The organism is Antarcticimicrobium luteum, assembly GCF_004358185.1.
Classification (GTDB): domain Bacteria; phylum Pseudomonadota; class Alphaproteobacteria; order Rhodobacterales; family Rhodobacteraceae; genus Antarcticimicrobium; species Antarcticimicrobium luteum.
This window is the reverse complement of record NZ_SMUV01000071.1, coordinates 55,206-109,973: the sequence shown is the minus strand read 5'-3', so window position 1 is coordinate 109,973 and position 54,768 is coordinate 55,206. Positions and strand designations below refer to the sequence as shown.

Annotated in this window: 58 protein-coding genes, 1 tRNA gene and 1 pseudogene (2 of these 60 running past the window's edge); 31 read left to right on the top strand and 29 right to left on the bottom strand. The window is 65.6% G+C overall.

Features of this window, described 5'->3' with window-relative positions; translation table 11 throughout:
• Nucleotides 1-262 carry the final stretch of a calcium-binding protein gene (locus tag E1832_RS23140; protein WP_206021069.1) on the top strand. It extends 2,420 nt beyond the left edge of the window, so only the last 262 of its 2,682 coding nucleotides appear in the window; the start codon falls outside the window, past its left edge; the stop codon is at nt 260-262.
• Nucleotides 263-426: 164 nt separating this feature from the next.
• Here the strand turns inward: E1832_RS23140 and E1832_RS16305 are convergent.
• Nucleotides 427-633 (bottom strand): annotated as a pseudogene (locus E1832_RS16305) (type IIL restriction-modification enzyme MmeI); the annotation flags it as partial.
• A gap of 48 nt (nt 634-681) precedes the next feature.
• Here E1832_RS16305 and E1832_RS16300 point away from each other — a divergent pair.
• A complete protein-coding gene (locus tag E1832_RS16300) occupies nt 682-984 on the top strand; it encodes a hypothetical protein (RefSeq protein ID WP_133360836.1) in 303 nt (100 codons plus the stop codon).
• Between the two features lie 134 nt (nt 985-1,118).
• Here the strand turns inward: E1832_RS16300 and E1832_RS16295 are convergent, their stop codons facing one another.
• Nucleotides 1,119-1,355 carry a hypothetical protein gene (locus tag E1832_RS16295; protein WP_133360835.1) on the bottom strand — a complete coding sequence of 79 codons (237 nt, stop codon included), beginning with the start codon at nt 1,353-1,355 and terminating at the stop codon, nt 1,119-1,121.
• Between E1832_RS16295 and E1832_RS16290 the strand changes: the two genes are divergently transcribed.
• Both E1832_RS16290 and E1832_RS16285 read left to right on the top strand, forming a co-directional pair.
• Nucleotides 1,354-1,752 (top strand): hypothetical protein, encoded by a 399-nt coding sequence (locus tag E1832_RS16290; protein ID WP_133360834.1) that lies wholly within the window; start codon nt 1,354-1,356, stop codon nt 1,750-1,752. The genes E1832_RS16295 and E1832_RS16290 overlap by 2 nt on opposite strands.
• Nucleotides 1,753-1,827: 75 nt before the next feature.
• Nucleotides 1,828-2,409, top strand: a complete 582-nt coding sequence (locus E1832_RS16285) for a hypothetical protein (protein ID WP_133360833.1) — start codon at nt 1,828-1,830, stop codon at nt 2,407-2,409.
• 112 nt (nt 2,410-2,521) lie between these two features.
• On the opposite strand, the gene E1832_RS16280 is transcribed toward E1832_RS16285, so the two are convergent.
• The 7 genes from E1832_RS16280 to paaZ form a co-directional block, all read right to left on the bottom strand.
• Nucleotides 2,522-2,938 (bottom strand): hypothetical protein, encoded by a 417-nt coding sequence (locus E1832_RS16280; RefSeq protein ID WP_133360832.1) that lies wholly within the window; start codon nt 2,936-2,938, stop codon nt 2,522-2,524.
• Between the two features lie 56 nt (nt 2,939-2,994).
• Complete coding sequence (locus E1832_RS23000; protein WP_245514015.1) at nt 2,995-3,345, bottom strand: helix-turn-helix transcriptional regulator; 351 nt, start codon at nt 3,343-3,345, stop codon at nt 2,995-2,997.
• Nucleotides 3,346-3,472: 127 nt separating this feature from the next.
• Nucleotides 3,473-3,549: transfer RNA gene (locus E1832_RS16270), tRNA-Met, on the bottom strand.
• A 116-nt stretch (nt 3,550-3,665) separates the two neighbouring features.
• The gene (locus E1832_RS16265) at nt 3,666-4,616 is read right to left on the bottom strand and encodes an alpha/beta fold hydrolase (RefSeq protein ID WP_133360831.1); all 951 of its coding nucleotides are present in this window, start codon (nt 4,614-4,616) and stop codon (nt 3,666-3,668) included.
• A gap of 3 nt (nt 4,617-4,619) precedes the next feature.
• On the bottom strand, nt 4,620-6,095 hold the full coding sequence (locus tag E1832_RS16260; protein ID WP_133360830.1) for a flavin-containing monooxygenase: 1,476 nt from the start codon (nt 6,093-6,095) through the stop codon (nt 4,620-4,622).
• Between the two features lie 100 nt (nt 6,096-6,195).
• Nucleotides 6,196-6,999 carry a PaaX family transcriptional regulator C-terminal domain-containing protein gene (locus E1832_RS16255; protein WP_133360829.1) on the bottom strand — a complete coding sequence of 268 codons (804 nt, stop codon included), beginning with the start codon at nt 6,997-6,999 and terminating at the stop codon, nt 6,196-6,198.
• A gap of 75 nt (nt 7,000-7,074) precedes the next feature.
• Complete coding sequence (gene paaZ, locus E1832_RS16250; RefSeq protein WP_133360828.1) at nt 7,075-9,105, bottom strand: phenylacetic acid degradation bifunctional protein PaaZ; 2,031 nt, start codon at nt 9,103-9,105, stop codon at nt 7,075-7,077.
• A 180-nt stretch (nt 9,106-9,285) separates the two neighbouring features.
• Here paaZ and paaG point away from each other — a divergent pair, with 180 nt between their 5' ends.
• The 4 genes from paaG to E1832_RS16230 are packed head-to-tail and all read left to right on the top strand — an operon-like array spanning nt 9,286 to nt 12,428.
• On the top strand, nt 9,286-10,071 hold the full coding sequence (gene paaG, locus E1832_RS16245) for a 2-(1,2-epoxy-1,2-dihydrophenyl)acetyl-CoA isomerase PaaG (protein WP_133360827.1): 786 nt from the start codon (nt 9,286-9,288) through the stop codon (nt 10,069-10,071).
• Nucleotides 10,072-10,073: 2 nt separating this feature from the next.
• Nucleotides 10,074-10,499 carry a hydroxyphenylacetyl-CoA thioesterase PaaI gene (gene paaI, locus E1832_RS16240; protein WP_133360826.1) on the top strand — a complete coding sequence of 142 codons (426 nt, stop codon included), beginning with the start codon at nt 10,074-10,076 and terminating at the stop codon, nt 10,497-10,499.
• An 18-nt stretch (nt 10,500-10,517) separates the two neighbouring features.
• Nucleotides 10,518-11,828 carry a phenylacetate--CoA ligase PaaK gene (paaK, locus tag E1832_RS16235; RefSeq protein ID WP_133360825.1) on the top strand — a complete coding sequence of 437 codons (1,311 nt, stop codon included), beginning with the start codon at nt 10,518-10,520 and terminating at the stop codon, nt 11,826-11,828.
• Nucleotides 11,829-11,831: 3 nt separating this feature from the next.
• Complete coding sequence (locus E1832_RS16230; protein ID WP_133360824.1) at nt 11,832-12,428, top strand: TetR/AcrR family transcriptional regulator; 597 nt, start codon at nt 11,832-11,834, stop codon at nt 12,426-12,428.
• A gap of 183 nt (nt 12,429-12,611) precedes the next feature.
• Here E1832_RS16230 and E1832_RS16225 read toward each other — a convergent pair whose 3' ends face one another.
• The 8 genes from E1832_RS16225 to pcaF all read right to left on the bottom strand — a co-directional run bounded on the left by E1832_RS16225 (nt 12,612) and on the right by pcaF (nt 18,759).
• Nucleotides 12,612-12,935 carry a hypothetical protein gene (locus E1832_RS16225; RefSeq protein WP_133360823.1) on the bottom strand — a complete coding sequence of 108 codons (324 nt, stop codon included), beginning with the start codon at nt 12,933-12,935 and terminating at the stop codon, nt 12,612-12,614.
• A gap of 144 nt (nt 12,936-13,079) precedes the next feature.
• Nucleotides 13,080-13,838, bottom strand: coding sequence for a Phenylacetic acid catabolic protein (locus E1832_RS16220; RefSeq protein WP_133360822.1), 759 nt, complete (start codon nt 13,836-13,838; stop codon nt 13,080-13,082).
• Between the two features lie 12 nt (nt 13,839-13,850).
• On the bottom strand, nt 13,851-14,924 hold the full coding sequence (locus tag E1832_RS16215; RefSeq protein WP_133360821.1) for a 2Fe-2S iron-sulfur cluster-binding protein: 1,074 nt from the start codon (nt 14,922-14,924) through the stop codon (nt 13,851-13,853).
• A gap of 10 nt (nt 14,925-14,934) precedes the next feature.
• Nucleotides 14,935-15,396, bottom strand: a complete 462-nt coding sequence (paaD, locus tag E1832_RS16210) for a 1,2-phenylacetyl-CoA epoxidase subunit PaaD (protein WP_133360820.1) — start codon at nt 15,394-15,396, stop codon at nt 14,935-14,937.
• Nucleotides 15,397-15,401: 5 nt separating this feature from the next.
• Nucleotides 15,402-16,163, bottom strand: a complete 762-nt coding sequence (gene paaC, locus E1832_RS16205) for a 1,2-phenylacetyl-CoA epoxidase subunit PaaC (RefSeq protein ID WP_133360819.1) — start codon at nt 16,161-16,163, stop codon at nt 15,402-15,404.
• Complete coding sequence (paaB, locus tag E1832_RS16200; RefSeq protein WP_093027842.1) at nt 16,163-16,447, bottom strand: 1,2-phenylacetyl-CoA epoxidase subunit PaaB; 285 nt, start codon at nt 16,445-16,447, stop codon at nt 16,163-16,165. Before paaB ends, paaC begins: the two co-directional genes overlap by 1 nt.
• A 97-nt stretch (nt 16,448-16,544) precedes the next feature.
• A complete protein-coding gene (paaA, locus tag E1832_RS16195; protein WP_133360818.1) occupies nt 16,545-17,537 on the bottom strand; it encodes a 1,2-phenylacetyl-CoA epoxidase subunit PaaA in 993 nt (330 codons plus the stop codon).
• Nucleotides 17,538-17,556: 19 nt separating this feature from the next.
• Nucleotides 17,557-18,759 (bottom strand): 3-oxoadipyl-CoA thiolase, encoded by a 1,203-nt coding sequence (gene pcaF / locus E1832_RS16190; RefSeq protein ID WP_133360817.1) that lies wholly within the window; start codon nt 18,757-18,759, stop codon nt 17,557-17,559.
• Between the two features lie 318 nt (nt 18,760-19,077).
• Between pcaF and E1832_RS16185 the strand changes: the two genes are divergently transcribed.
• Nucleotides 19,078-20,673 (top strand): alpha/beta hydrolase, encoded by a 1,596-nt coding sequence (locus E1832_RS16185; protein ID WP_133360816.1) that lies wholly within the window; start codon nt 19,078-19,080, stop codon nt 20,671-20,673.
• 66 nt (nt 20,674-20,739) lie between these two features.
• Here E1832_RS16185 and E1832_RS16180 read toward each other — a convergent pair whose 3' ends face one another.
• From E1832_RS16180 to E1832_RS16165, 4 genes are all read right to left on the bottom strand, one after another.
• Entirely contained in the window at nt 20,740-20,964 is a 225-nt protein-coding gene (locus E1832_RS16180; RefSeq protein WP_133360815.1) for a hypothetical protein, read from the bottom strand.
• A gap of 205 nt (nt 20,965-21,169) precedes the next feature.
• Nucleotides 21,170-21,376, bottom strand: a complete 207-nt coding sequence (locus E1832_RS16175) for a DUF1127 domain-containing protein (protein ID WP_133360814.1) — start codon at nt 21,374-21,376, stop codon at nt 21,170-21,172.
• 173 nt (nt 21,377-21,549) lie between these two features.
• Nucleotides 21,550-21,945 carry a carboxymuconolactone decarboxylase family protein gene (locus E1832_RS16170; protein WP_133360813.1) on the bottom strand — a complete coding sequence of 132 codons (396 nt, stop codon included), beginning with the start codon at nt 21,943-21,945 and terminating at the stop codon, nt 21,550-21,552.
• A gap of 1 nt (nt 21,946) precedes the next feature.
• Complete coding sequence (locus E1832_RS16165) at nt 21,947-22,777, bottom strand: cyclase family protein (RefSeq protein ID WP_133360812.1); 831 nt, start codon at nt 22,775-22,777, stop codon at nt 21,947-21,949.
• Between the two features lie 195 nt (nt 22,778-22,972).
• Here E1832_RS16165 and E1832_RS16160 point away from each other — a divergent pair, with 195 nt between their 5' ends.
• Nucleotides 22,973-23,623, top strand: coding sequence for a GntR family transcriptional regulator (locus E1832_RS16160; RefSeq protein ID WP_133360811.1), 651 nt, complete (start codon nt 22,973-22,975; stop codon nt 23,621-23,623).
• 89 nt (nt 23,624-23,712) lie between these two features.
• On the opposite strand, the gene E1832_RS16155 is transcribed toward E1832_RS16160, so the two are convergent.
• On the bottom strand, nt 23,713-24,408 hold the full coding sequence (locus E1832_RS16155; RefSeq protein WP_245514014.1) for a type 1 glutamine amidotransferase: 696 nt from the start codon (nt 24,406-24,408) through the stop codon (nt 23,713-23,715).
• Between the two features lie 98 nt (nt 24,409-24,506).
• On the opposite strand from E1832_RS16155, the gene E1832_RS16150 reads away from it, so the two are divergent.
• From E1832_RS16150 to E1832_RS16135, 4 genes are all read left to right on the top strand, one after another.
• Nucleotides 24,507-25,766 carry a cytochrome P450 gene (locus E1832_RS16150; protein WP_133360809.1) on the top strand — a complete coding sequence of 420 codons (1,260 nt, stop codon included), beginning with the start codon at nt 24,507-24,509 and terminating at the stop codon, nt 25,764-25,766.
• A gap of 10 nt (nt 25,767-25,776) precedes the next feature.
• Nucleotides 25,777-27,066: a type I glutamate--ammonia ligase gene (locus tag E1832_RS16145; RefSeq protein WP_133360808.1), complete on the top strand. Its 1,290-nt coding sequence runs from the start codon at nt 25,777-25,779 to the stop codon at nt 27,064-27,066.
• A gap of 10 nt (nt 27,067-27,076) precedes the next feature.
• The gene (locus E1832_RS16140) at nt 27,077-27,391 is read left to right on the top strand and encodes a 2Fe-2S iron-sulfur cluster-binding protein (protein ID WP_133360807.1); all 315 of its coding nucleotides are present in this window, start codon (nt 27,077-27,079) and stop codon (nt 27,389-27,391) included.
• A gap of 141 nt (nt 27,392-27,532) precedes the next feature.
• Nucleotides 27,533-28,255 (top strand): FkbM family methyltransferase, encoded by a 723-nt coding sequence (locus E1832_RS16135; RefSeq protein WP_133360806.1) that lies wholly within the window; start codon nt 27,533-27,535, stop codon nt 28,253-28,255.
• Between the two features lie 86 nt (nt 28,256-28,341).
• Here E1832_RS16135 and E1832_RS16130 read toward each other — a convergent pair whose 3' ends face one another.
• Entirely contained in the window at nt 28,342-29,349 is a 1,008-nt protein-coding gene (locus E1832_RS16130; RefSeq protein ID WP_133360805.1) for an AraC family transcriptional regulator, read from the bottom strand.
• Between the two features lie 169 nt (nt 29,350-29,518).
• Here E1832_RS16130 and E1832_RS16125 point away from each other — a divergent pair, with 169 nt between their 5' ends.
• From E1832_RS16125 to E1832_RS16115, 3 genes are read left to right on the top strand one after another with little or no spacing between them, the layout of a single operon-like run.
• Nucleotides 29,519-30,295, top strand: coding sequence for an SDR family oxidoreductase (locus E1832_RS16125; RefSeq protein WP_133360804.1), 777 nt, complete (start codon nt 29,519-29,521; stop codon nt 30,293-30,295).
• Between the two features lie 48 nt (nt 30,296-30,343).
• Nucleotides 30,344-31,576: a styrene monooxygenase/indole monooxygenase family protein gene (locus E1832_RS16120; RefSeq protein ID WP_133360803.1), complete on the top strand. Its 1,233-nt coding sequence runs from the start codon at nt 30,344-30,346 to the stop codon at nt 31,574-31,576.
• A gap of 7 nt (nt 31,577-31,583) precedes the next feature.
• On the top strand, nt 31,584-32,078 hold the full coding sequence (locus E1832_RS16115; protein WP_165978913.1) for a flavin reductase family protein: 495 nt from the start codon (nt 31,584-31,586) through the stop codon (nt 32,076-32,078).
• Nucleotides 32,079-32,416: 338 nt separating this feature from the next.
• Here E1832_RS16115 and E1832_RS16110 read toward each other — a convergent pair whose 3' ends face one another.
• The 5 genes from E1832_RS16110 to E1832_RS16090 are packed head-to-tail and all read right to left on the bottom strand — an operon-like array spanning nt 32,417 to nt 38,954.
• Nucleotides 32,417-33,967 carry an indolepyruvate oxidoreductase subunit beta family protein gene (locus E1832_RS16110; RefSeq protein ID WP_133360801.1) on the bottom strand — a complete coding sequence of 517 codons (1,551 nt, stop codon included), beginning with the start codon at nt 33,965-33,967 and terminating at the stop codon, nt 32,417-32,419.
• Entirely contained in the window at nt 33,967-36,114 is a 2,148-nt protein-coding gene (locus E1832_RS16105) for a thiamine pyrophosphate-dependent enzyme (RefSeq protein ID WP_133360800.1), read from the bottom strand. Before E1832_RS16105 ends, E1832_RS16110 begins: the two co-directional genes overlap by 1 nt.
• A gap of 9 nt (nt 36,115-36,123) precedes the next feature.
• Nucleotides 36,124-36,582, bottom strand: coding sequence for a MarR family winged helix-turn-helix transcriptional regulator (locus tag E1832_RS16100; RefSeq protein WP_245514013.1), 459 nt, complete (start codon nt 36,580-36,582; stop codon nt 36,124-36,126).
• Nucleotides 36,583-36,590: 8 nt separating this feature from the next.
• Complete coding sequence (locus tag E1832_RS16095) at nt 36,591-38,159, bottom strand: phytoene desaturase family protein (RefSeq protein WP_133360798.1); 1,569 nt, start codon at nt 38,157-38,159, stop codon at nt 36,591-36,593.
• A 3-nt stretch (nt 38,160-38,162) separates the two neighbouring features.
• Nucleotides 38,163-38,954, bottom strand: a complete 792-nt coding sequence (locus tag E1832_RS16090) for a cyclase family protein (protein WP_133360797.1) — start codon at nt 38,952-38,954, stop codon at nt 38,163-38,165.
• A gap of 110 nt (nt 38,955-39,064) precedes the next feature.
• Here E1832_RS16090 and E1832_RS16085 point away from each other — a divergent pair, with 110 nt between their 5' ends.
• The 6 genes from E1832_RS16085 (at nt 39,065) to E1832_RS16060 (ending at nt 45,812) form a co-directional block, all read left to right on the top strand.
• Nucleotides 39,065-40,636, top strand: coding sequence for a phytoene desaturase family protein (locus E1832_RS16085; protein ID WP_245514012.1), 1,572 nt, complete (start codon nt 39,065-39,067; stop codon nt 40,634-40,636).
• A gap of 59 nt (nt 40,637-40,695) precedes the next feature.
• Entirely contained in the window at nt 40,696-42,225 is a 1,530-nt protein-coding gene (locus E1832_RS16080; protein WP_133360795.1) for an ABC transporter substrate-binding protein, read from the top strand.
• A gap of 70 nt (nt 42,226-42,295) precedes the next feature.
• On the top strand, nt 42,296-43,306 hold the full coding sequence (locus E1832_RS16075; RefSeq protein WP_133360794.1) for an ABC transporter permease: 1,011 nt from the start codon (nt 42,296-42,298) through the stop codon (nt 43,304-43,306).
• Nucleotides 43,299-44,150, top strand: a complete 852-nt coding sequence (locus E1832_RS16070) for an ABC transporter permease (protein WP_133360793.1) — start codon at nt 43,299-43,301, stop codon at nt 44,148-44,150. Before E1832_RS16075 ends, E1832_RS16070 begins: the two co-directional genes overlap by 8 nt.
• Nucleotides 44,147-45,013, top strand: coding sequence for an ABC transporter ATP-binding protein (locus E1832_RS16065; RefSeq protein WP_133360792.1), 867 nt, complete (start codon nt 44,147-44,149; stop codon nt 45,011-45,013). The genes E1832_RS16070 and E1832_RS16065 overlap by 4 nt, the downstream gene beginning before the upstream one ends.
• Nucleotides 45,006-45,812 (top strand): ATP-binding cassette domain-containing protein, encoded by an 807-nt coding sequence (locus E1832_RS16060; protein ID WP_133360791.1) that lies wholly within the window; start codon nt 45,006-45,008, stop codon nt 45,810-45,812. The genes E1832_RS16065 and E1832_RS16060 overlap by 8 nt, the downstream gene beginning before the upstream one ends.
• Nucleotides 45,813-45,856: 44 nt before the next feature.
• Here the strand turns inward: E1832_RS16060 and E1832_RS16055 are convergent, their stop codons facing one another.
• Nucleotides 45,857-46,837, bottom strand: coding sequence for a DMT family transporter (locus tag E1832_RS16055; RefSeq protein WP_133360790.1), 981 nt, complete (start codon nt 46,835-46,837; stop codon nt 45,857-45,859).
• A 154-nt stretch (nt 46,838-46,991) separates the two neighbouring features.
• Here E1832_RS16055 and E1832_RS16050 point away from each other — a divergent pair, with 154 nt between their 5' ends.
• The 8 genes from E1832_RS16050 to pgsA form a co-directional block, all read left to right on the top strand.
• Nucleotides 46,992-47,525 (top strand): SRPBCC family protein, encoded by a 534-nt coding sequence (locus E1832_RS16050; protein WP_133360789.1) that lies wholly within the window; start codon nt 46,992-46,994, stop codon nt 47,523-47,525.
• An 88-nt stretch (nt 47,526-47,613) separates the two neighbouring features.
• Nucleotides 47,614-48,543 carry an ABC transporter ATP-binding protein gene (locus tag E1832_RS16045; RefSeq protein WP_133360788.1) on the top strand — a complete coding sequence of 310 codons (930 nt, stop codon included), beginning with the start codon at nt 47,614-47,616 and terminating at the stop codon, nt 48,541-48,543.
• Nucleotides 48,540-49,301 carry an ABC transporter permease gene (locus tag E1832_RS16040; protein WP_133360787.1) on the top strand — a complete coding sequence of 254 codons (762 nt, stop codon included), beginning with the start codon at nt 48,540-48,542 and terminating at the stop codon, nt 49,299-49,301. Before E1832_RS16045 ends, E1832_RS16040 begins: the two co-directional genes overlap by 4 nt.
• Before the next feature lie 106 nt (nt 49,302-49,407).
• A complete protein-coding gene (locus E1832_RS16035; RefSeq protein WP_133360786.1) occupies nt 49,408-50,205 on the top strand; it encodes a S49 family peptidase in 798 nt (265 codons plus the stop codon).
• A 171-nt stretch (nt 50,206-50,376) separates the two neighbouring features.
• The gene (locus tag E1832_RS16030) at nt 50,377-51,339 is read left to right on the top strand and encodes a calcium/sodium antiporter (RefSeq protein ID WP_133360785.1); all 963 of its coding nucleotides are present in this window, start codon (nt 50,377-50,379) and stop codon (nt 51,337-51,339) included.
• A 31-nt stretch (nt 51,340-51,370) separates the two neighbouring features.
• Nucleotides 51,371-52,150 carry an SDR family oxidoreductase gene (locus tag E1832_RS16025; RefSeq protein WP_133360784.1) on the top strand — a complete coding sequence of 260 codons (780 nt, stop codon included), beginning with the start codon at nt 51,371-51,373 and terminating at the stop codon, nt 52,148-52,150.
• A 290-nt stretch (nt 52,151-52,440) separates the two neighbouring features.
• Nucleotides 52,441-54,318, top strand: coding sequence for an excinuclease ABC subunit UvrC (gene uvrC, locus E1832_RS16020; RefSeq protein WP_133360783.1), 1,878 nt, complete (start codon nt 52,441-52,443; stop codon nt 54,316-54,318).
• Between the two features lie 115 nt (nt 54,319-54,433).
• Nucleotides 54,434-54,768, top strand: partial view of a CDP-diacylglycerol--glycerol-3-phosphate 3-phosphatidyltransferase gene (gene pgsA, locus E1832_RS16015; protein WP_133360782.1) — the start only. 337 nt of this gene lie beyond the right edge of the window; only the first 335 of its 672 coding nucleotides appear in the window; it begins with the start codon at nt 54,434-54,436; the stop codon falls past the right edge of the window.

Genomic DNA, 54,768 nt, shown 5'->3' with positions numbered 1-54,768 from the left:
CGACGGCGGCAAGGGCGATGATGTTCTGATCGGCGGTGGCGGCGCCGACGTCTTTGTTTTCGGGCGCAAACACGGCATCGACACGATCCGCGACTTTGACCCCGGCCGGGACAAGATCGACCTCAGCGGGTTGAAGCTTGACTATGACGATCTGCGGATCAGCCGTGTTGGCGGGGATACTCTCATCGACACCGGCGCGGGGGAGATTCACCTTGACGGGGTGCTGCCCAAGCATCTCGACCCGGGGGATTTCCTGTTCTGACGCGCGCCGCCGCGGTCATCGAACTTTGCACCGCCAGTGAGATCCTGAAGACGGCCGGCGCGTATTTCGTGGCGGCGGAGTTCGATGAGAACGGTGGTGCATGTTTGGATGCCCCCTTCGCGGCTGGCGCAGACTCTACATCATGGTGAGGGATTTCGCGGGGGGCAGGTCAGTTCGGCTACGGCGATGTGGATGTTGTTGCGCTGGAGGACGCCACCGACGTCGGACTTGTTGGTGTTGCCGGCCCGGAGACGCTTGATCGTCGCCTCCTTGTTGCCGAAGGCGGCCAGGAAGGCGAACGGGAACTCGGCGGCGTCGAAAAGCTGCCCGGCGAGGTCGGAGACGGCTTCCTCGATCTTGACTGCGTTCATGATCCTGATTCTCCCGGTCTTTTTAATGCGCAGAATTGCACGTTCCGGATGAGACGTTCCAGAGGCAAGCCCGACGCGATCACGTCGAAGCATCTTGGGCGGTTGACGGGTAACCTCACCGAACGGGAGTTCGGGGTTCGTATCCCGATCCATCGGCTACGCGACAATGTCGCCACCGAAGCATCAGAGAACCTGATCGGCGGTGCATATGCCGCGAAGACGCTTCTCAGGCACGTGGACGAAAGCATCACTGGGCGTCATTACGACCGTTCGGAAGGGCTGAAGGCCGCCGCGGAATTCGAGGATTTCGTCGAGCGGCGACGCACGGTCACGACGGAACTGATCCTCTGACTCTGTTCCGCCCATTTCTGCTCCATACTGTTATTTCCCGTGTTTCCGAGGCGTGTTGAGAACGGAACAACATCACCCGCACGGGATGGAATTATCCCTTTCACAACATTTTCCGCGGATCGCTTCAACTTCCGTCAATCGCCGCCGTTTCGGGGAAAATTGCTCAATTCGATCGGGGAAGGCGCGAGATTCATGAGTTGGAGATAGCGGTGCCGATGCGGGTTCAAAAGGATCACGAAACACGGGAACAATGGCTTTGCAATCATCTCTTGCTGCTCAAAGAGCCGCTGGCCCGGGCCACCAATTGAAAGGAGGAAACACGGTGGATTGACGCTGCCAGGAAGGGCAGCGATTTCAAGGAAATCCAACATGTTTGATATCCAGAATCCGCGATCGGGCCAAATGCCGACTTCGAATACGTCGCTTGATTTGGTTCGAAGATATTTTCGCGACCACGGCGCGGCACTGACGGCCGCCGCGTCTCTGCTTGGGGGGGCAAAATGGGAATCCCGGTGCATCCAGCTGATGTTCCGGGTCGACCTGACCGCCGATTTACAGGACCGGCATCTGCATGAGCTGGCTGCATTTGGTCGACTTCTCAACCTCGACAGGGCCAGCGACCTGGACTCTGAGGAGGCGGCCCAGTTTACCAAGTTGAGCCCATGTGATCCCGTGGTTCACGAACTGTGTCTTCTCACCGACAGATTTCGCGACCTGCTTGAGCAGATCAACCAGCGTCGGGGAGCGGACTTCCAATACGACGACTGATCCTGGTTCCGGCCCCTGACGAGGCCGGGTTTGAAGAGGCGGCATTCTGCGGTCTCGTCCAAGAAAGGACAGTCCATGTTATCGATTCAACACCAGACCACTCTCGAAGATCTGATCGCGGAAACCTGCACAAGAGCCCGTTCATTTTCCACCGCGATCAATGGAGCTCAGATCGCTTGCAGCGCAAGAGAGGCATCATTCATCAGAAGGTGCCTGGCGGCGATACGCGACGGTCGCCTTTTCGGCCAAGATGCTGATGGGGCATTGCAAGCCGTGCGGGATGTTCTGTGCCGAGAGGTTGCGAATGAAACCTTGGGGTTTCGTCCTGTCTTCGACGGCTACCATGATCCTGACTTCGGCGATATGGGCAGGGCCCTATCTTCAGATCCTCTTGCGAACCTCTTGCTCAGCGCGCAGTCGGTCCAAAGCGACCTCCCTTGCTTCTACAAGCGCATCGAGAGCGGCGAGTACGTCTCCAAGAACCTCGCCGTGGTCCGTCCGGACTGGGATCGCGCGCGCCCGCCCGATATCGTGGCAGGGCCATGCCTTCCAGGCCCGTACCCCTTGCTTTTACTAAGTAAAGCGGGCGCGGAACGTCCGTGGTCGAACCTTGTTCCGGATTTCTGCCGACAAAGAGAAACCGAAAACACCTCCTGAGCAGCCGGGAAATCCCGGAACTCGAAAACAATTCACGGCTGGTCGCGAAGAGGTTCTGAACATGAACCACGTCATACGTCCAAGTGCAGCGGCACTTCTCGCGAGCGCCGCGCTACGCCGTCTTCGGTCTTACCTCGACCGGCATGGCGACAGCCTCGATCGGATTTTTCGCCAGGTGCAAGCAGATCCGGAGGCGTCCATTACTCCGCGCCTTCGGGCTTTGTCTGATGAGAGCGCCAGGGAAGATGAAACCTGTGAACTCACGAAGGTTCTGCACAAGCTTCCTGATGATCTCATCGCGAATATCGGCGAACCGGGCGTCGAGATTGAGGGGGCCTACGTGGGCACCGACCTCGATGCAGGGCTTCAATGGCATGCCGCGCAGCTCGCGGATATCGCGCAGACCCTGGTTTTTTTTGTACGGATCCTGAGCTCGTTCAGGTTTCGGTCGCGACGGGATCACTATCCCGCCTTTTCCGCCCATCTGAACGACGGCTCGGACCGGCAAAGATTGATCGAGGTACACCATCCCGGGCCGTCTGCGCGACCCGGGACATTCAGTTGTTCGGATCGCCAACAGAGCGGTCAGTCGTGGTCGCGATCTTCAGCGCAACACTCAATGTAGGCTTCGACTTCAGCCAAGCGCCAGCGAGACGAATTGCCAAGCTTCAGGGGCTTGGGAAAGACGCCGCGATTGATGTCTCGATATATGCTGGCGCGAGAGCGCTGGAGCATTTCGACGAGCGTGGAAACCCGGACGAGGCTGTCCTTGTGGGGGTGTGCAGGGTGCATTTTGATCTCCTTGTGCGATGCAGAAAAGAGGTCGGTCTGCTCCCGGGCGGGCGGAAACGTCTTGAGACGATTTGGGAGAGAAAATCGAAAAATTCGCAGGCTCTCTATTGTCTTGCCGAACAAGCCGTCGCTGAAGATGATCACACTGGGATGATGGAGCGATTAATGCAGTAGCGTCATTCTGCCACCCCGGCGCCACCCCGGAACGCGTTTCGCAGCCCGGCAGAAAACCCCACATAGGAGGAAGTTGCTGATTTCACTGAGGAAATAGTGGTAGCGGAGGAGGGACTTGAACCCCCGACACGCGGATTATGATTCCGCTGCTCTAACCAACTGAGCTACTCCGCCACGGGTGAGAGCGCATTTAGGGGGTTCGGCGGGGCGGGTCAAGCGGGAAATCCATGGTTTTTCGTATTCCGGGCCTGATGTTTACGCGGCGCCCGCGCTCCTCGCGCGGAAGGGGATCAGGATGCTTTGGCGGCCATGCGGCGGATGAAATCGGCGCAGGCCGCCGGCGCCGTGATGGGCAGCATATGGCCCCGGCCCGCCATCTCCTCATACCCCAGCCCATGCGCCGCCATCGGCGCGCCATGACGGTCCGGCGGCAGCAGGTTGTCGGCCTCCCCGAACAGGACCCCGCCCGGCGTGTTCAGATCGGTGGCATAGCGCAGCTGTTGCGCCGTGATGCCGGCATTGGCGGCCATGTAATCGGCCGAGGCGGCGATGAACGCTTTGGGCCGCAGCCCCAGCGCGCCGCCGCCGCGAGACAGGAAATCCTCGGGGCAGGGGTCGGGGCGAAACACCATCTCCAGCACCGCGGCGGCGGTGCGCCGGGCCATCGGCACCGCGATGGTATGGGCGATGGCGCGGCGCAGCAGCGGCGAGGCCACCTCCAGCCCCTTGAAGGCGGGAATGTCGTTCCCCTGCGCATGGGTCAGCGGACAGATCAGCGCCAGCGCGGCCACCTGCCCGGGCCGCTCCAGCGCCATTGCCAGTGCCACCGCGCCACCCAGCGAATGCCCCGCCAGCACCGCCCGCCCGACTCCCAGCGCATCAAGCAGCGCCCAGATCATCCGCGCCTGTTCCGGCAACGCCGCCAGCTCGTCGCTGTCGCGGGTGGAATAGCCGCAACCGGGCCGGTCCAGCGCGATCACGCGATAGTCCTGTTCCAGCAACCCGGTCACCCCATAGGTGAAATGCTGCAACTGCCCGGACAGCCCGTGGATCAGCACCACCACCGGCGCCTCGCGCGGGCCCAGATCGACATAATGGATCGCGCCGCCCGGCACCGGCTGCATCCGTCCCTCCCGGGGAACCAGCCTTTCCACGTCGCGGCCCAGATACCGTGTCCACGCCGCCAGCGCGGCCAGCGCCGCCGCGATCAGCAGGATCAGAGCGATCAGAATGCTTGCCAAGGGTCAGTCTCCTTCCTTCACCGGCACCGGGCGGTACTGGTCCAGCCCGGCGCGCGCCATGCGTTTGCGATATTCGCCCGCGGTCCCGGGCCAGAGCGTCGGGTTGCGCCCGCTGTGGTCCTGATACCACGAGGTGCAGCCGCCGGTCTGCCAGACCGAGGAGGCGAGGCGCGCGTCCATCTCCGCCTCGAACGCCTCCTGCGCCTCCGCGCGCGGGGCGACGGCGGCGATGCCCTTGGCCCGCATCCCCTCCAGCAGCCGCCCGATATGCTCCGCCTGCGCCTCGGCCATCAGCACGACCGAGTTGTGGCCCAGCCCGGTATGCGGCCCGAGCATGAAGAACAGGTTGGGAAACCCGGCCAGCGCGGTTCCCAGATGCGCCTGCATCCCCCGCACCCAGAGCCGGGCGAGGCTTTTGCCACCCTCGCCGCTGATGCGCATTCGCCGCATCGCATCGGTGACGTGAAATCCGGTGCCCCAGATCAGCACGTCGGCCCGGGTCTCGGTTCCGTCCTCGGCGATCAGCCGGTCGCCCTCGATCTTTGCCACGCCTGAGGGGATCACGGTCACATTGTCCCGCGTCAGCGCCGGATACCAGTCGTTGGAGCTGAGGATGCGCTTGCAGCCGATGCGATAGGGCGGGGTCAGCGCCTTGCGCAGCGCCGGGTCGGTGATGGATTTCTCCATCGTCTTGCGCCACATCTCCATCGCCATATGCACCGCCCGCGGCCTGCCGCGAAACACCGCGTGGCGGGCCTCGAACATGCGATAGATCAGCCAGCGGCGCAGCGCTCGGCTGAGCGGGAAACGCTGGTGCAGCGTCCGCATCCAGGGCGCGATCGGTCCGTCGGCGCGCGGCATCACGTAAGGCGCGGTGCGCTGGAACACGGTGACATGGGCGGCCTGCCTGGCGATCTGGGGCACGAACTGGATCGCCGAGGCGCCGGTGCCCACCACCGCCACCCGCTTGCCCGCAAGGTCCACACCGTGATCCCACCCCGCCGAATGAAAGGCGGGACCGGGAAAGCTGTCGGCGCCGGCCACCTTGGGGATGCGCGGCACATGCAGCGGCCCCAGCGCCGAGACCAGCACCCGGGTGCTGTATTCCGCGCCTTTCTCCGTCTCCACCTGCCAGCGCGTCCCGTCCCAGCGCGCCGATTTCAGCGTTTGCTCGAAATGGCAAAGCTCATAGAGGCCCTCGTCCCGCGCCACCCGGCGCAGATAGGCCCAGATCTCCGCGCCCCCGGCATAGGCGGACGACCAGTCCGGGTTCGGATGCCGCGCCATGGAATAGAGGTGCGAGGGGATGTCGCAGGCGACGCCGGGATAGGTGTTCTCGCGCCAGGTGCCGCCGATGTCGTCGGCCTTTTCCAGGATCACGATCTTGCCAAAGCCGCGCCGGCGCGCCTCCAGCGCCATGATCAGGCCGGAGAAGCCGGCGCCGACGATCAGGATATCGCACTCAGTCTGGTCCGGCATGGTTGGTCCCGCTGCGATCTTTGCCGCAGCCTAGCGGCGCGCGCGCGGAAATGTACAAAAACCTGTCCGGATCGTACAGGCGACGCCGCGTCAGCCCGGCTCACTCCGCGTCGAGCGCGTCCAGCGCCGGGCGCGGCAGCCGGTCCAGCAACCGGAACACGGCGGCGCGGCAGGCCGGGCCGGGCCAGTCGGGCGGGAAGAATTCCGCCGGCAGATCCGGCTGGCGCAGCACCACCCGGCGCCAGCGGTGTACGATCAGCATCCGCAGCGTGGCAGTCTGCACCGGCGTGATCTGCCCCTCCGGCGGCAGCAGGGTGGCGGCGCGTTCCAGGGCGTCGATCAGGCTGCGGCAGTTTTCGGCCAGATCCTCGGGGCAGGCCCTCGCGCGGACCCAGTCGGGCACCGCATAGGCGCGCACGTCGAACGTCATCAGTTCCGCGGCCGTCTCCGGCGCGGCGCCAGCCCCCAGCGCGACGTTGCGCGCCAGGCTGAAATACTCGGCGGTCAGCAGCATCTCGTCCAGCGCAGACTGGCCGGGCCCGTCCTCGGCGATCAGCAGGTGCCAGTCGGCGGGGGTGTCGGGCGCGCGGGTATAGATTCGCGGCGTCACCTCGGCGCTGCGGGCGCGGCCGAACCCGGTCAGGAAATGTTCGCTGGCCCGGCCCGAGCGGGCGCTGTCGATCCAGCCATCCTTGCGCAGCCGGTGCAACGCGACGCGGATCGCCTCGGGCTTGATCCCCATCGGCATGATGATCCGCGACAGCGCGCTGCCGCTCAGCCGGTCGCCGGGCCGCTGCGCCAGGTCGCCGAACAGCGATATGATGATCGACCAGACCCGCTGGTTCTGCGGGTCTGTCAAAATCCGGGCACAGGTGTCGAACCAACTTTCTTGGGCGTCTTTCATGGCGGCAGGATACCGCCGCCATCTCCGCCGCACCATCCTGAAACCTCAGGATTTCGCAGCGTCAGAGCCGGCGGTTCAGAACGCGTTCATGGTCAGCAACTCGTATTCCGCGACCTTTTCGCTGTCCTGGTTGGTCAGGGTCACATGCCAGCGCACCTCGCCATACTCATCATTGCGCGGCGTCTTGTGCTTGACCGTCAGGCGCACCCGGATGCTGTCGCCCGCGCTCACCGGCTTCATGAATCGCAAGGAGTCGAGCCCGGTATTGGCCAGCACCGGCCCCTCGTTCGGTTCCACGAACAGCCCGGCGGCAAAGCTCAGCAACAGGTATCCATGCGCCACCCGGCCGGGAAAGAACGGGTTCCGCTTGGCGGCCCCATCGTCCATGTGGGCATAGAAGGTGTCGCCGGTGAACTCGGCGAAATGCTCGATATCCGCCATCGTCACCTCGCGCGCGGCGGTGTGCAGGGTCTCGCCGATCCTGAGCTCGCCGAACTTGCGGGTAAAGGGGTGCGCCGGGGCCTCGATCTCCGTCGCGCCCGGCACCCATCTGTTGCCGATCGCGCTGAGCATGTCGGGCGAGCCCTGGATCGCGGTGCGCTGCATGTAATGCTTGACCCCGCGCACGCCGCCCATTTCCTCGCCGCCGCCGGCGCGGCCCGGCCCGCCATGCACCAGATGCGGCAAGGGAGAGCCATGGCCGGTGCTCTCCTTCATCGACACCCGGTCGTTGATATAGATCCGCCCGTGATAGGCGCCGGCGCCGATCGCCACCTGACGCGCGACCGCCGGGTCATGGGTGATGACCGAGGCCACCAGTGAGCCCTGGCCGCGTTTGGCGATCTCCACCGCGTGATCCAGATCGCGGTAGCCCATGACGGTCGAGACCGGGCCGAAGGCCTCGGTATCGTGCACGCGCTGGGCGGTGTCGGGGTTGGCGCAGTGGAACAGCATCGGCGGCAGAAAGGCGCCCTTGCCGGCATCCGCGCCCACCACCTCGAAATTCTCCGGATCGCCGAACACCCGCTCGGCCTCCGATCCGATCAGCGCGGCCTTGGCCAGAACGTCCTGTTTCTGCCCGTTCGAGACCAGCGCGCCCATGCGGGTGCCTTCCAGCCGCGGATCGCCGATTACGGTCTTGGCCAGCCGCTCGCTCAGCGCCTCGATCACCGCATCCACCTGCGCCTGCGGCGCGATGATGCGGCGGATCGCGGTGCATTTCTGCCCCGCCTTGGCGGTCATCTCGCGGCTGACCTCCTTGATGAACAGATCGAACTCCGGCGTGCCCGGCTCCGCATCGGGGCCGAGGATCGAGGCGTTGAGGCTGTCCTGCTCGGCGACGAATCGCACCGAGTTTTCAAGGATGGTCTTGTTCGACCGCAGCAGCAGCGCGGTATCGGCCGAACCGGTGAAGCTGACCACATCCTGCATCCCCAGCCGGTCCAGCATGTCGCCCAGACCGCCGGAAACGAATTGCAGCGCGCCCTCGGGCAGGATGCTGCTCTCCAACATCAATTTCACCGCCAGTTCAGTGACGTAACAGCTGTTGGTCGCGGGCTTCACGATGGCCGGAACGCCGGCCAGCAGGGTCGGGGCCAGTTTTTCCAGCATGCCCCAGACCGGGAAGTTGAAGGCGTTGATATGCACCGCCACCCCATGCAGCGGCGTGCAGATATGCTGGCCCATGAAGGTGCCGGTGCGGCCCAGCTGCTCCAGCTCGCCGTCGAGGAAGACATGATCGTCCGGCATCTCGCGCCGGCCCTTGGAGGCGAAGACGAACATCGTGCCGATGCCGCCGTCGATGTCGATCATGTGGTCCGACTGGGTCGCGCCGGTGTCGAAGGAAATGTCGTACAGCGCCTGTTTGTTGGCGTTCAGATGCTGCCCCAGCGCCTTGAGCATCCGGGCGCGGTCGTGGAAGGTCATCGCGCGCAGCGCCGGACCGCCCACATCGCGGGCGTGATCCAGCATCGACTGGACGTCGAGCGCGGAGTTGCCGGCGCTGGCGATCACCTCGCCGGTGATGGCGCTGGCAATGGCGCGCGCGCCTGCGCCCGGCGCGATCCATTCACCGGCGGCGAAGCTGGAAATCTGTCGAATGCTCATGAAATGATCCTCTCTCCCGGGGTGGCCGCGGCCCTGTGACGGCGGCCAGGATGTTTGATTCAAATATTGACCGTCCGGTCGGTTTATGCAAGAAGTTTGTCAAGAGACGGGGGGAGGCGCGGCCTCGGGCGGCAGCCCCCACCGTCAGCGCATGACACGCCAAGGAGGGGCAAGGGCGACATGTCGGACACCATTCTGACCACCGATCACGGCACCTGGGTCGAGATCACTCTGAACCGGCCGGAGCGGCTGAACAGTTTTACCGAAGAGATGCACCATGCCCTGCGCGCCGCCATCGAATCGGCGCGTGACAACGGCGCGCGGGCGCTGCTGATCACCGGCGCCGGGCGCGGCTTTTGCGCCGGGCAGGATCTGGGCGACCGCGATCCGCGCAAGATGGACGGGCCGCCCGATCTGGGCCATACGGTGCGCACCTTTTACGCGCCGCTGGTCAACCTGATCCGCTCGCTGAACTTCCCCGTCATCTGCGCGGTCAACGGCGTGGCGGCGGGGGCGGGGGCCAATCTCGCGCTGGCCTGCGACATGGTTCTGGCCGGTGAGAGCGCCAAGTTCATCCAATCCTTCTCCAAGGTCGGCCTGATCCCCGACACCGGCGGAAGCTGGCACCTGCCGCGCCTGCTGGGCGAGGCGCGTGCCAAGGGCCTGGCCTTTACCGCCGAGCCGCTCACCGCGAAAAGGGCGGAGGACTGGGGCCTGATCTGGAAGGCGCTGCCGGACGATCAGCTGATGGACGAGGCCCGCGCGCTGGCCGAAAAGCTTGCAGGCGGCCCGACGCTGGGCCTGGGCCTGACCAAACAGTCGATCCAGGCGGCGGCGGTTGATACGCTGGCCGACCATCTGGAGCTGGAGGCCGACGCGATGAAGACCTGCGGCGAGAGCGCGGATTATGCCGAGGGGGTCGCCAGCTTTCTCGAAAAACGCGCGCCCGTGTTCAGGGGGAAATGAGCATGACCCCGACAGAGCGTGCGAAGAAATCCGCCGACGCCATGTGGGCCAATGACAACGCCTCGAAATGGGCGGGCATGGAAATCACCCATATTGACGAGGGCACCGCGACGCTGGACCTGACGGTCGAGGCGCACCACTGCAACGGCCACGCGATCTGCCATGGCGGCGTGATCTTCATGCTGGCCGACAGCGCCTTTGCCTTTGCCTGCAACAGCCGCAACCAATCCACCGTGGCGCAGCACAATCTGATAAACTTTCTTGCGCCGGGCAAGCAGGGCGACCGGCTGACGGCCCATGCGCGCGAGGTCAGCCTGACCGGGCGCAGCGGCATCTACGATGTGACCGTGACCAATCAGGATGGCCAGAGAATCGCGGAATTCCGGGGCATGTCCCGCGCGATCAAGGGCCATCTTTTCGACGAATGACCTGGTGAGGAGGACGCCATGAAGGACCTGACCCCGAACAAAGCCGACCTGGACCCGATCGAGATCGCCTCGCGCGACGAGATCGAGGCGCTGCAACTCGACCGTCTGAAATGGTCGCTGCGCCACGCCTATGACAACGTGCCGATGTACAAGCAGCGGTTCGACGCCGCCGGTGTGCATCCCGACGACCTCAAGTCACTGTCGGATCTGGCGAAATTCCCGTTCACCTACAAGAACGACCTGCGCGACAATTATCCGTTCGGCCTGTTCGCGGTGCCGCGCGAGCAGATCATGCGGCTGCATGCCTCCTCCGGCACCACCGGCAAGCCGACCGTTGTGGGCTACACCAGGACGGACATCGACAACTGGGCCGATCTGGTCGCGCGCTCCTTGCGCGCCTCGGGTCTGCGGGCGGGCGACATCGTGCACAACGCCTATGGCTATGGCCTGTTCACCGGCGGTCTCGGCGCCCACTACGGGATCGAGCGGCTGGGCGCCACCGTGGTGCCGATGAGCGGCGGGCAGACCGAAAAGCAAGTGACCCTGATCGACGATTTCAAACCCGACGGAATCATGGTCACGCCGTCCTACATGCTCAACATCCTCGAGCAGTTCCACAAGGCCGGGCTTGATCCGCGCGCCTGTTCGCTCTCGGTCGGCGTGTTCGGGGCCGAGCCGTGGACCGACGCCATGCGCAAGGAGGTCGAGCAGGCCTTTGACATGCACGCGGTCGACATCTACGGCCTCAGCGAAATCATGGGGCCGGGCGTGGCCAACGAATGCGTCGAGACCAAGGACGGCCCGGTGATCTGGGAGGACCACTTCTATCCCGAGATCATCAACCCCGAGACCGGCGAGCCGGTGGCCGATGGCGAGATGGGCGAGCTTGTCTTCACCACCCTCACGAAAGAGGGGCTGCCGATGATCCGTTATCGCACCCGCGACCTGACGCGTCTGCTGCCGGGCACCGCCCGGTCGATGCGGCGGATGGAAAAGATCACCGGGCGCAGCGACGACATGATCATCCTGCGCGGCGTCAACGTGTTCCCGACCCAGATCGAGGAACAGGTGGTCGCCACCGGCGGGTTGACGAACCATTTCCAGATCGAGCTTTATCGCTCGGGCCGCATGGATGCGATGCGCGTGTTCGTGGAATGCGCCGCCGATTCCACCGACGAGGCGTCCAAGACCGCTGCCGCACGGATGCTCTACAAACGGATCAAGGACGTGGTCGGCGTCTCCACCGAGATCGACGTCAAGGATCCCGGCGAGGTCGTCCGCAGCCAGGGCAAGGCCGTCCGCGTCATCGACAACCGCCCGAAGGAGTGACCCTTGGCCCGCACCATCGCCAAAGACCACGATCACAAACGCGCCCAGATCCTCAAATCGGCGGCCAAGGTGTTCGCCGAGGAGGGGTTCGACCGCGCGTCGATGACCAAGCTCGCGGGCGAGTGCGGGATCTCCAAGGCGAATATCTATCACTACTACGACAGCAAGGATGCGATCCTCTACGACATCCTGGACAGCTATCTGTCCGATCTCAGGGATCGCATCTTTGCCGTGAATACCGAGGGGCTGAGCCCCGAGGACCGGCTGCGCCGGGTGATCCGCGAGATCCTGCGTGCCTACAAGGGCGCCGATCACGAACACCAGGTTCAGATCAGTGCGCTTTCGGCCCTGCCGGAGGAGCAGCAGGACCAGATGCGTGCCTATCAGCGCGATATGGTCAAACTCATGGGCAGCTGCCTGCATGACGCGGCGCCCGAGGTGTTCGAGGCCGAGCCCGACAAGCTGCGTGGCGTCACCATGTCGGTCTACGGCATGCTGAACTGGTACTTCATGTGGAACTCCGACGCCGAGGCGCAGGAGCGCGACGATTACGCGGATCTGGTCTGTGACCTGACGCTGAAAGGGGTGCGCGGGATCTGAGGCGGGAGCGCCATCGTGCCCGGAATCGAGGCGCGCAGCGCCGCCGGGCAGCGCCCGACCGCCCCTATGGGCGGGCGCTACCTCACTGCCTGCGCTCAGAATTCACGCTCGATGTCTTGGCGACCATAAAGTGACGCTTCCACAGCGACGAAGCGCCCACCCGCGGTCGGGCGCTGCCCTCTTTCAGAGGTGGTGCAGGATCACGTCCCGATTGGTCACCGCCCAACGGCCTGATTGCCTCAGCTCATCAATATCCGCGAGGGCCGGCTCGCCTCCGATCACCCAGATCTCCTGCCAGTCCGGGAAGTGATCCTGAATGCCCCAGATCATGTGGCGCAGGGCGTCTTGCCGGGAGGTGTATCGCTCTGAAGAGAACAGGGCGCTGTTTTCCGCGAGCTTCGGCCTGTTCTGCTCGAACCAGATCCGGTTCGCCGGCGTGTCGACGATCCACAGCGCACCACTGGCTTCGCCTTCGTACGCGGTTTCAAGAATGGCTTTAATGATCATAGGGTAAGGGAAGGACATTCCGCCTCGGCGTCAAGCGTCATCAGGACCGCGCCTGTTCTGAAGCTACCCCACTTATTCACACACAAAACGAAACAACCCGGCACAAGGGCCGGGCTGCTCCATACTCAAGATGTGACCGGCCTCTTACGCCGGAATCGCCAACCCCAGCCGGGTCAGAACGGCGCCGGCCTCAGCCTCCCAACGCGCCTTCAGCTCGGCATTGCTCGCCCGCCGCAGCCCCATCGCCTTCAGGCTCTCCGCCTTGGTCGAGGTGGTGGAGCCGAAGCTCGCCGCCACCCGCGGCCACCAATAGGCGACGCTGTCCTGCAGGGCGGTTTCGCCACGCTGCATCAGCTTGATCACGCCCTCCTCGGCCAGTTCGGCATGGCGCGCCTCGATCGGCGCGATGGCGCGGAAGGCCTCGGCCAGCGGCTGGTAGGAGACCAACGAGAACTCGGCCATCTGCACCGCCACCGCGCGGCCCATCAGCAGGTTCATCACCACCGCGTCGGCCCAACCCTCCAGCGGGTAGTTGAACACGGCGAGCCGCATGTCCCGCTCGGTGCGCGAGGTGCCGATATCGGCGCCGCGCTCCAGCCTTGCCGCCCAGGGGTGGTGATTGGCATAGCGGTCGGTATCGGCGCCGAAATCGCCCATGATGCGCAGCACCCGGTCGGCGTTGTCGGTCTTTTCCAGCACGATCTTGGCGGCCGCGATCCGCTCCTTGATGCCGGGGCCCTCGTTGATGATGTCGGCGAAGCCCGCCGCGCCGGCCAGTTCGCTGTCGACAAAGGTCGCCATCAGCTTCATCAGCTCGGCGCGATAGCGTGGCGGCACGTTGGCCGGGTTGGTCAGAACCCCGCCCTGTGCGAGGTAACTCGCAATGCTCATGTCTTCGGCCATGGTCAGCCTCCCTTACTGGTCGTAATCGACCGTGACGGTATCGGTCAGCGGATAGGACTGGCACGACAGCACATAGCCCTTCTCGACCTCGTAGTCCTCCAGCGCGTGGTTGGCGACCATCTCGACCTCGCCCTCGATCACCCGGCAGCGGCAGGTCGAGCAGACCCCCGCCTTGCAGGCATAGGGCGCGTCCATCGCATTCTCCAGCGCGGCGTCGAGGATCGAGGTGTCCTTGCCCATGGTGATGGTCTGGGTCGCTCCGTCCAGCGTGATCGATGCCTTGGTCTGATTGGCGCCGCTGGCGGCGTCCTTGCTGACCGCCTTGCGCTTCAGCCGCCCCGGCTGGGCGCTGGCGAAAAGCTCGAACTTGATCTGGGCGTCGGTCAACCCATGCGCGCGCAGCGCCGCGGCGATGCCCAGCATCATCGGCTCGGGCCCGCAGATAAACGCCGTGTCGACGTTTTCGATGTCGATCCAGTGCTGGAACAGCTCGCCGCATTTCTCCTGCGTCACCAGGCCGGTGAACAGGTCGATGTCCTGCGCGTCGGTCTCGAGGATGTGGATGATGTTCAGCCGGCCCATGTAGAGGTTCTTGAGATCCTCCAGTTCTTCGCGGAACATGATCGTGTTCACGCCCTTGTTGGCATAGACCAGCGTGAACGAGGATTTCGGCTCGCGCGACAGGGTGGTCTTGAGGATCGACAGCACCGGGGTGATGCCCGAGCCACCGGCAAACCCAAGATAGCTCCGCTCGGCGTTCGGGTCGATCGGAGTGTGAAAGGTGCCCATCGGCGCCATCGCCTCGACCCGGTCGCCGACCTTCAGATCTTCGTTGGCCCAGGTCGAGAAGGCGCCGCCATCCACCCGCTTGATCCCCACCTGCAAGAGACCGTCGTCCTTGCCGGCGCAGATCGAGTAGCTGCGCCGCAGCTCCTCGCCGTCGAATTCGTGGCGGAAGGTCAGGTATTGGCCTTGGATGAAATCAAAGGCGGCCTCGTCGCCCTGCTGCGGTTTCAGCGTGACCACCACCGCGTCGCGGATGGTCTTGTGGATATCGGTCACGGTCAGATCGTGGAAACGCGCCATCTGCTTCTCCTCAGATGCACTTGAAATAATCGAAGGGTTCGAGACAGTCCTTGCAGCGCCAGGTGGCCTTGCAGGGGGTCGAGCCGAACTGGCTGACCTTCTCGACGTTCTCGGACCCGCAATGCGGGCATTGGTCCGGGCCACCGGCGGGCTGGGGCGGCGCGATGCCGTACTCCTCCAGCTTTGCGCGGCCCTGTTCCGACAGCCAGTCGGTGGTCCAGGCCGGCGACAGCTGGCGCTTCAGCTCGATCTGTTCGATGCCGTGGCCGCGCAGCGCGGTCTCGATATCGAGATTGATGATCGAGGTGGCGGGGCAGCCCGAATAGGTCGGCGTGACCGTCACGACCAGCGTGTCGCCTTGCCAGGCCACATCGCGGATGATGCCCAGATCGGTAAGCGAGATCACAGGGATCTCGGGGTCCGGGACGGCGGACAGCCAGTCCCAGACCTGATCGACGCTTGGATGTGTCATCGTTCTTACCAGCTGGCGCCGGGATAGGCCCGCTGCAGCCACTGCATCTGGGTCAGGATGTGGCCCAGATGTTCGGTATGCATCGCCCCGTTGCGCCCGCCCTTGTGGGCAAAACGGCTCTCGGGCATCTCCAGCGTCGCCTCGGCCAGCACCCGGCCAACCAGCGCATCGTATTCCTCACGCAGACCGGCCGGATCGGGGGCGATCCCGGCCTCGGCCATCGCCGCGTCGACCGCATCGCCGGCGAACATCTCGCCCACATAAGGCCACAGGTAGGCCAGCGCCGCCTCCATCCGCTGATGGCTTTCCTCGGTGCCGTCGCCCAGCGCCACCACCGTGTCGGCCGAGCGTTCCAGGTGATAGGCCACTTCCTTGCTGGCCTTCTCGGCAATGTCGGCGATGCGCTTGTCGCTGCTTTTCAGCAGCCGGGCCAGATAGACCGAATGCCAGGCGTCGAACAGGAATTGGCGCATCAGTGTGCGGCCGAAATCGCCGTTCGGCACCTCGGTCAGCAGCAGGTTGCGGAAATCCCAAGCGTCGCGAAGAAAGGCCAGCTGGTCCGCGTCGCGGCCCTTGCCCTCGACCTCGCCCGCAAGCCCCAGCCAGAGCTGGGTCTGACCGATCAGGTCCAGCGCGGTATTGGCCAGCGCGATATCCTCTTCCAGCACCGGCGCGTGGCCGCACCACTCGCTGACCCGGTGGCCCAGCACCAGGGTGCTGTCCCCCATCCGCAGGCAGAATTCAAACAGAGCCTCGTCCCGGGTCATTACATCGCCCCCACTTCGTCGGGGATGTCGAAAAAGGTCGGGTGGCGATAGACCTTGGATTCGCTCGGCTCATACAGCGGGCCCTTGTCGCTGGGCGAGGAGGCGGCGATGTGGCGCGCCTCGACCACCCAGATGCTCACGCCCTCGTTGCGGCGGGTATAGACGTCGCGGGCGTTCTTGATCGCCATCTCGGCATCGGGCGCGTGCAGGCTGCCGACGTGGCGGTGCGACATGCCGTGCTGGCCGCGGATGAATACTTCCCAAAGGGGCCATTCGTTTTTCATGGGGTCTCCTCCTGGCACCGGCCGGCTCTGCGCCGCGCCGGGAACTGGGTCTGGGGCCGGCGGGCCGGACTGCCCGCCGATCCGGTCACTTACTCACTTACTCTGCCGCGACCTTTGCGGCGGCTTTCTTGCGGGCATGGGCGAGCATGGCGTCGCGCACCCATTTGCCGTCGCTCCACGCCTCTTGGCGCGCGGTCAGCCGGTCGGTGTTGCACGGGCCGTTGCCCTTGAGCACGTCAAAGAATTCCTTCCAGTCGGGCTCGGAGAAATCGTAATGCCCGCGCTCCTCGTTCCACTTCAGGTTCTCGTCGGGAATGGTCAGGCCCAGATACTCTGCCTGCGGCACGGTCTGATCGACGAATTTCTGCCGCAGCTCGTCGTTGGTGTTGATCTTGATCCGCCAGGCCATCGACTGCCCGCTGTGCACCGACTCCTTGTCCGAGGGGCCGAACATCATCAGCGACGGATACCACAGCCGGTTGATCGCATCCTGGGCCATCCGCTTCTGCGCCTCGGTGCCCCGGGCCATCTTCATCATGATGTCATAGCCCTGGCGCTGGTGGAACGACTCTTCCTTGCAGATGCGGATCATCGCGCGGGAATAGGGCCCGAACGAGGTCCGCTGCAGCGGCACCTGATTCATGATCGCGGCGCCGTCGACCAGCCAGCCCACCGCGCCGATATCGGCCCAGGTCAGCGTCGGATAGTTGAAGATCGAGCTGTATTTCATCTTGCCCGAAAGCAGATCCTCGGTCAGCTCATCGCGGCTGACGCCCAGCGTTTCGGCGGCGCAGTAGAGATACAGGCCATGGCCCGCCTCGTCCTGCACCTTGGCCAGCAGGATCGCCTTGCGCTCCAGCGTCGGCGCGCGGGTGATCCAGTTGCCCTCGGGCAGCTGGCCGACGATTTCCGAATGCGCGTGCTGGCCGATCTGCCGGATCAGCGTGGCGCGGTAATCGTCGGGCATCCAGTCCTTGGGCTCGATCTTTTCGTTCGCATCGACGCGCGCCTGGAACTTGCGTTCCTCCTCGGTCATCTCCTCGGGGGATTTGACGCCGGTTCCGGCGGTCTTGATCATCTGTGCATACATCTCAGGTCTCCTCCCGGGGTTACACGCGTTCAAGGATCAGGGCGGCGCCCTGTCCAACTCCGACGCACATGGTGCAGAGCGCATAGCGCCCGCCGGTGCGTTTCAACTGATAGGCCGCCGTCATCACCAGCCGCGCGCCCGACATGCCCAGCGGGTGGCCGATGGCGATGGCGCCGCCGTTGGGGTTCACATGCGCCGCATCATCGGCCACGCCCAGCTCGCGCAGGGTGGCAAGGCCCTGGCTGGCAAAGGCCTCGTTCAACTCTATCACATCCATCTGCCCGATGGTGAGTCCGGCGCGCGCCAGCACCTTGCGGCTGGCGGGAACCGGCCCGATGCCCATCACGCGGGGCTGGACGCCGGCGGCGGCCATCGCCACCACGCGGGCGATCGGGGTCATCCCGTTCCTGGCCGCCGTGGCCTCATTGGCCAGCAGCAGCGCCGCGGCGCCGTCATTGACGCCCGAGGCGTTGCCGGCGGTCACGCTCAGATCGGGGCCGTTGACGCCGCGCAGCTTGGCGAGCTGTTCCGGCCCGGTGCCCGGGCGCGGATGCTCGTCGGTATCGACGACAAGCGGATCGCCCTTGCGTTGCGGGATGCTGACCGGGGTGATCTCCTCAGCAAAGACACCGGCGTCATGCGCGGCGGCCCAGCGGGCCTGGCTGCGGGCGGCGAAGGCGTCCTGATCGGCGCGGTTGATATTGTAATCGGCGGCCACGTTGTCGGCGGTCTGCGGCATCGAATCGACACCGTATTGCGCCTTCATCTTCGGGTTGACGAAACGCCAGCCGATTGTGGTGTCATAGACCGCATTGGCGCGGCTGAACGCCGTGGTCGCCTTGGGCATCACGAAGGGGGCGCGGCTCATGCTCTCGACCCCGCCGGCAATCGCCATGTCATAGTCGCCGGCGCGGATGGCGCGGGCGGCCATGCCGACGGCGTCCATGCCGCTGGCGCAAAGACGGTTCACCGTGGTGCCCGGCACCTCCACCGGCAGACCGGCCAGCAGGGCGGCCATGCGCGCGACGTTGCGGTTGTCCTCGCCGGCCTGATTGGCATCGCCATAAATCACGTCATCGAGGCTGGCCCAGTCGACCTGCGGGTTCCGCTCCATCAGCGCGGCGATCGGGATCGCGGCAAGGTCGTCGGTGCGGACCTGGGACAGCGCCCCGCCATAGCGTCCGATCGGGGTGCGTTGGGCGTCGCAGATGAAGGCGTCCATAGGTTCGGTTCTCCAGTCTTTCGGTTGTCAATAGGCGACCGATTGGTCGGTGATTACGACCGGAGATGATTCGGGGCAAGGGAAATGTAACGAAAAATCCGTTTTTTGAGATTTCGCGTAACGCGACCGCTCCGACCTCCTCCGATCCGTCCTGCCCAGTTCTGCGGACTCCGGCACGCCGGGGCAAGTGCAAATCCCGCGTCTGTGCCGACCGGCGCGACCGTACAAAACCGGCCCGAGACTCCCCAATTCGGGCTGGCGGTTTCGCCGCCGCGGTGGGATGAATGGGGCAGGCCTTCGCAGGGAAGGAACACCGATATGCCCCGTCTCGCCCCCGTCCTGCTGCTCGCCCTCGCGTTTGGCACCGCCGCGTCCGCGCCCCGCGCTCAGGTCGCGGACAGCTTTGCCACGCTCCCCTATCTGGCCGAGGTCGATCCCGACGCGGCGCTGAACAGGATCGCCGAACTGACCAGCGATCCAGGCCCCGATCCGCGCCCGATCTATGATCTTTATCGCATGGCGGCCGGGCTGCTGATCGAAGGCGGGCAGGTGGACCAGGCCGCCCAGGCCATCGCCAGACTTGCCGATCTTGCCGTGTCGAGCCGCGACTATCTGGGGTTCGACCCGCTGCCGGTCTATGCCGAGGCGGCGGCTCTGCTGAACGACACCGGGCAGGACAGGGCGGCGCGCGACAGCCTTCTGGCGATGTATGCCGAACAGCGCAGCTCTGGCGCCGCGCCGCAGGACCTGACCCGGACGGCAGATGAAATTGCCAGACTGTCCGAGGTGCTGGGCGTCGCCGCCCCGGCGCTGGCCGCGCCTCTGGCTGCGGAGAATTTCCAAACCATATCGGTCTATTACGCGACAGATCGCGGGATCAGCGGAGAGATCGACGCGCCGCTTTACTATGGGGACGGGCGCGGCGCGCCTGACTGGGGCGTTGCCACCGTGTCCCGCCCGGTCCGGCAGATGCCGCAGGATTATTCCAAATTGCGTGCGGTGCAGCCGATGGCACAGGCGGACTGGACCGCCCGGCTGGACGCCGCGTCGGGGCAGGGCACGCTGGTCTATGTGCCAGGCGCCGCCACCCGGTTCGAGCAGGCGGCGCGCCGGGCGGCGCTGATGGCGCAGGCGCTGGGCGGGGTGGAGCGACCGGTTCTGTTTTCCTGGCCGGCCTCGGGCTCGACGCTCGACTACATGGGCGACAGCGCCGCCGCCGGTGCCAGCGCCCGGATACTGGCGCGGATGCTCGCGGCGCTGGCGGCGCGTCCTGGCGCCCGCCCGCCGCATCTTCTGGCCGGAGGCATGGGCGCGCAGGTGCTGACCGACGCGCTCGAACTGATCGCCGCGCGCGGCGAAGCGGCCGGGCCGGACGGCGCGCCGCCGTTCGGACAGCTGATCCTCGCCGTGCCGGACGTGGATGCCGACCGGTTCCGCGGGCTGCTGCCGGTACTGCGGCCGCTGGTGCAGCGGATCACGCTCTACGCCTCGCAAACCGATGCTCAGATGGCGGTGCCGCGCAGGCTCTATGGTCCCGCCCTGCGCGCTGGCTGGGGCGGCGAGGCGACCCTGGTCGATCCGGCGGCGGACAGCATCGATCTTTCCATGCTGGAGGGCGACATGCTGACCGCGCCCGCCGTGCTGGCGGATATGGCGATGCTGTTGTGGAGAGATGCCGCGCCGGAACGGCGCTGTGGCCTGCGCCCGGAGCCGGGCGGGGCGGGCGACCCGCCGGTCTGGCGGCCTGCGGAGGCGATCTGTTCGGATCCGGCGCTGCTCGGCGTGCTGGCCCGGTTGCGGCAAGAGGATGCGCGGACGCATGATCGGGCGCTGGAGCTGTTGCGCGCCATGGTCCCGGATCCCGGTCGGCGCGCCGGGCTTGCCCGGGTGTTCTTGCGGCCTATGGCGCCCTGAGGCGCGGGCAGACCGGGGCGGCGACCGCCCCGGTTCTGGCATTAGGTCCTTTGGCGGTGGCCGGACTCAGATGCCGATGCGGTCGGCGAAGACGTAATACACGATGTGATCGCGATCGATGCCGCGCTTGGCCAGGTCCTCGTCGCTCAGCGATTGCAGGCGGCGGATTTCGTCGATCCGCGAATTTGCGACCGCGACGCGTTCCATCCAGGCCATGAACCCGTGACCGAAGGCCACAAAGGGGCGGAGAATGGAAAAGCCGGCGCTGGGCTGTGTCGAAATATGTGCCATTTGATTCCTCAATAGAGTTTGTCGCATTGGCCTCCCTTGCTCTCATAATTGGTCATAATTGCTGACATGACTAGAGGGCGCCGCCACATATCCGCCTTGCAATTGCTGCAACGCAGCGTTCCCGTAACGCCCTAAATTGCATCAGAAAAAGAAAAGACCCCGCCGAAAGGGCGGGGTCACGTATCGCGGGGCATCAGGGTGCGGATCAGCGCCAATAATCGTCATGCGCGACAAAGCGCGCGATGTCGCCACGGCGCAGGCCGCGCGCGGTCAACTCGTCGTCGGTCAGTTCCGACAACGCGGTGATCTGTCGGGCGCGCGACAGGCTGTCGCCCAGAGCGCCGAACAGAATTTTGAAGGGAAAGGCAAGGCGCGGCAGCGGGGCCGGTGCGGCGAGGGTGGTATAGGCCATCTGAAAGATCCTGCGAATGCGTGCTGTTCTATGTTCGCAGCAAACATATGCTGCACCTGCAGCATCGGCCAGAGATCCGGGCGCATAGCCGCTGTGCGCCCGGTGCAAGGCGCGCGGCGGCGGACCCCCGGGGCGTCCCGGCCGGTCCGCCTCAGGCCCCTGTCGTGCCCATGTCAGGCCTTGAAGACGTCGTCCACCGGCACCTTCATGCCATTGGCCAGCGCGTTGGTCTGGCTGGCCATGCCGACCACCGCCAAAAGCTCGCCGTACATCTCGGGTGTCATCCCCTTGGTCCGCGCCGCGGCGGTGTGGGAATGGATGCAGTAATCGCAGTTGTTGATGATCGAGACCGCGACATAGAGCATCTCCTTGACCAGCGGATCCAGCGCGCCGGGCGCCATCACCGGTTTCAGCCGGTCCCAGGTGGCGCGCAGCAGGGCCGGGTCGTGGGCCAGAGCGCGCCAGAAATTGTTGACGTAATCGGTGCCGCGCGCCGCGCGGATCTCGTTGAAGACGGCCAGCGCCTCGGCGCTGGCCTCCTCGTCGGTCAGAAGACGGACAGTTCCCATGTCACACCATCGCAAAGATGCGGGCCGGGCCGCCGCTGCCGCCGCGATGGGTCGGCGCGCCCACCACCAGCGTCGCGCCGCTGGCCGGAACCTTGTCGAGGTTGGCCAGGCATTCGATTCCGTATCGGTTGGTCGGCAGCCAGGCGTAATGGGTGGCGAAATCGCCGGACGGGCCGAAGTCCAGCGACAGGGTGTCGACGCCGATCGCCACCGCACCGGTCTCTTCGATCAGCATCTTTGCCGCCTCGACGTGAAAGCCGGGGAAATGCATCTTGCCCTCGCCGTCGGCGTTGCGGAACCCGGCCTCGCCGCTCTTGGGCGCCCAGCCCGAATGCATCGCCACGCAGGCGCCGTCGGGGATCGGGCCGTTGGCGGCGATCCAGGCGGTGATGTCCTCGGGCGTGACCTGGGCATCGGCGTCCTCGGCGGCCCGCGCGGCGATGTCGATCACCGCCAGCGGGCAGACAAGGTTGCTGACCGGGATCTCGTTCACCGCCTGGCCGTCGGCCGAGAAATGCAGCGGGGCGTCGACATGGGTGCCGGTGTGCTCGTTGATGGCGAGGTTGAACAGGTTGAACCCGTGTTCCTTGAAATTGAAGGCCTGTTCCGCGGAAAAGCCCGGCTGCCCGAAATAGGTGGGAAAGGCATCGTCATAGGCATGGGTCATATCGACCACACCGCCGTGCCCGGCCGCCATCGCCGGGGTGGTCGTGCCGCTGGCAAGGGTGGCCGCGGCGGCGGCACCGACCACGCTGGCGGCGCCGCCGGACAAAAAGCCGCGGCGCGACAGCATCCTGTCCTTGACCGCGTTGATCACGCAAAGATCGCACATCTTCAGTCTCCATTCGCTGTTGGGTCTTTTTTTCTGGCATGGCCGGATCGTTCGGAGTCCGGCCCGGGGGCGAGCATAGCACGCGATTTCTCATGCGTCTGCAATGTCTTCGGGTTGTGGCGGCGGGCGCGCGCTGGCGAATTGCGCCTGGGCGCGGGGCGCTTTAACCTGCCCCGAACTGAGAGGGGCGCAGCCATGGCCGGACAGACGGAACAGGTCCTCAACGCGGTGCTGGACGACATTGACACCGGCCGGCTGAACCCCGGCGACGTGCTGGAGGAGGCGCCGCTGATGGCGGCGCACGGGGTGTCGCGCACGCCGGTGCGCGAGGCGTTCATCCAGCTTGAGACCGCCGGTCTGATCAAGCGTCTGCCGCGCAAGGGCGCGGTTGTGTTCAAGCCGACGCTGGAGGAGTTTCTGGGCATCCTCGAAGTTCACATCCGGTTGGAGGGGCAGGCAGCCGGGCTGGCCGCGCGGCGGATGTCGGCGGCGCAGGCCCGGGCGCTGGAAAAGGTCGTTCTGGCCTGCGAGGTTCATGCGCGCGACAAGGGCGATGGCGATCCCGACGGTTACTATCAGCTCAACCTGCGGTTCCACGAGGCGGTGGCGCTGGCCTCGGGCAACCCGTTTCTAGTCGAGATGATCAAGACCAACGCGCGCAAGTTGATGGCCTATTATCGGGCGCAATATCGCTATCCCGGTGAAATCGCCGCCTCGGCCCGGGACCACCGCGACATCGCCGATCTGATTGCGGCGCACGACCGCGAGGCGGCCGAGGCGGCGATGATCGCGCATATGGAGTTCGATCAGGCGACGGTGATGGACCTGTTGGCGGCGCTGGGCTGAGACGCGCCCGGTGCCGATCCCCGCTCCGGTGCCCGATTTGAGCATTTGAGCAAAGAAGAGGGGCGCGGGCCCGGCGGCGATGCCCGCGGTCAGTCCCGGGCGGCCTGCTCAAAGAAGCGAGCGACGGTTTCGGCGAAAACGGTTCTGTCGGCCGGTTCGGCCAGCGAGGCCCGGGCCTTTGCCGCCAGTTCCGGGCCAAGAGCGCCGGCCATTTCCTCGGTCAGGGCGGCGATGAAGCCGGGCGTCATCTCCGGGTGGTGCTGGGTGGTGTAGACGGTGGCGTCGATGGCAAAGCCCGAGACCGGGCATCCCTCGGACCAGCTGAGCGGGATGGCACCCTCGGGCAGGGCGGTGACCTGTTCGACGTGGCTGCCGTAGAGGTTGACGGTATCGGGCAGGTCGCGCGCCCAGTCGGGGCGGGCCAGCGTCTCGTTGCGGATCAGCCCGTGGAACCAGCCGCCGGGGTTGTTGCCGATCTCGCCCCCCAGCGCCAGCGCGATGGCCTGATGGCCGAAACAGGCGCCGAACAGCGGCAGGCCTGCCGCATGCATCGCCCGGATCAGCTCCAGCAGACGTTCCGTCCATTCCGCGCCGGAGCGGACCGAGGCCGGGCTGCCGGTGATGATCGCACCGTCGAAACGCATCAGGTTGTCGGGGAACACGCCGTCCTTCACCGCGAACACCTCGAGCGTCCAGTCGGGGCGGACAAGGTGGATCAGGTCGGTGAACTTCTGGCCGTCCTTCGGGTGGCGCTGAGAAAATGCGCTTTCATCCGTATTCGTCATCAGGATGGCCAGGTGCATGAGATCGCTCGCGAGTTTTATGTTTACATATTTATAGGCTCTTTTAATATACACATGTTAATTGCTGCGGGAAAGCCCTCATGACTCTCTGGACGCCGACGGACGACGGCTATGCCGATCTGACCAGCCACGACACATTCGAGCGCGGCGCGCCGCACAATACCTTTGCCCGGCTCAGGCGCGAGGATCCGCTGCACTGGACCGAATACAAGGACGGGCAGGATTTCTGGTCGGTGACCCGCCAGGCCGATATCGCCGAGATGAACAAGAACACCGCCGTGTTCTCCTCGGCGCGCGGCATCCGGATGGAGGATCAGAGCTATGAGGAGTATCTGGCCCGCCGCACCTTTCAGGAGACCGACCCGCCGGAGCACACCCAGACCCGGATGCTGCTGATGCGGGCGTTTTCGCGCACGGTGATGGCGCAGTACGAGGAGGAAATCCGCGCGCTCTGCTGCGACATTCTGGATGCCGCGCTGGAAAAAGGCAGCTTCGACGCCACGAAAGAAATCGCGCGGCAACTGCCGATGCGGATGCTGGGCCGGGTGCTGGGCCTGCCCGAGGCGGATCTGCCCTGGCTGGTGGAGAAGGGCGACGCGCTGATCGCCAACACCGACCCCGATTTCACCACCCACGTCCTCGACAGGATGGAGACGGACGAGTTCCGCATGATGCCGTTCAACTCTCCCGCCGGGGCCGAGCTTTATGCCTATGCCAAAGATCTGATGGCGGCCAAGGAGGCGGCCGGAGATACCGAAGGCGTGTTGAACCTGATCCGCCAGCCGGCCAAGGACGGATCGGTCATTTCCGAGACGGAGTTTCGCAATTTCTTCTGCCTGCTGGTGGCCGCCGGCAACGATACCACCCGCTATTCCATCGCCGCCGGTATCCAGGCGCTGTGCCATCAGCCCGAGTTGCTGGGCCAGATGCGCGAGGGCGGCGATGTTTGGGAGACGGCGCCGGACGAGATCATCCGCTGGGCCACGCCGGCGCTCTATTTCCGGCGCACCGCGCTTACCGATTACCAGATGCACGGCAAGACGATCCGGGCGGGCGACAAGGTGCTCTACTGGTTCTCATCGGCCAACCGGGACGAGACGGTGTTCGACGATCCGTTCCGGGTGAACCTCCATCGCACGCCCAACCGTCACATGAGCTTCGGTCAGGGCGGGCCGCATGTCTGCCTGGGCATGTGGCTGGCGCGGCTGGAGGTGCGGGTGCTGTTCCAGGAGCTTGCCAAGCGGCTGAAATCCATCGAACCTGCGGGCCCGCACAAGTTTTTGCGGTCCAATTTTGTCGGCGGCATCAAGCAACTGCCCGTCACCGTGACCCTGGCCTGAGGAGAGCCCGATGAAAGACCGCCTGCGCGCGCTTTATTGCGATCACCTGAGCATCATGCGCGGCAAGATGCTGCCCAACCACAAGATCGGCGACGACAGCACGCGGTTCTGCCGTTCGACCTTCGGGGTGCATTACGACCGCGACCTGCTGAACGCGCCGGGCGCGATGACCTATCAGGGCCTGCCCGACATGGAGCTGAAATGGCGCCATGACGACATCCGTCAGGGCTGGGATCCGCACACCCAGATCGTGCTGGGCGATCTCTACGACGATGCGGGCGAACCGCTGAGCCTGTGTCCGCGCGGCGCGCTGAAACGCGCGGTCGCGGCCTGGGAGGCGCGCGGTCTGACGCCCAAGGTCGGGATCGAGCTGGAGGCCTTCGCGCTTCAGGCCGACGAGAACGGGCGGCTGGAACCCTATGACGCGCCCGGCGGGGTGGTCTATGGCACCGGCCCCTTTGCCGATCCGTTGCGGTTCAACGACCGGATCTGGGAGATGGCCGAGGATCTGGGCTTTTCCCTCGACATGATCACGGCGGAATACGACACGCCGCAGTTCGAATACACGCTGACCTTCGACAACGCGGTCAAGGCGGTGGACGACATCGTGCTGTTCCGCCTGATGGCGCGCGAGATCGCGCTGGAATACGGCATTATCCTGACCTTCATGCCCAAGCCGATCGCCGGGGCCGGCGGGTCGGGCATGCACATCAACTTCTCCTTCGTGGACGAGACAGGGGGCAATGCGCTCTCCTCCGGGCCCAAGGGGGGGCCGGACCACATGAACGATCTGGCGCGGGGATGCCTGGCCGGGCTGCTCCATCATCACAAGGGGCTGGCGGGGCTGATCGCGCCCACCGCCAATTCCTACATGCGGCTGCAACCCGGCTCGCTCTCCGGGTTCTGGCGCAACTGGGGCGGCGATCACCGCAACGTCACCACGCGGATCTCGTCCGAGGGCGGGGCCAAGGCGCGGCTGGAGCATCGCACGGCGGACGCCAGCGCCAACCCCTACACCGCCGTGGCGGCGGTCCTGCACGCGGCGCGGCTGGGGGTCGAGAACGACTATGACCTGCCCCCTATCGAGACCGGCGACGGGTTCGAGAAGACGGACGCGAAAGAGGGCACCGCGACCGACCTGAAGGGCGCGATGAACGATCTGGAACAGGACACCACTCTCGCCGAGGCGGTGGGGGCGGAGCTGGTCGCCAACCACGTCTTCATGAAGCGCAAGGAGGTGCAGAAGACCCGCGACCTCGAGGGTGAGGCGCTGCGCGATTTCTACGTCTATTTCATCTGAGGGGCCGCTGATGAACGTCACATGGAAACTACCCGAAGGCGGCGAGATCAGCGCCGAGGTCGCAAACGGTCTGACCCTGATGGAGGCCGCCGTCGCCAATGACGTCCCGGGGGTGATTGGTGAATGCGGCGGCTGCCTGAGCTGCGCGACCTGTCATGTCTATGTGGATGAAGGTTGGCGCGACAAGGTTGGCGGGCCCGGCGAAACCGAGGACGTGATGCTTGATATGGTGGCGGGGGAGCGGACGGACGCCAGCCGGCTGAGTTGCCAGATCGAGACATCGGAGGCCCTGGACGGGCTGGTTCTGATCGTTCCGGCGGTCTGACGCCCCCCGGGGGCGATGAAACCGGCAGGTGATGCAAAGCGGACTCGCCCCGGCACCTTTGCTGGGGCGGCAGGGCGCGCCCGCTTGCTTTCCCCCGGCGGGGACAACAGGATGCCCCTCAACGCAGAAAATGGGCGCGCCATGACCGAGCAGACAAATTCGCCTGAAATCGCCGCCGAATGCCTCGGCGTCAAAGTGCCCGCCTCGCCCTTTTTACATGACAAGCGGATCGAGCGGATCAACGCTGCGCAATACGAGGGGCTGGAGATGGCCGGCGCGCTGCATGTGGTGCGCCCCGATGACGTGGTGCTGGAGATCGGCGCCGGAATCGGGCTGGTCGGCGCGGTGATCGCGGCCAATGCCAAACCGCGCGAGGTGCTCTCGTTCGAGGCCAACCCCGAGTTGATCCCGGCGATCGAGGCGCTTTATTCCGCCAATGACCTGGGCGGGCGCATCTCGGTCCGCAACGCGGTGCTGGTCAGCGCGCCGGACCGGCCCGAATCCATGACCTTTCATCTGCACAGCAGTTACCTCGGCTCGTCCCTGATCGAGCCGGCCGGACGGGAAAGCCGCAAGGTCGAGGTCCCGACCGAGAGCTTTTCCGGTGTCTGCGCCGAGTTGAAGCCCACGGTTCTGGTGATGGATATAGAGGGTGGAGAGCAGGAGATCCTGCGCCATGCGGACCTGACCGGCTTTCGTGCGATGGTATTGGAATTCCACCCCCAGGCCTATGGCATCGGCGGTATGCGCGAGTGCAAGAACATCCTGCGCGCGGCGGGCTTTGAGCGGATCGCCGAGAAATCGACCCGCACGGTCTGGACCTGCGAACGCGCCGAGACAGGCAAGGCGGACGCGGAGGGCTGAGGCCCCTCGTTGGATACAGACTTCGCTCACCCAATGGAGCAAGCCGGTCAGGCCGGCTTCAGGGTATTACGAAGATGCCCTTTGCCTCAGTGACAACGCCCGCCGCCAAGCGCGGCGCGCAGCGTCTCGCGGGGCGTCTGCCCGAACCGCGCGTGATAGCATTGCGAAAACCGGCCCAGATGGGTGAACCCCCACTCCGAGGCGATGTCGGTCACCGTCGCTCCGGGCCGTGCCGCCATCAGCGCCTGATGCACCCTGTCCAGCCGCCGATCGCGCAAGAAACTCAGCGGCGTCGTGCCGCGAAACTGCCGGAACGCCATCTGCAGACTGCGCGCGCTGGTGCCGGCGGCGCGGGCGATTTCCTCGACCGTCAGCGGCTGGTCGAGCCGGGCCTCGATAAACTCTTCGGCGCGCCGCAGCTTGTATGGCGCGGCCGATCCCGCCGGGCGGCCCAGGAACCCGGAATAGTTATTGTCCAGCGCCTCGATCAGCCCGGTCATCAGGGTGCTTTCGATCTGGCGGTTCATCAGCCCCGCCTGTCCGAAACTCGACCGTCCGGCGTCGATTTCCTGCACCAGATGCAGCACGAATTGCCGCAGCGCCATGCCCGGCCCTTGGCATAGGTCGAGCGGACCGTTGAACTTCAGCGGTCGGTCCATCTGCGCGCCCAGCAGATCGGACAGCAGCCGTTGCAGCGCGATGCGGTCGATCTGCACCAGCACTTGCCGGGTGCCGCCCGCCCAGGTCATCGCGGTGGGTTTGTGCGGGTTCAGAACCGCCGCCGCGGTGGGGTCCGAGGCATAGCGGTCGGCCCCGTTGGCGATCTGCGCCCCGCCGCTCAGCGGGATCTGAATCAGATAGAAACTGCCCAGTTCGCCCGGTTCGATCCGGGTCTGGGCGCCATATTCCATGTAGTTGAGCGACAACCGCTCGCCGCGGATGTGGTTGTGCCGGGCGTCCACCGGGGCACGCCCCAGGGTCTCCAGACGATGGGGGCAGAACACCTGCGCCACCCGGTCGCGGGTTTCGTCCAGATCGTGGCTGCGAAACAACTGATGCGCCGCAAGCGGCACCGGGTTCGCCAATGTGCCCATCTTACTCCCCAAGCATCCCCGGCAGGAGAATTGCGGGATGCTAGCAGGCAAAACGTCGCGGCGTCAAAAAGATTCGTTTTCCGGATAGGGGCTGCGCCGAGCGGATAGCCGGAAGCGAGGCGAACGGGCAGATTTATTTCAAGCCTAAAACAAAACAGGGAGACTCAGCATGCGAGGATTGGACGGCAAGGTTGCCATCGTCCCCGGCGGCGCGACCAAGATCGGCGCGTCGGTGGTCAAGGCGTTTCGCGACGCCGGCACACAGGTCATGGTGGCCGATATCAACGCGGACGCGGGCCGCGCGCTGGAACGCGACGGCGTCGCCTTTTGCGAGACCGACATCCGCGACGACGCCCAGGTCGCCGCGCTGGTGAAGGAGACCAAGGACCGGTTCGGACGGATCGACTTTCTGGTCAATGTCGCCTGCACCTATCTCGACAACGGCATCGACTCCAGCCGCGCGGAATGGCTCGAAGCGCTGGACGTGAACCTCGTCGGTTCGGTCATGCTGATGCAGGCCGCGCGCGCGGAGCTTGCCGCGAACAGGGGCGCGATCGTCAACTTCGGCTCGATCTCGTCGCGGGTGGCGCAGACCGGGCGCTGGCTTTATCCGGTGTCCAAGGCGGCGATCCTTCAGCTGACCCGCAACCAGGCGATGGATCTGGCGCCCGAGGGCATCCGTGTCAACGCCGTCTCGCCCGGTTGGACCTGGTCGAACATCATGGACGAGCTGACCGGCGGCAACCGCGAAAAGACCGACAAGGTCGCCGCGCCCTTTCACCTGCTGGGCCGCGTCGGCGATCCCGAGGAGGTGGCGAACGCGGTTCTGTTCCTCTGCTCGGACGAGGCCGGATTCATCACTGGCACCGATATCCGCGTCGATGGCGGTTACACCGCCATGGGTCCGGAACAGGCCAGCCCGGCAATTCCGCTGCTGATGGAATGAACCGGGACAACAGACCCAACAAAACACCAACACGGGAGACTTAAGGAAATGCGCAAATTCACAATCATCGGTGGCGGCCAGTCCGGCCTGCAACTGGGCCTTGGCCTGCTGAAAGCGGGCCACAAGGTTCGCGTTGTGCAGAACCGGACCGCGGACGAGATCGAAAAGGGCAAGGTGCTGTCCAGCCAGTGCATGTTCGGCGCCTCGGTCCAGCACGAGCGCGATCTGGGACTGGACTTCTGGTCCGACAGCTGTCCGCCGGTCGAGGGCATCAACTTCATGGTGCCGCATCCCGAATTGCCGGGCGAAAAGGCGATCGACTGGACCGGACGGCTGGAGCGCAACGCCTATTCGGTGGACCAGCGGGTGAAAATCCCGCGCTGGCTGGCCGAGTTCGAAAAGCTGGGCGGTGAGCTGGTGATCGCCGATGCCGGTATCGACGAGATGGAGCAATACGCCGCCGAGGACGATCTGGTGATCGTCGCCTCGGGCAAGGGCGAGATTGGCCGCCTGTTCGAGCGGGACGCCAGTAAATCCCCCTATGACAAGCCGCAGCGCGCGTTGGCGCTGACCTATGTCACCGGCATGACGCCGCGCGCCGAACATTCGGCGGTCTGCTTCAACCTGATCCCGGGCGTCGGCGAATATTTCGTTTTCCCCGCGCTCACCACCACCGGCCCGTGCGAGATCATGGTGTTCGAGGGGGTGCCCGGCGGCCCGATGGATTGCTGGGGCGACGTGAAATCGCCCGAACAGCATCTGGCGCAGTCGAAACAGATCCTCGACACCTTCCTGCCGTGGGAGGCCGCGCGCTGCCGCGACATCGCGCTGACCGACGACAACGGCATCCTTGCCGGCCGCTTCCCGCCGACGGTGCGCAAGCCCATCGCCACGCTGCCCTCCGGGCGGCAGGTGCTGGGGCTGGGCGATACGGTCTGCCTCAACGATCCGATCACCGGGCAGGGCTCCAACAACGCCTCCAAGGCGGCGGCGATCTATCTCGAGCGCATCCTCGGGCGCGAGGATCAGGCGTTCGACGCGGCCTGGATGCAGGGCACCTTCGACGCCTATTGGGACTATGCCCAATGGGTGGTGCAATGGACCAACATGATGCTGATGCCGCCGCCCGAGTTTGTGCTGGAGATCATGGGCACCGCCTGCGCCGAGCCGCGTCTGGCGCACCGCATGGCCAACGGCTTCGACGATCCGCGCGATTTCTTCCCCTGGTTCGCCGATCCCGACGCGGCGGCGGCCTATCTTCAGGACCTCAGGGCGGCCTGAGATGGGGATGGGGATCTCAGCTGACGTCTTTCGCGACGCGATGCGCCGGTTTCCCGGGGTGGTGACGCTGGTCACCACCCGCGACGGAGAGGACCGGCGCGGCATCACCGCCACGGCGGTCTGTTCGGTTACCGCCGATCCGCCCAGCCTGCTGGTCTGCCTGAACAAGGCGACCGGCACCTGCGTCGCGGTCGGAGAGACAGGGCATTTCAACGTCAACCTGCTGGGGCAGGAGGCGGAGGATCTGGCGTTGCGCTTTGCCGGCGCGGGCGGGGTGACCGGCGAGGACAAGTTCGCACAGGGCGACTGGCGCAGCGACGACAAGGGGCTGCCCTATCTGGCCGATGCGCTGATGAGCCTGTCGCTGGACGTGACCGAGCGGACCGAGGCGGGCAGCCATGTGGTCTATATCGGTCAGATCCGCTCGGTGCGCTTCGGCGAGGGCGAGCCGCTGCTTTACGAGCAGTCCGCCTTCCGCGCGCTGGCGCGGGAGGCGGAATAGGACTGCACCCGACCGCAGTTTCCAGACGACGCCCGGCGCACAAGCGTCGGGCGTTTTGTTTTTTGAGGAAGAGCGCAACAGAGGGCAGCGCCCGGCCGTGGGTGGGCGCTCACTCGTTGTGAAATCGTCACTTTATGGTCGCCGGAACATCGGACATGAGCTCTATGCGCATCAGATGCAGAAGCGCCCGCCCGGGGGGCGGTCGGGCGCTGCCCGGCGGCGCTTCGCGCCTGGATTCCGGGCTGGGTATTCTACGCCAATAAAAAGCCCGCCGGAACCGGCGGGCCTTCCTCACAGATCCCGGCGCGAGGTGGAAACGCCGGGTCCCTTCTGCCCCCTCAGGCGAAACTGCGCACCGTCAGGATCGCGCCATCCAGCGCCGCGCCCTTCTCGTCCTGCAGGGCCGCCTCGCGCAACCGGGCGACCCAGTCGGCCCCGTCTGCGCGGCCGCGCACCAGTTCTGCCGCCTCCATCACCCGGCCGAATTTCGACAGGCTGCGGGCGTGGGTGTCCGAATACCCCTTCACCAGCCGCCGGCAGCGCACCAGTTCCACCGCAAAGGCGTAATCCTGCGCCACCGCGCCCTTCACCTGGTCCAGCCAGCGCGCCAGATGCTCCTGCTCGTACCTGTGCCGCAGGGTCCGGCGGCGATAGCCGCGCAGCCCGCCCAGCACGTAGAGCATCAGGAAATTGCCCAGCCTGTGGGTGCGGACCCGGCGGCCCTTGTTGAACCAGCGGTCGAGCCGCGCCATCGCCTTCGGGTTCGCCTCGACCCTCGCCCCTATCGCGGCGGGCAGCATGCCGGCGATCTCTTCGGCGCGGGGATGCATGAATTCGGTCAGGGCGACGGGGCGGTCCTTTGCGCCCATCTCCTCTTGGATCCGGGCAAAGCGCGCGCCGCGCGTCTTCAGGTCGGCCACCCGGATCACGTCGTCATAGGCCATGGCGTTGGCGATGTATTTCGCCGCCTCCGCCGACAGCGCAAAGCCATGCGCCGCCACGTCCAGCACGGCGATCTCTTCCAGCCGGTCGAGGTATTCGGCGCCATAGGCGACGTCCTGGAATTTCACCACTTTGCGCAGACCGTGCTGCGCCATCTCCTGCGCCGGTTCGGGCAGGGCGTTCACCCGGGCGGACAGCGCCGCCCATTTCTTCATCAGCCCGCTGGGGCCCTGCGGCACGGCGATTTCAGAGGCAGGTTTCGCCTGTTTCGCCTCGGCCGGATCGACGGCGGCGTTCTGCGCCCGGTCATAGGCGGCGCCAAAGGCCCGCAGCGAGGCCTCGACCCCCTTGCCCGAGGCGCGGATCGCCTCCTCGAAGGCGTCGCGCGGAAAGGGCAGCGCGCCGGACCCGGCTAGCGCCCCGAACAGCGACGACGAGATCACCGAGCCGTTCTGGATCGCCAGCTTGTCCATGTCGAACATGATCAGCTTGTCGGCGGCCACCTCGGCGGCCGCGCGCACCTCGTCGGACGAGGCGATACCGTCGCCCGGCACCATCTTTTCCGACACCGCCAGCGCCCGATGGGTCGAGGCGATGAGCGTGGTGCGGTCGGGGGTGACGAAGCCGCGCAGGATGGCGCGGCCGGCTTCCATCATCTCGGCGGCGATCATCACGTCGACATCGCCGGCCGAGGGCGCCAGCGAGAACACCGGCGCTACCTCGCCCATCGGCGCCATCTCGATGTAATAGATCGTGGCGCCGGTGCGCTGCGCCACCCCCGCGACCGAGGTCGCCTGGCACGCGTATCCCTGCGCGCGGGCGACGCTTTCGATCCAGTTGGTCAGCACCCCGCCGCCCTGGCCGCCGACGGCAAGGACGGCAAGCTTGATGATGGTGTTCAGTTTCTCGTCGGGCTGGCGCGGGGCCAAGGCTTGCTGGATGCTCATCAGACGGTCTCCGGGAATTCAAGGCGTTTGGCGGCGCGGCGGCGTTGCAGCCAGCGGATCGCGCCCCCCGAAACGCCCTGCCACCATTTTTCGAACCCGGTGGCGTTGTGCACCACATCGGCGCGGTAAAAGCTGGGGCAAAGGATGGCGGCATCGGCCACCTCGCCGCAGTTGCCGCAGCCGACGCAGGACTGATCGATATGGGCGATGGGATCGTCGCGCAGCGGATCGTCCAACCGCTTCAGCGACAGGGACGGGCAGCCGGACAGACGGATACAGGCGTGATCGCCGGTGCAGATATCCTCGTCGACGCCGAACCGCGGCACCTCGACGCGCGCGCCGTCCTTGATCGCCTGGTTGCGCAGCGGCTTTTCCCGGCGCTGGCGGTTCAGCATGCATTCGGACGAGGCGACGATGATCTTCGGTCCCGGCTCGTCGGTGGTCAGCGCCTCGCGCAGGGTGTCGCGCATCTTGGTCACGTCATAGGTGCGGTCGATCTGGCGCACCCATTTTACGCCGATCCCCTTCACCGCGTCGGTGATCGAGTTTTGCGTCGCCTTGGTCGGGTTGTCGGCGCGCGACGACAGCACGTCCTGCCCGCCGGTCGCCGCCGAGTAATAGTTGTCGACGATCACCGCCACGCTGTCGGATTTGTTGAACACCATGTTGCCGATCGAAGACGAGAGGCCGTTGTGCCAGAACCCGCCGTCGCCCAGGATCGAGATCGCCCGCTTGTCGCCGCCGCCGTCAAAGGCGGCGTTGGAGGCCGGGCCCAGGCCATAGCCCATGGTCGAGCCGCCGACTTCGAAGGGGGGCAGGCAGGCGAACAGGTGACAGCCGATGTCGCCGGTGATCTGGTGCTCGCCCAGTTCCTCCTGCACCAGCTTCATGGCGGCAAAGATCGGCCGCTCCGGGCAGCCGGTGCAGAACCCCGGCGGCCGGGTCGGCACGGTTTTCGACAGATCCGGGATCGCCGGCGCCGGCTGGTTCGGCGCGCGGGTCTGGCCGGGCAGCAGGTCGGATCCGTGTTCTTTCAGAAAGGCGGTGATCCCGTCCAGGATAACCTTGCCGGTATATTCGCCGGCCATCGGCAGCATGTCCTTGCCATGCAGCCGCACCTTCAGGCCCCTGCGCAGCACAAAGGTGGAGAGCGTCTGCTCGATGAACTCCGGCTGGCCCTCCTCGATCACCAGAACGGCGTCCTTGCCGGCGGCGAAGGCGGCGAACTCGTCGCCGATCAGCGGGTAGGTGACGTTCAGGCAATAGACCGGGATGTCGGAGTTGCCGTAGATGTCCGCCAGCCCCAGCCGCTGCAGCGCACGGATCACGCCGTTGTACATGCCGCCCTGGCAGACCAGACCGATCTTGGCGGTTTCCGGCCCGACGACCTCGTTGAGCTTGTGCTCGGTGATGTACTTCTCGGCGGCCGGCCAGCGGTTGTCGATCTTGTCATGCTCATGCACGAACGACGCGGGCGGCAGCACCACCCGGTTGAAGTCCTTTCTGGGGTTGGCCAGCGCGTCCTTGACCGTCAGGGTCGGGGCGACGTTGTCGCGGCACTCGAAACTGCCGGTGACATGGCACGACCTGATCCGCACCGTCATCATCACCGGCGTGTTCGACGCCTCGCTCAGCGCGAACCCGTCGCCGACCGCCTTGACGATCGAGGGAAGGCTGGGCCGCGGATCCAGCAGCCAGATCTGCGATTTCATGGCAAACGGATGGCTGCGCTCCTGCATGATCGAGGAGCCTTCGCCGTAATCCTCGCCGACGATGATCAGCGCGCCGCCGTTGACCCCGGACGAGGCGAGGTTCGCCAGCGCGTCCGAGGCGACGTTGACCCCCACCGGGCCCTTGAACGTCACCGCGCCGCGGATCGGGTAATGCACCGAGGCCGCCAGCATGGCGGCGGCCGCGGCCTCCGAGGCATTGGCCTCGAACCGCACGCCGAGCTCGCCCAGCAGCTCCTCGGCATCGGCCAGCACGTCCATCAGGTGGCTGATCGGCGCCCCCTGATAGCCGCCGACATAACCCACCCCGTTTTCCAAGAGCGCCTTGGTGATCGCCAGGATGCCCTCGCCGGTAAAGGTCTCTCCCGCACCCTTGCGCAGGTGTTCGACTTCCTTCTTGAAGGATCTCTCGGCCATATTTTGTCCTCAGAATTCGTTCTTGCGCACATTGCGCAGGATCTTGTGCAGCACCGCCAGAAAGGCCTGTTGTTCGGCCTGCGGGATGCCTTGGAACATCTGCTCATAGACGCGCGCCATAGCCGGCCAGTGCCGCTCGAAGGCGGCGCGGCCCTGCTCGGTGATAAAGATGCGGGTGGCGCGGCTGTCGTCCTTGTCTTGCTCGCGCCGGATCAGCCCATCGGCGGCAAGACCGTCCAGCGCCCGGCTGAGCGTGGACTGCTCGACCACGGCATAGACCGCCAGTTCCCGGATCAGGATGCCGTCGATCACCGACAGAACCGCCAGCGAGCGCATCTTCGGTGTGCTCATGCCCTGATGGGCCATGTCCTCGCGCAGGCTGGCGTTGTAGCGGCCCATGATGCGGTTCATCAGGTAGGGCGGAAAATTGTTCAGCCCGATTTCGCCCAGCCGGCGCGGTGCACTCATCTGATCCCTCATCCGCCCAGCCTCTTGGCGGCGTTGAACCCCGATCCGCCGCCAAGGCCCGGCCCGGGATGGGTCGAGGCGCCGATGTGGGTCAGGCCCTTTACCGGCGTGGTGCCGTTGCGCGATCCGGGGAACGGGCGGAACACGAAAAACTGGTCGATGCCGCATTGCCCGCCGTAGGGGTCGCCGCCGACGAGGTTCATGTTCATCGCCTCCAGATCGGCGGGCGAATAGGCGCGGCGGGCCAGCCTGATCTTGTCGAAATCACGGATATGCGCCGCCAGAATCGCCTCGATCCGGTCGGCATAGGCCTCTCGCGTGGCCTCGTCCCATGTGCCGTTGGTCTCGATCTCGCCGGCCGCATCGCCCTTGATCACGCGCGGCGCATCGGGGATCTGCAGCCACAGGATCGCCTTGCCCTCGGGGCAGCGGCTGGGGTCCAGCCGGTGCGGCTGGCCGACGCAGATGGTGGGCGTTTGCGGGATCATCCCGCGCTCGGCCTCATTGGCGGATTTCGACACCGCGTCGATGCCATCGGACAGATGGATCAGCGCCACGTCGTCCAGCCCCTCGGCCCGCCAGTCCGGGGCCCGGTCCAGCGCGAAATGCAGCTGGAAATTGCCCCGCCCGTGGCGATAGGCCCGCGCACCTGCCTGCTCTTCGGGCTGCGCGTGATCGCGCAGCAAGCGGCCATAAAGCTGCCCCGGCGCGACCGAGGCCAGTACGCTGCCGGCCATGATCTTTTCGCCGCCGGCGGTCTCGACCCCCGTGGCGCGGCCACCCTCGACAAGAATGCGGGCGACATCGACACCGGTGCGGATCTGACCGCCCTTCTCCTCGATCAGGCTGCGAAAGGCATCGACGGCGCGTCCAGCACCGCCCTTGACCACCGGCGCGCCGGCGGCCTCCAGCGCAAAGGCGATGACTTTTCCTATCTGGCCCGAATAGGTGGACTCCGGTGTCAGTCCGGTGTGCAGAACCCAGGGCGCCCAGAGCGCCTGGATGTCCTCGCTTTGATAATTCGTCCCGAGCCAGCCGCGCGCCGGAACCAGCGCCTCGCCGATCCAGGCTTTCAGCCCGTTCAGCCCGCGCTTCCAGGCCTGGCCGGCCAGCAGTTTGGCGGTGCCGCGCGACCACAGATCGCCGCCCAGCAGCGCAAAGAGGAACGGCGCGTCGGCCTCGATGCCGCCCACATCCGCCGCGTGCCGGTCGCCGTCGCCGGCGGCCAGCCCGTTGAAGGCGGCGACATTCGCGGCGCGGTCCATGCTCAGGACGGTGGCCCGCCCGCCCGGCCGCAACACGGCGGTCGGATGGGCGGTATGGCAGAACTCCAGCCCGTGCCGCCCCAGGTCGCCTGCCAGTTCCGCATAGGCGGGCGAGGTCAGGAACAGCACGAAGGTGGCGGCCATCACGTCATGGTGGAACCCGGGCAGCGTCGCCTCTTCGGTCATCATGCAGCCGCCGGCGCGGTCTTCCCGCTCCAGCAACACGACCTTCTTGCCCTTCCGCGCCAGAAGCGCCCCGGCGACCAGGGCGTTGATCCCGGTGCCGATGATGACGTGATCGACCGTTGCCATGGCTCAGCCCTTCGGCGCCAGCGCCAGCGCGCGGATCGGGCTGCCGGTGCCCTTCTGGATCTTCAGCGGAGCGACGATCAGGATCGCGCCCTTGGCCGGCAGCTTGTCCAGATTGGCCAGCGAGGCCAGGCCAAAGCGGTTGTTGGCATGCAGCAGGTTATGCGCGGGGAACGGCGGCGTCATGCCGCCGGCAAGGCCGGCGTCGGTGCCGATGCACTGGCTGCCCCAACCGACAATGCCCTTGTCGATCAGGTACTGGATCACCTCGGCGGTCGGCCCGGGGGTGTGCGGGCCGGTCTCGTCGGCGTTGAGGAATTTCGCCTCGTCATCGTTGTATTGATCCCAGTCGCTGCGCAGCACGACCCATTCGCCCGCATTGATCTCGCCATGCTCTGCCTCCCAGGCCTTCACATGGTCGATGGTCAGCAGGAAATCGGGATCGGCGGCGGATTCCTTTGAGAAATCGAGCACGTTGACCGGCGCGATCAGCCGCTGCACGTCCAGCGTGTCGGTATAGCCCTCGGGGTTGTCGCGGCCGGTGATCCAGTGGTGCGGCGCGTCGAAGTGGGTGCCGGTATGCTCGCCCAGCACCAGCCAGTTCCAGGCAAAGAACGGGCCGTCTTCGTCGTATTCGCTGATCTTGTGAATCTCGACCTTGGGGGTGTTCTTGGCGAAATCCGGCGGCAGTTGCAGGATCGGCGTGTCCGGCCCCAGCATCCCGGTGCAGTCCACCACCTCGATCCCGCCCGAGGCGATCATCGCCCCCAGGCTTTGCAGCGTGTTCGATGCGCTCATCTTTTGCTCCCTACGTGTTTTGACGCCTCGACGAGGCGCTTCGATGTGAAACAATGCTAGACAGGATTAAATGCTTTTGCAAATATATTGGCAAGGTCAGGGGGCGAGATTTGGCACAGTTATCCGCAGATGCGGTCATAATCGGCAGCGGCATCAATTCGCTGGTCTGCGCACATCACCTGGCCAGGCGTGGCTGGTCGGTGATCGTGCTGGAACAGGCGGATGAGCCCGGCGGCGCGGTCCGCACGGGGGAATATACGGTCGCGGGATTCGCCCACGACTGGGCGGCGATGAACCTGTCGCTCTTTGCGGGCTCGCCCTATTTTCAGCAGAACGCCGAGGAGCTGTCCCGGCATGGGTTGGAGTTCGCCCCGGCAAGCGACTGTTTTTCAAGCGTCTTTCCTGACGGAACCTGGGTGGGTATCGGAACCGATGCGGGTGCCAACCGGGCCCGGATCGCGGCGCTGTCAGAGCGCGACGCACAAACCTGGGGGGTGCTGTCGGCGGGGTTTCCGGCCGAGGCCGAACATTTGTTCGGCCTTCTCGGCTCTCCCATGAAAATACATGCATTGGCATCTATTGTCTGGAGGGCGCTGCGCCGGAAGGGGCTGGGCGGCAGTCAGGATCTGGCGCGCTTTCTGGCGTCCTCACCGCGGGCCTGGCTGGAGGAGACATTCGAATCACCCAAGCTGCGGGCGCTGCTCGGGGCCTGGGGGATGCATCTGGATTTCGCGCCCGACATCGCGGGCGGTGCGCTGTTTCCCTATCTGGAGGCGATGGCGAATCAAACCTTTGGCATGGCGCTGGGCAAGGGCGGCGCGGCAACCGTGGTCACCGCCCTGCAGCGCGCGATCGAGGCCCGCGGCGGGCGCATCCTGTGCGGCACCGAGGTCGGGCAGATCCTGCACTCCGGCGGCAAGGCGACCGGGGTCGTCGCCGGGGGCGAGACCATCATCGCCAACCGTGCCGTCATCGCCAATGTGGCGCCCAAAGCCATGCAGCGGCTGACCGGCGGCAGCGGCGACGCGCGCTATGACACCGCGATGCGGAACTTCCGCCATGCGCCGGGCACGATGATGATCCACCTGGCTATGTCGGACCTGCCCGACTGGGCCGCCGGGCCGGAGCTGCGCGATTATGCCTATGTGCACATCGCGCCCTCGCTCGACCAGATGGCGCGCACCTATGCCCAGGCGGTGGCCGGCCTGTTGCCGGACGCGCCGGTGGTGGTGGTCGGCCAGCCCACCACGGTGGACCCCTCGCGCGCGCCGGGCGGGCAGCACACGCTCTGGCTGCAGGTGCGCATGGCGCCGGGCGAGATCTGCGGCGACGCGGCCGGCGAGATCACCGCCAGCACCTGGGACGAGGCGGCGGAGCCGTTTGCCGAACGCGCGCTGAACCTGCTCGAACGCTACGCGCCGGGCACCCGGGCCAAGGTCCTCGGGCGGCGCATCGTCACCCCGACCGAGCTTGAGGCCGACAATCCCAATCTCGTCGGCGGCGATCAGGTTTGCGGCAGCCATCACATCAGCCAGAATTTCCTGTTCCGCCCGGCGCGCGGCTATGCCGACGGCTCGACCCCGATCCGGGGGCTCTATCACACGGGCGCCGCGGTCTGGCCCGGGGCGGGCACGGGCGCCGGGCCGGGCTATCAGCTCGGCCGGAAACTAGCCGGGAAATGACCCGGAATTGAAACGTACAAAAACGACTTGAAACCATACGAAACCAACAGGGGAACGACATGACCAAACTGACAAGACGCAGCCTGCTCAAGGGCACCGCCGCCGCGGCCACGTTGAGTGTCGCCGCGCCGACCTTTTCCTGGGCGCAGCAGATCGACGATCTGATCATCGCCTATAACGTCAACCTGCCCAGCTGGGACCCGACGGTCGGCAGCTCGGCGGTCAACCCGACGATTCAGGGCATCTACCAGTCGGTGTTCGACCAGTTCATCCTGCAACAGCCCGACCTCTCGCCGGCAGCGGGCCTGCTGACCGACTGGGGCTGGAACGAGGACCGCAGCCAGGTCTGGATGGACGTGCGCGAGGGCGTGAAATGGCATGACGGCTCGGACTTCACCGCCGAGGATGTGGCCTGGAGCCTCGCCCGGGTCGCCAACCCCGAGACCGGCAGCCCGATCCAGTTCGTCTGGGGTACGCTGGAAAACCACCGGGTCGAGGGCAATCGCGTCCTCGCCGACGTGAAACAGTTCGACCCGACGATCTTCAAATGGATGTATTTCCTCACCGGCTATGTTCTGCCCAAGGCCTATTACGAAAAGGTCGGGCCCGAGGGCTTCGAGGCCGCGCCGATCGGCACCGGCCCCTATATGGTCGAGAAATACGAGCGCAACGCCTATGTCCGCCTGAAGGCGAACGAGAATTACTGGGGCGGCGCGCCGGAGTTCAAGACCGTGACGATCAAGTTCGTCACCGATGCCGCCGCCCGGGTGGCCGAGGTGGAATCGGGCAACGCCCATGTCACGCTGGAAATGCCCTATGAGGAGTTCGACCGCCTGAAGGCCGGCAAGCTGGAAGGTGTGGCCGCGCCGATTTCCGACATCGGCATGATCTTCTTCAACGACATCGAGGTGATGACCGACCCGAACGTGCGTAAGGCCGCCGTCATGGCGGTGGATAAGCAGGCCATCGTCGATCGGCTGCTGTCGGGCTACGGGGTTCCGATCGACACGCTGGAGACGCCGCAATACGACGCCTACGATCCCACCATCAAGACGCCCTACGACCCCGAAGGGGCCAAGGCGCTGCTGGCGGCATCGGGCTATTCCACCGACAACCCGGTCAAATTCACCATCCAGACCACCCGTGGGTTCAAGCCCAAGGACTATGAGATCATCCAGGCCATCGTCGGGCTGTGGCGCCGGGTCGGCATCGAGGCCGAGATCGAGGTCTACGAGATCGCCAAGCATTACGAGCTGCGCGCGGCGGATCAGCTGGCCCCGGCGGCCTTCTACAACTGGGGCAACTCGGTGGGCGATCCGACCACCTCGACCGGCTTCGCCATGTACGGCCCCTCGCCGCACTCGGTCTGGGACGGGCAGGATCTGATCGACATGATCAACCCGCTCTGGGGCGAGCCGGACGAGGCAAAGCGGATCGAAGGATGGAAGGGCGTCAGCCGGTTCATCGCCGACAACGCGCTGGTGCTGCCGCTGCTGCAATATGTGCAGCCGATCCTGCACGCGCCGGGCGTCAAGGTGGTCCCGCATGCCTCGGGCGCGCTGCTGCCGCACCTGATGACCCGCGCCTGAGCCGCGCTTCTCAAACCCCAGTGACCGGAGGGCGGGCGCATCCCGCCCTCCGGCTTTCGGAACCATATCCATGACATTGATCAGACGGATCCTGCTGCGATTGCTGACCATGGCGATCACGCTCTTTGGCGTGGCGGTCATCGTGTTCTTCGTCATTCGCGTCGTGCCCGGAAACCCGATCGCCATGATGCTGCCCCCGGGCGCGGGCGAGGAGGACATTGCGCGTCTCAAGGCGCTCTACGGGTTGGACAAGACCATTCCGGAACAATTCGTGATCTGGCTTTCCGGCGTGCTGCATGGCGATTTCGGCACCTCGATCACCACCCGCCAGCCGGTGCTGGGGCTGGTGCTGTCGCGGCTGCCCGCCACCATCGAGCTGTCGGTGATGGCGCTTGTGGTCGCGGTGATCATCGGCGGTGCGCTGGCGCTGACCGGCACCCGGCGGCGCGGCACAAGGACCGAGGGCGCCATCGATGTGGCCAACGGCATGGCGCTGAGCGTGCCCGATTTCCTCTGGGGGCTGGTGCTGATCCTGCTGTTCGGGGTGCTCTGGCCGGTGTTCCATATCTCCGGCCGCGTCTCCCCGGCGCTGGATCTGCCGTTTTCCACCAATTTCTACCTGTTCGAAAGCGTGCTGCGGTTGCGCTTCGACATCTGGGCCGACCTGGTCTCGCATATGTTCATGCCCTCGCTGGCGCTGGCGATCCCGCTGGCCGCGATCATCGCCCAGCTTCTGAAACAATCGCTGAAAGAAACCATGAATCTGGATTACGTGACGCTGGCGCGCACCAAGGGGTATGGCGAAAACCATGTCATCACCCGCGAGGCGCTGCCCAACGCGGTGCTGCCGACGCTGACCCTGATCGGGGTGCAGTTCACCTTTCTGATCGGCGGCACCGTGATCATCGAGCGGCTGTTCTCTTACGAGGGGCTCGGCAACATGGCGATCGACGCGGTGATCAACCGCGATCTGCCGCTGATCCAGGGGATCGTGATCCTGTTTGCGCTGATCTTTACGGTGGTCAACCTGGTCGTCGATCTGACCTATGCCGCCCTGAACCCGAGGTTGCGGCATGGCTGATGCGCGCGGACTGGTGAAACGCCGCGCGGGTGCGCGGCTCTGGCTGTCGGCCGGCTGGCTGACGCTGCTGGCGCTGGCGGCGGTGTTTGCGCCGCTGATCGCACCGCACGATCCGCTGGCGCAGGATCTGTTCGGCGCGCGTCTGCCGCCGTTCTGGGAGCATGGCGCCGACGCGGCCTTTCCGCTGGGCACGGACTCGCTGGGCCGTGACGTGCTCAGCCGGATCATCCACGGCGCCCGGGTGGCGCTGGGGGTGGCGCTGATTGCGGGGACGCTGACCTGCCTGATCGGCGCGCTGCTGGGGCTGATCGCCGGCTATTTCCGTGGCTGGCCGGACATGGTGATCTCGCGCTTTGTCGACATCTGGATGGCGTTTCCGCCGGTGCTTTTCGCGATCCTGCTGATCGCGGTGCTCGGCACCGGCCTCAGTTCCATCATCATCGCCATCGTGGTGATCGACTGGACCCGCTTCGCCCGCGTCATCCGGGCCGAAGCGATGAGCCAGGGCGCGATGGACTACGTCGCCTCGGCCCAGGTGGCGGGGCGCAAGCGGTTCTCGATCATGCTGGCCGAGATCCTGCCCAATGTACTGCCCACCATCGTCGTTCTGCTGACGCTGGAAATGGGCATCGCGGTGATCGTCGAGGCGATCCTGAGTTTCGTCAACTTGTCGATCTCGACCGATCAGCCCACCTGGGGCAGCATGATCGCCGAGGGGCGGCTGTCGATCCATCAGGCCTGGTGGGTGCTCGTGTTCCCGCTGATCACCCTGTTTCTGACCGTCCTCAGCTTCAGCCAATTGGGCGAAGGGCTGAAGGACCATTTCGATCCGGTGCTGAGATGAGCTTTCTGACCATCGAAAATCTGAGCGCCTTTGTCGGCCCCGCGCCGATCCTGCGCGACGTGTCACTCACGGTCACCGCGGGCGAGGTGCGCGGGCTGGTCGGCGAAAGCGGCGCCGGCAAGAGCATGATCGGCAAGGCGGTTCTGGGCACGCTGCCGCCGGCGGTGCGGGTCGCATCGGGCCGGATCGTGCTGGAGGGAGAGGATCTGCTGGCGATGCGCCCGCGCGACCGCCGCCGGGTGATCGGCGCCAGGGCGGCGCTGATCCCGCAGGATCCGCTGACCGCGCTCAACCCCTCGCGCCGGGTCGGCCCGCAGATCACCAACCGGCTGGTCGATATCCTCGGCTGGACCAGGCACGACGCGCAGGTGCGCGCGCTGGAGCTGCTGGACGAGGTGCATATCCCCGAGCCGGAGCGGGTGATGCGCGCCTATCCGCACGAGCTTTCGGGCGGCATGCGCCAGCGCATCCTGATCGCCTCGGCCTTTGCCGCCGAACCCCGGCTGATCATCGCGGACGAACCGACGACGGCGCTGGACGTGACGGTGCAGAAACAGATCCTGCGCCTGATCCGCGAGATGCAGGCGCGCCATGGCACCGCGCTGTTGTTCGTGACGCATGATCTGGGCGTGGTGTCCAAGATCTGCCAGTCGCTCACCGTGCTCTATGGCGGCAAGGTGCTGGAGGATACGCGGGTCGGGGATTTCTTTGCCGGGCCGACGCATCCCTATTCCGCCGCCCTGCTGGCGGCGACGCCGAAATACACCGACCCCGACGCCAGCCTGACCCCGGTGCCCGAGGCGGTGATCGACGGCGTCCGGGCCGAGATCGAAGCCTTTGACAGGATGCACGGCCATGTCTGACACACCGATCTATGACATCGAGAACCTGCGCCTGTCCTTTCCCGACATGGCGCATAAGCCGCTGCTCGGTCCGGCCCCGCGGGTCGAGATCCTCAAGGGCATCTCGCTGCGCATTCCGCGTGGCGATGTGGTGGGGATCGTCGGCGGCTCCGGCTCCGGCAAATCGACGCTGGGGCGGGCGATGGTCCGGCTGATCGAACCGGACAGCGGCGCGATCCGCTTTGAGGGGCAGGACATCACCCATCTGGGCGAGGATGCGCTGCGCCCGCTGCGGCGTAGGTTCCAGATGATCTTTCAGGATCCGATGTCCTCGCTCAACCCGCGACGAACGGTGGGGGCGATCATCGCCGGGCCGCTGAAACTGCAGGGCTTCGACCGGGTATCCGGCCGCGTCGATCAGGCGCTGGACCACGTCGGCCTGCCGCGCGTCTTCCGCAAACGCTATCCGCATGAGCTTTCGGGCGGGCAGCGCCAGCGCGTCGGCATCGCCCGGGCCATCGCCACCGAGCCGGATTTCATCCTGGCGGATGAGATCGTCTCGGGCCTCGATGTCTCCAGCCAGGCGCAGGTTCTGAATCTGCTGGAGCAGCTGGTGCGCGAGCTGGGCCTGACACTGGCCTTCATCAGCCATGACCTCTCGGTGATCCGGCGGCTGTGCCGGCACACGGTGGTCCTCCATCGCGGCGAGGTGGTCGAATACAGCGAGACCCAGGCGCTGTTCGACGCGCCGCAGGCGGCATATACCCGCGAGTTGCTGGACGCGATCCCGCTGCCGGATCTGGATCAGGTCTGGGTCTGAGCGCGCGCCGGCGTAGGGCAGAGGGGGGGCGCCCGGCAGGGGGCTCAGTACCGCCGCCTGAGACCGGTGCGCGCCACCCGCCGCGCCTTTTGCTGTTCGCGCAGGAACACGAACAGTCCCGCGCCCATGATCAGCGCCATGCCGATCCACACCTCCCAGGCGGGCAGGGTGCCCCAGATCGCCCAGCCCCAGAACACCGCCAGCGGCAATCCGACGTATTCGAACGGCGCCACCGTGGCGGCATCGGCCAGCCGGTACGCCTGGCTCAGGCAATAGCCGACGATCGCCGCGTTCATCCCCAGACCGGCCAGATAGATCCAGTCGCCGTCCCGCGGCCAGACCCAGGCGCGCAACAGGAACTGCACGCTGGCATTGTCGCTGGCCTCGGCAAAGCGTCCGTCGCCGGCCACCGCCCAGAACCCCAGCGAGACCAGAATGAACATCCCCTGGATATAGACCGCCAGCGCCGAGGCCTTGGTGGTGGCCCCCAGCTTGCGCGTCATGATCTGCATGATCGCATAGGCCAGCGCCGAGAGCACCGGCAACAGCAGCATCAGGCGGCTGACCTCCAGCTCGCCGCTGCCCTGCCAGGGGCGCTGCATCAGCACCACCCCGGCGAATCCGACGATCACCGCCGCCATCCGCAGCGGTCCGACCTTTTCGCCCAGCACGGGGATCGACAACAGCGTGATGAAAAGCGGCGCGGCAAAGAACAGCGCCGTCGCATCGGCCAGCGGCAACACCGCCAGCGCCAGGAAAAAGGTCATGTTGGCGATCACCACCATCAGCCCGCGCAGGATATGCAGCCCCGGCTGCCGGGTGCGCAGGATCGACCAGCCCCCTTCGATCTGGACCATGGCCAGGCTGAACAGGATTCCGATGGCGGACCGGGTGAACACCACCTGATGCAGCGGATAGCCGCCGGAAAGCTGCTTGATCAGCATGTCATTGACCGAAATCGCCAGGATCCCGACCAGGACGAGGGCGATGCCCACCCCTGGACGACTTTGTGCTGCGCTCTGCATGGCTCTCTCCCCTGAGTGCCCGCTGGCTAGCACGTATGCCGTCCCCGTCAATCGCCTGTTTCCGACATGCGCCGCGCCTTGGGCGGGCAAAGGCGGCTTGGCCCGCCATCCGGCCTCGGGTAACCTGTGCATGAACCAAGGGAGACAGCCTGCCATGCATATGAGTGACGACCGCCAGATCAAGGCCGATCCGGCCACCGTTTACGCCGCCATTCTGGATCCCGAGATGCTCAAGGCCTGCGTGCCGGGCGCCTCGGAGGTCGAAGGCAACCCGCAGGACGGATATACCGCCACGGTGACGCAGAAGGTCGGGCCGGTGAAGGCCACCTTCAAGGGACAGGTCACCATGTCGGACATGGTCGAGAACGAGAAGATCACGATCGCCGGCGAGGGCAAGGGCGGGGCCGCGGGCTTTGCCAAGGGGGGCGCCACCGTGACCCTCGCGCCGGCGGGCGAAGGGCTGACCCTGCTGTCCTATGAGGTCGAGGCCAAGGTCGGGGGCAAACTGGCCCAGCTTGGCAGCCGGCTGATCGACGGGTTCGCCAAGAAGATGGCCGACCAGTTCTTTCAAAACCTTCAGGCGCAGATCGAAGGTCCGGCAGAGGAGAGCGACGCGCAGGAGCCGGAAGCCGGGGCCGAGACCAGCGAAAAGAAGGGCTGGTTCAAACGCGTCACCGGCCGCGAGTGATCCCTGCAAAATCGCGCACCCCCGTGTGCACCGGGGCGCTGTTCTGTCCCGGGCGGGCGCATTAAGTTGCGCGCGAAAGGAAGAACTCATGTCCGCGATGCTGTCGATCCGCGACCTGCGCAAGACCTATGACGGAGGGTTTCAGGCGCTCAAGGGCGTCACCCTCGAGATCCGGGAGGGCGAGATCATCGCCCTGCTCGGCCCCAACGGGGCGGGCAAGACCACGCTGATTTCGACCGTCTGCGGCATCACCACGCCCACGTCGGGCAAGGTCACCGTGGGCGGGCACGACATCCTGACCGATTTCCGCGCCGCCCGCGCGCTGATCGGTCTGGTGCCGCAGGAGGTATCGCTGGAGCCCTTCGAGAAGGTGATCAAGACCGTGCGCTTTTCGCGCGGCCTGTTCGGCCATCGCCGCGACGAGGCGCTGATCGAAAAGATCCTGCGCCGGCTGTCGCTGTGGGACAAGCGCAACGCCCAGATCAAGGAGCTGTCCGGCGGCATGAAACGCCGGGTGCTGATCGCCAAGGCGCTGGCGCATGAGCCACGGGTTCTGTTCCTGGACGAGCCGACCGCCGGTGTCGATGTGGAGTTGCGCAAGGACATGTGGGGCATCGTCGCCGATCTGAAGGCCGATGGTGTCACCATCATCCTGACCACCCATTACATAGAAGAGGCCGAGGCGATCGCCGACCGCATCGGGGTCATTAACGGCGGCGAACTGTTGCTGGTCGAGGATAAGGACAGGTTGATGACCCGGCTCGGGAAGAAGCGGATCGAGGTGCACCTGAGCGAGCCGCTGGACGCGATCCCGCCGGCGCTGGCGCAGCCGGGGCTGAGCCTGGAGGGCGAGGGTGATGTGTTGATGTTCGAATATGACACCCAGGCCGAACGCACCGGCATCACCAAACTGCTGAACGACATCGCCGGGGCCGGTCTGGTGCTGCGCGATCTGAGCACGCGGCAAAGCAGCCTTGAGGAAATCTTCGTCGATCTGGTCACGGAGGGACGATCATGAACTGGGGGGCCATCGCCGCGATCTACCGTTTCGAGATGTCGCGGTTCTTTCGCACGCTGATGCAGAGCTTTTTGTCGCCGGTGCTGTCCACCTCGCTCTATTTCGTGGTGTTCGGCACCGCCATCGGCAGCCGGATCGAGCAGGTCGAGGGGATCAGTTACGGCGCCTTCATCGTGCCGGGGCTGATCATGCTGTCGGTAATCACCCAGTCGATCTCGAACGCCTCCTTCGGGATCTACTTTCCGAAATTCATCGGCACCATCTATGAGCTTCTGTCCGCCCCGGTGACCTTTCTGGAGATTGTCCTGGGCTATGTGGGGGCGGCGGCAACCAAGGCGCTGTTCATCGGCACGGTGATCCTGTGCACCGCCGCGCTGTTCGTCGATTTCCCGATCGCCCACCCGCTTGCGATGGTGCTGTTCCTGGTCCTGACCTGTCTCAGTTTCGCGCTGATGGGATTCATCATCGGCATCTGGGCGAAAAATTTCGAGCAGTTGCAACTGGTGCCGCTGCTGGTGGTCACCCCACTGGTGTTCCTCGGCGGCTCCTTCTACTCGATCACCATGCTGCCGCCGGTCTGGCAGACCATCACGCTGTTCAATCCGGTGGTCTATCTGATCTCGGGATTCCGCTGGTCGTTCTTCGATGCCGCCGACGTGCCGGTCGGCCTCAGCCTGTTGGCGATCGCCGGTTTCACCTGCCTGTGCCTGGGTGTCATCTGGTGGATATTCCGCACCGGCTGGCGCATCCGCAGCTGACCCTCCGGACGTTTTTTCCGGCGAACGTGGCGTGAAATCCCCGGCCGGGGCTTTCTGTCTCTGCGATCCCTTGTTTGTCGGCAGACGGCATTCTACATCGGGCGGTATGAAGCTGCGACTGCCTTTCATCCAGAACCCGCCGCTGGTTTCCGTGGTGCGCCTGACCGGCATGATCGGTACGGGCGGACGCAGCACGCTGAACGATCAAAGCGTTGCGCCGCTGCTGGAAAAGGCGTTCCGGCGGGGCAAGCCCGCCGCCGTCGCGCTGGAGATCAACTCGCCCGGCGGCTCGCCGGTGCAATCCTCGCTGATTGCCGCGCGCATCCGGCGGCTGTCCGAGGAAACCAAGGTTCCCGCCTTTGCCTTTGTCGAGGATGTGGCCGCCTCGGGCGGGTACTGGCTGGCCTCGGCGGCGGATGAGATCTGGGCCGACGCCAATTCGATCCTCGGTTCGATCGGGGTGATTTCATCTGGGTTCGGCGCCCATATCCTGCTGGCGCGCCAGGGGGTGGAACGGCGGGTCCATACCGCCGGAGAATCCAAATCCATGCTCGATCCGTTCCGCCCGGAAAACCCCGAGGACGTGGCGCGGCTGAAGGTGATCCTGGGCGACCTGCACGAGAATTTCATCGCCCAGATCAAGGCGCGCCGGGGCGACAGGCTGGACACCAAGACCAATCTCTTCACCGGCGAGATCTGGGCTGCGCGACGGGCGACCGATCTGGGCCTGATCGACGGGATCGCCCATCTCAAGCCCAAGATGCAGGACCGCTTCGGCGAAAAGGCCCACTTCCGCCGGTATTCCCTGCGCCGCCCGATCTGGTCGCGCTTCGGCGCGCAGATGGCACAGGACGCGCTCCTTGGCGTCGAGGAGCGTGCGGCCTTCGCGCGCTTTGGCCTCTGACGTGATTTTCAAGATCGTTTCCCTCTTTCTCGCTGCTATGGCGGTGCTGGCCATGTTCGGAAAGCTGCGATTTCCCGGGCAGAAAAAACTGTCTTCGGCGCGCTGTCCGCGCTGCGGCCGGTTTCGGATCGGCAAGGGCCCCTGCGATTGCGGCAAGGGGGGGCGGCGGTCATGACGCCATGGCTGTTTGCCGCGCTGGGGCTGGTCATCCTGCTGCTGGCCGGCGATGCGCTGGTGCGCGGCGCGGTCAATCTCAGCCTGCGGCTGGGCGTGCCGGCGCTGATCGTCAGCCTGACCATCGTCGCCTTCGGCACCTCGGCGCCCGAGCTGCTGATCTCGATCAAGGCGGTGACCGACCATGCGCCGGGCATCGCGCTGGGCAATGTGGTGGGTTCGAACACCGCGAATATCCTGATCGTTCTCGGACTGCCGGCAATCATGGCCCATATGCACACCAGCGAGTGCGACACCCGGAAAAGCTATGTCTTCATGCTGGTCTCTTCGGTGCTGTTCATCGCGCTGGCCTTTCTGGGAACCTTCACGCTGCTGTCGGGGATTGTGCTGCTGGCGGCGCTGGCCCTGGTCCTGTGGGATCAGATGCGCGAGGCGCTGAACCATCGCCGCAACGGCGCCCGGGAGAACGAGGGGCTCGACGTGCTGGACGGGCTGGACGAGGCCGATCCCGACATGCCCTTTTGGCGCATCGGCATCTATCTGGCGCTGGGCCTGATCGGCCTGCCGCTGGGCGCCAACCTTCTGGTCGAGAACGCCTCGGTCATCGCCCGCACCTATGGTGTCAGCGATACGGTTATCGGGCTGACGCTGGTGGCGCTGGGCACCTCGCTGCCGGAGCTGGCCACGACGGTGATGGCGGCGCTGCGCCGGCAGGCCGACGTGGCGCTGGGCAACGTGATCGGGTCCAACATGTTCAACCTGCTGGCCATCATCGGGGTTGCAACGCTGTTCGGGCCGATCCCGGTTGATCCGGAGTTTCTGCGTTTCGACCTCTGGGTGATGCTGGGGGCCTCGCTTCTGCTGGTGCCTTTCGTGTTTTTCGGCCGCGACATCAACCGGATGTGGGGCATCGCGCTGAGCATGCTATATGTCATCTATGTTGGCGCGGTGCTGATCTGACACCGGCCGGGCAGGAACGAGGACCGATGCGATGACACGTTGTCTTGTCACTGGCGCGGGCCTGCGGTTGGGTCGCGCGATGGCGCTTTACATGGCCCGGCGCGGCTATGACGTGGCGGTGCACTACGCCGCCTCCGGCGCGGCGGCCGAGGCCACCGCCGAGGAGATCCGGGCGCTGGGCCGGGACGCGGTCACGCTGCCAGCGGATCTTCTGCACGAGGAACACACCGCCGAGTTGCTGCCGCGCGCGGCCGAAGCGTTGGGCGGGTCGATCACCTGCCTGATCAACAACGCCTCGATCTTCGAATACGACACCATTTCCACCGCCACCCGGAACAGCTGGGACCGGCATATGGAAAGCAACCTCCGCGCCCCCTTCGTGCTGACCCAGGCGATGGCGGCGCAGGAGCTGGCACCGGCCCACGACGCGGCCGGAGAGCCGATCGCCGCCGGGCTGATCGTCAACATGATCGACCAGCGGGTGCGCAAGCTGACGCCGGAATTCATGACCTACACCATCGCCAAGATGGGGCTCTGGGCGATGACCCGCACCACCGCCCAGGCACTGGCCCCGGCGATCCGGGTAAACGCGATCGGGCCCGGCCCCACCTTGCAGGGCCACCGCCAGTCCGAGGCGCATTTCGCCGCGCAACGGGCCAATACCGTCTCCGGCCGCGGCGCCAGTCCGGCGGACATCACCGCCGCGTTGGGGTATTTCCTGGACGCGCCGGCGGTGACCGGCCAACTGATTTGCGTCGATGGCGGCCAGCATCTGGGCTGGCAAACCCCCGATGTCCTTGGGCCCGAATAAGTTCCGCCAGGTCAAAGTTTTGCACGGTTCACAGAGGCGTCATCAAAGCGTTACAAAAACCCCTTTGTTTTCATTGGCTTGGCGATTGATGCAAAAATTCCTTTTGTTTTCAGTCTGTTGCGAGAGTGCCTAAATTTTAGGCAAACCAAGGAACCCCCCATGGGACAATGGAATTTTCCCCGTCGCCGGAAGTTATCTGCAGGCTTATCCACAACTTTGGTGGATTTGTTTTCTCTTGAAATCGCCCGGATCAGATTGCAGGCGGCGGCAGAGAATCATAATTCTCGAATATGAGCGAGCCCACCGACCCCGCCGTCCAGCCGCAGCTGACAGGCTATGCCTGCATCCAGAGCTATCTCAAGACCCTTGACGGATCGCCCGGGGTCTACCGGATGCTCGATGCCCAGGCGCGGGTGCTCTATGTCGGCAAGGCCCGCAATCTGCGGGCCCGGGTTTCGAATTATGCGCGGCCCAGCGGACATACCCCGCGGATCGACCGCATGATCCGTGAAACCGCCTCGATGATGTTCCTGACGACGCGGACCGAGACCGAGGCGCTGCTGCTTGAACAGAACCTGATCAAACAACTCAAGCCGAAATACAATGTGCTGCTGCGCGACGACAAAAGCTTTCCCAATATCCTTGTCGCCAGGGATCATGCCTTTCCCCAGATCAAGAAGCACCGCGGCGCGAAAAAGGAGAAGGGCAGCTATTTCGGCCCCTTCGCCAGCGCCGGCGCGGTCAACCGGACGCTCAATCAGCTGCAAAAGGCGTTCCTGCTGCGCAACTGCTCGGACGCGATGTTCGCCAGCCGCACGCGGCCTTGCCTGCTGTACCAGATCAAGCGGTGTTCCGGCCCCTGCGTCGGGCTGATTTCCGAGGCGGACTATGCCGACAGCGTCCGCGACGCCGAACGCTTCCTTTCGGGCCGCTCGACCAGGATTCAGGAAGAGCTGGCAGACCAGATGCAGGCGGCCTCCGACGCGATGGAATTCGAACGCGCCGCCGGGCTGCGCGACCGGATCCGCGCCCTGACCAGCGTGCAGACGGCGCAGGGCATCAACCCGCGCGGCGTGACCGAGGCCGACGTGATCGCGCTGCACATGGAGGGCGGGCAGGCCTGTGTGCAGGTGTTCTTCATCCGCGCCAACCAGAACTGGGGCAACCGCGATTTCTACCCCCGCGTGGGCGCAGACGTCTCGTCGGCCGAGGTGATGGAGGCCTTTCTCGGCCAGTTCTACGACAACAAGGAGCCGCCCCGGCAGCTGATCCTGTCCGACGCCATCGAGAACGCCGACCTGATGACCCAGGCGCTGTGCGACAAGGCCGGTCGCAGGGTCGAGCTGCTGGTGCCCCAGCGCGGCGAAAAGGCCGAGCTGGTCTCCGGCGCGCTGCGCAACGCCCGCGAAAGCCTGGCCCGCCGCATGGCCGAAAGCGCCACACAGACCCGGCTGCTGCAGGGGCTGGCCGACGCCTTTGGGCTGGACGGTCCGCCGCAACGGATCGAGGTCTACGATAACTCGCACATCCAGGGCACCAACGCGGTGGGCGGAATGATCGTGGCCGGCCCGGACGGGTTCATGAAGAACAGCTATCGCAAGTTCAACATCCGCGGCGACGATCTGACCCCCGGCGACGACTTCGGCATGATGAAAGAGGTGCTGGCACGCCGCTTCACCCGCCTGCTGAAAGAGGATCCCGACCGCGACAAGGGGCTCTGGCCCGACCTGCTGCTGATCGATGGCGGCGCCGGACAGGTCAGCGCGGTCTATCAGATCATGGAGGAATACGGGGTCGAGGATATTCCGATGGTCGGCGTCGCCAAGGGCATCGATCGCGACCACGGCAAGGAGGAGTTTCACCGACCCGGCGAATCGGTCTTTGCGCTGCGCCGCAACGACCCGGTACTCTATTTCGTCCAGCGCCTGCGCGACGAGGCCCACCGCTTTGCCATCGGCACCCACCGCGCCAAGCGCGCCAAGGCGGTCAGCGCCACGCCGCTGGACGACATCGCCGGGGTGGGGGCGACCCGCAAACGCGCCCTGCTGGCCCATTTCGGCAGCGCCAAGGCGGTCAGCCGCGCCAATCTGGCCGATCTCAAGGCGGTCGAGGGGATTTCGGACTCGATGGCCGAAACGATTTACGATTTCTTTCACGACCGGGGCTGACCGTTCCCGGCCTCTTTCACTTTCAGATACGCCCGCCGGCGGCATCTGCCCGAAGCGGGCAGAATTCTGTTGCGCCCCGCTTCCACATTCCAGACCTCCGGTATAGGGTCCGGAAATGCGTTGGAACGTGCCCAATATCCTGACCCTGCTTCGGCTTCTGGCGGCGCCAGGCCTGGCTGTCATGTTCCTTTATTTTTCCCGCCCTTATGCCGACTGGTACGCGCTGGTGCTGTTCGTCGGCGCGGCGGTGACCGACTGGTTCGACGGCTATCTTGCGCGGGCCTGGAAACAGGAAACCAAGATGGGCGCGATGCTCGATCCCATCGCCGACAAGGCGATGGTGGTGATCGCACTGATGATCCTGGTGGGCTACGCGGCCAAGCACTGGACGCCCTGGCTGGTGCTGCCGGCGACGGTGATCCTGTTCCGCGAGGTGTTCGTTTCGGGACT

Bases quoted from the DNA above. Each gene is read 5' to 3' on its own strand.
- E1832_RS16080 (WP_133360795.1), top strand. From the start codon at position 40,696: ATGACCAAACTGACAAGACGCAGCCTGCTCAAGGGCACCGCCGCCGCG.
- E1832_RS16300 (WP_133360836.1), top strand. From the start codon at position 682: ATGAGACGTTCCAGAGGCAAGCCCGACGCGATCACGTCGAAGCATCTT.
- E1832_RS16145 (WP_133360808.1), top strand. From the start codon at position 25,777: ATGAAAGACCGCCTGCGCGCGCTTTATTGCGATCACCTGAGCATCATG.
- paaB (WP_093027842.1), bottom strand. From the start codon at position 16,447: ATGAAAAACGAATGGCCCCTTTGGGAAGTATTCATCCGCGGCCAGCAC.
- E1832_RS16150 (WP_133360809.1), top strand. From the start codon at position 24,507: ATGACTCTCTGGACGCCGACGGACGACGGCTATGCCGATCTGACCAGC.
- E1832_RS16295 (WP_133360835.1), bottom strand. From the start codon at position 1,355: ATGTTGGATTTCCTTGAAATCGCTGCCCTTCCTGGCAGCGTCAATCCA.
- E1832_RS16175 (WP_133360814.1), bottom strand. From the start codon at position 21,376: ATGGCCTATACCACCCTCGCCGCACCGGCCCCGCTGCCGCGCCTTGCC.
- E1832_RS16130 (WP_133360805.1), bottom strand. From the start codon at position 29,349: ATGGGCACATTGGCGAACCCGGTGCCGCTTGCGGCGCATCAGTTGTTT.
- E1832_RS16030 (WP_133360785.1), top strand. From the start codon at position 50,377: ATGACGCCATGGCTGTTTGCCGCGCTGGGGCTGGTCATCCTGCTGCTG.
- paaA (WP_133360818.1), bottom strand. From the start codon at position 17,537: ATGTATGCACAGATGATCAAGACCGCCGGAACCGGCGTCAAATCCCCC.
- E1832_RS16025 (WP_133360784.1), top strand. From the start codon at position 51,371: ATGACACGTTGTCTTGTCACTGGCGCGGGCCTGCGGTTGGGTCGCGCG.
- E1832_RS16060 (WP_133360791.1), top strand. From the start codon at position 45,006: ATGTCTGACACACCGATCTATGACATCGAGAACCTGCGCCTGTCCTTT.
- E1832_RS16055 (WP_133360790.1), bottom strand. From the start codon at position 46,837: ATGCAGAGCGCAGCACAAAGTCGTCCAGGGGTGGGCATCGCCCTCGTC.
- E1832_RS16170 (WP_133360813.1), bottom strand. From the start codon at position 21,945: ATGGGAACTGTCCGTCTTCTGACCGACGAGGAGGCCAGCGCCGAGGCG.
- E1832_RS16050 (WP_133360789.1), top strand. From the start codon at position 46,992: ATGCATATGAGTGACGACCGCCAGATCAAGGCCGATCCGGCCACCGTT.
- E1832_RS16160 (WP_133360811.1), top strand. From the start codon at position 22,973: ATGGCCGGACAGACGGAACAGGTCCTCAACGCGGTGCTGGACGACATT.
- E1832_RS16105 (WP_133360800.1), bottom strand. From the start codon at position 36,114: ATGGCCGAGAGATCCTTCAAGAAGGAAGTCGAACACCTGCGCAAGGGT.
- E1832_RS16255 (WP_133360829.1), bottom strand. From the start codon at position 6,999: ATGAAAGACGCCCAAGAAAGTTGGTTCGACACCTGTGCCCGGATTTTG.
- paaI (WP_133360826.1), top strand. From the start codon at position 10,074: ATGACCCCGACAGAGCGTGCGAAGAAATCCGCCGACGCCATGTGGGCC.
- E1832_RS16100 (WP_245514013.1), bottom strand. From the start codon at position 36,582: ATGAGTGCACCGCGCCGGCTGGGCGAAATCGGGCTGAACAATTTTCCG.
- E1832_RS16090 (WP_133360797.1), bottom strand. From the start codon at position 38,954: ATGAGCGCATCGAACACGCTGCAAAGCCTGGGGGCGATGATCGCCTCG.
- E1832_RS16115 (WP_165978913.1), top strand. From the start codon at position 31,584: ATGGGGATCTCAGCTGACGTCTTTCGCGACGCGATGCGCCGGTTTCCC.
- paaD (WP_133360820.1), bottom strand. From the start codon at position 15,396: ATGACACATCCAAGCGTCGATCAGGTCTGGGACTGGCTGTCCGCCGTC.
- E1832_RS16120 (WP_133360803.1), top strand. From the start codon at position 30,344: ATGCGCAAATTCACAATCATCGGTGGCGGCCAGTCCGGCCTGCAACTG.
- E1832_RS16185 (WP_133360816.1), top strand. From the start codon at position 19,078: ATGCCCCGTCTCGCCCCCGTCCTGCTGCTCGCCCTCGCGTTTGGCACC.
- E1832_RS16135 (WP_133360806.1), top strand. From the start codon at position 27,533: ATGACCGAGCAGACAAATTCGCCTGAAATCGCCGCCGAATGCCTCGGC.
- E1832_RS16075 (WP_133360794.1), top strand. From the start codon at position 42,296: ATGACATTGATCAGACGGATCCTGCTGCGATTGCTGACCATGGCGATC.
- E1832_RS16140 (WP_133360807.1), top strand. From the start codon at position 27,077: ATGAACGTCACATGGAAACTACCCGAAGGCGGCGAGATCAGCGCCGAG.
- E1832_RS16215 (WP_133360821.1), bottom strand. From the start codon at position 14,924: ATGGCGCGTTTCCACGATCTGACCGTGACCGATATCCACAAGACCATC.
- E1832_RS16070 (WP_133360793.1), top strand. From the start codon at position 43,299: ATGGCTGATGCGCGCGGACTGGTGAAACGCCGCGCGGGTGCGCGGCTC.
- uvrC (WP_133360783.1), top strand. From the start codon at position 52,441: ATGAGCGAGCCCACCGACCCCGCCGTCCAGCCGCAGCTGACAGGCTAT.
- E1832_RS16260 (WP_133360830.1), bottom strand. From the start codon at position 6,095: ATGCCGGACCAGACTGAGTGCGATATCCTGATCGTCGGCGCCGGCTTC.
- E1832_RS16095 (WP_133360798.1), bottom strand. From the start codon at position 38,159: ATGGCAACGGTCGATCACGTCATCATCGGCACCGGGATCAACGCCCTG.
- paaG (WP_133360827.1), top strand. From the start codon at position 9,286: ATGTCGGACACCATTCTGACCACCGATCACGGCACCTGGGTCGAGATC.
- E1832_RS16165 (WP_133360812.1), bottom strand. From the start codon at position 22,777: ATGTGCGATCTTTGCGTGATCAACGCGGTCAAGGACAGGATGCTGTCG.
- paaC (WP_133360819.1), bottom strand. From the start codon at position 16,163: ATGACCCGGGACGAGGCTCTGTTTGAATTCTGCCTGCGGATGGGGGAC.
- E1832_RS16110 (WP_133360801.1), bottom strand. From the start codon at position 33,967: ATGAGCATCCAGCAAGCCTTGGCCCCGCGCCAGCCCGACGAGAAACTG.
- E1832_RS16045 (WP_133360788.1), top strand. From the start codon at position 47,614: ATGTCCGCGATGCTGTCGATCCGCGACCTGCGCAAGACCTATGACGGA.
- E1832_RS16280 (WP_133360832.1), bottom strand. From the start codon at position 2,938: ATGGTGTACCTCGATCAATCTTTGCCGGTCCGAGCCGTCGTTCAGATG.
- E1832_RS16065 (WP_133360792.1), top strand. From the start codon at position 44,147: ATGAGCTTTCTGACCATCGAAAATCTGAGCGCCTTTGTCGGCCCCGCG.
- E1832_RS16290 (WP_133360834.1), top strand. From the start codon at position 1,354: ATGTTTGATATCCAGAATCCGCGATCGGGCCAAATGCCGACTTCGAAT.
- E1832_RS16125 (WP_133360804.1), top strand. From the start codon at position 29,519: ATGCGAGGATTGGACGGCAAGGTTGCCATCGTCCCCGGCGGCGCGACC.
- paaZ (WP_133360828.1), bottom strand. From the start codon at position 9,105: ATGAGCATTCGACAGATTTCCAGCTTCGCCGCCGGTGAATGGATCGCG.
- E1832_RS16035 (WP_133360786.1), top strand. From the start codon at position 49,408: ATGAAGCTGCGACTGCCTTTCATCCAGAACCCGCCGCTGGTTTCCGTG.
- E1832_RS16220 (WP_133360822.1), bottom strand. From the start codon at position 13,838: ATGGCCGAAGACATGAGCATTGCGAGTTACCTCGCACAGGGCGGGGTT.
- E1832_RS16180 (WP_133360815.1), bottom strand. From the start codon at position 20,964: ATGGCACATATTTCGACACAGCCCAGCGCCGGCTTTTCCATTCTCCGC.
- E1832_RS16285 (WP_133360833.1), top strand. From the start codon at position 1,828: ATGTTATCGATTCAACACCAGACCACTCTCGAAGATCTGATCGCGGAA.
- E1832_RS16225 (WP_133360823.1), bottom strand. From the start codon at position 12,935: ATGATCATTAAAGCCATTCTTGAAACCGCGTACGAAGGCGAAGCCAGT.
- E1832_RS16155 (WP_245514014.1), bottom strand. From the start codon at position 24,408: ATGACGAATACGGATGAAAGCGCATTTTCTCAGCGCCACCCGAAGGAC.
- paaK (WP_133360825.1), top strand. From the start codon at position 10,518: ATGAAGGACCTGACCCCGAACAAAGCCGACCTGGACCCGATCGAGATC.
- E1832_RS16040 (WP_133360787.1), top strand. From the start codon at position 48,540: ATGAACTGGGGGGCCATCGCCGCGATCTACCGTTTCGAGATGTCGCGG.
- pcaF (WP_133360817.1), bottom strand. From the start codon at position 18,759: ATGGACGCCTTCATCTGCGACGCCCAACGCACCCCGATCGGACGCTAT.